Raw genomic sequence first — 57,671 nt, forward strand, 5'->3', positions numbered from 1 at the left:
TATACGCCCTCGGCCCGAACCGTCAATGTCCGCGGCGACGCGGGACTACTGCGCCGTCCAGCCGCCGTCGATCGGGATATCGGCGCCGGTGATCGAGCTTGCGAGGTCGCCGGTCAGGAACACGGCGAGTGCGGCGACTTCCTCGACCGTGACGAACTTCTTGGTCGGCTGGGCTTCGAGCATGACGTCCTGGATCACCTGCTCGCGCGTCAGCTTGCGCGCTTCCATCGTGGCCGGGATCTGCTTTTCGACCAGCGGCGTCCAGACGTAGCCCGGCGAGATGCAGTTCACCGTGACGCCGAAGGTGGCGAGTTCGAGCGCGACGGTCTTGGTCAGGCCGGCGATGCCGTGCTTGGCGGAGACATAGGCCGACTTGAACGGCGAGGCGACAAGCGAATGCGCCGAGGCGGTCTGGATGATGCGACCCCAGCCGCGCGCCTTCATGCCCGGCACCACGGCGCGGATCGCATGGAAGGCCGCCGACAGGTTGATCGCGACGATGCGGTCCCACTGTTCGGGCGGGAAGTCTTCGACCGGAGCGACGAACTGGACGCCGGCGTTGTTGACCAGGATATCGACCGAGCCGAAGTCGCGCTCGGCGTCGCGGATCATCGCCTCGATCTCGGCCGGCTTCGACATGTCGGCACCCGAATAGAGACAGCGGACGCCGAAGTCCGTCTCGATCGCCTTGCGGATCGTCTCGATCTCGGCGGCATCGCCGAAGCCGTTGATCATCACATTGGAGCCGGCGGCCGCGAGGGCGCGGGCGACGGCGAGGCCGATGCCACTGGTCGATCCGGTGACGACGGCGTTGCGCTTGGTCATGTCGAGGTTCCTTCTCCGGTTCGGGCGCCCCACCGACGCGATTTCGCGGATGCGAAAGAGAATAGGTCCGACCAGCAGCCCGGCCAGCAACGCTTCAGCCGGCCATCCATGCGCATCGAGCATGGCTCGGCAGGGAACCGGGTGAAGCGATGTCAACCGAGCAGGGCGGCGAAGGGCACGAAGGCGAGCCGGTCGCCGGGGGCGACGGCGGTCAGATCGGGGCCGAGTTCGACGAGCCCGTCCGTCTCCGTCAGAGACGAGACGATGCCGGCGCCGTCGACCGCGTAGCGGCGGGCGATCGGCAGTCCCTCCCCGTCGCCGGTCAGGCTCACACGCAGAAACTCCGTCCGGCCCGGCTTGCGGCTCATCGTAAAGTCGGCAACGACCGGCAGCGGGATGGGCGGCGCCCACGTCTCGCCGGCACGGGCGGCGAAGAGGCCGCGCGCGATCCGGGTCAGCGTGACGAAGACCGCGACCGGATTGCCCGGTAGACCGACGAAGGCGGCCGTGCCGATCGTGCCGAGCGCCAGCGGCTTGCCGGGCTTGATCGCGAAGCGCCAGAAGTCGATCCGGCCGACGCGCGCGACCGCAGCCTTCACATGGTCGGCATCGCCGGCCGAGACGCCGCCGGAGGTCACGATCAGATCGTGGTCGACCGCGGCGGCGAGCGCGGCCGCAAGCACTTCGGGGTCGTCGGGCAGGATGCCGAGGTCGTCGACTTGGGCGCCGAGCCGGGCGGCCCAGGCGAGGATCATGACGCGGTTGGCGTCGTAGAGCCGGGCCGCCGCGAGCGGCCGTCCGGGCTCGACCAGTTCGTCGCCGGTCGAGAACACCGCGACGCGCAGGCGCCGGCGCGCGACCACATGACCCGCGCCGGCCGCGGCGGCGAGCGCGAGATCCTGCGGCCGCAGGCGGCGGCCGGCCGGCAGCACGATCGCGCCCAGTTGCCGCTCCTCGCCGACGGGGCGGCAGTTCGCGCCGGGGCGCAGGTGCGAGGACAGGCGGATCCGATCGCCGTCGACGACGACATCCTCCTGCATGCAGACCGTATCGGCGCCCGCGGGCAGCGGCGCGCCCGTGAAGAGGCGCACCGCCTCGCCCGGCCCGACGGCGCGCCCGGGCGCCTCGCCGGCCTGCACCCGGTCGACGACGCGAAGGCCGTCGGCCGTCGCGAGCGCCAGATCGGCATGGCGCAGCGCATAGCCGTCGACGGCGGCATTGGTGAAGGGCGGGATCGCGACAGCGGCGACGACCGGCTCGGCGAGCACGCGACCGTCGGCGGCGAAGAGGGCGAGCGTCTCGGTCTCGGCGACCGGCGCGACGCGCGTCCGGAACCGGGCGAGCGCCTCGTCGATCGAGAGCAACGCCCCGCCGTGGGCGAAGCAATCGTCGGAGAACTCGGACATGGTGGCCGTACCATAACGATGCCGCCGAGCCCGACAAGCCCGGCCGATCCCACGCTGCGGCCAAGGCCGATCTCAGCCCTTGCACCTCTGCCCGGTGCCGTGCCGCGGAGCCTTGGCCCCAAGGCTTCGCTCGTTGTGAAAGGGAACGCTCGGGAACTTCAGCGTCGGCGCTGCGTTCTATTCCTGCTTCCGGCGACCGGAAGACGACAGGGTCGGGTGATCGCCGACCGGTCGGGCCGACGGTCGAACCGGTATCGCGGGATGCGCGTGGCGTGCCCCGTTTCAAAAGCCAAGGACAGGTCAGTCGCGGTTTGCACGTCGCTCGACGTGGGTTTTTGCACGCCGGACTTCCCCCGCCGGCGTCTGCGGAGATCGACCGCCGATCGGTCCGAGATCGAACACAAAAGGAGAGATGTCATGAGCAGCACGAGCGACAAGATCAAGGGCACCGCCAATCAGGTCATCGGCGAGGCCAAGCAGGGCATCGGCAAGGCGGTCGGCAACGATCGCATGCGTGTCGAGGGCGCCGCCCAGGAGACCAAGGGCGACGTCCAGAAGGCGGCCGGCAACGTCAAGGACGCCGTGAAGAAGGGCGTCGACAAGCTCTGACCGTCTGATCGGTGACATGCCCGGCGGGCCGCCTCGTGCGGCCCGCCGCCGCATTCGCCGCCCCCGCCGCTCGCTTTCGCGAGCGATACACGAACGGGAGCTTTTCCGGATTCTGACATTCCAGTTTCGATTCAAGGCCCGCACAAGCTGCGCGAACGGTCCTCCAGCTTGATTCCGAAGATCTGATCAGGCCTTTGATTTCGTTGGCACTTCAAACCCCTCTTCAAGTGGTCGAGCGAGGCCCTTCGCCCGGAGGATGAAGTAGCTCACCTGACCTTCGAATTGACATTTCAATTCACCTCAGACCATTGCCGGCGCGGGCCACGCTTTACGACCGCGCCGCCGCACCCGATATTTCCCGGCATGACCGACCGGCCGAACCGACGTCCCGTCTTCCTCGATCATCACTCGACGACGCCTGTCGACCCGCGCGTCTTCGAGGCGATGCGCCCATACTTTCTCCAGGCCTACGGCAATCCGCATTCGGCCGACCACGCCTATGGCTGGGAGGCGGAGCGCGCCGTCGAGCAGGCGCGACGGGCCGTCGCCGCCCTGACCGGCGCGCGGCCGGCGGAGATCGTGTTCACCTCCGGCGCGACGGAATCGAACAATCTCGCCCTGCGCGGCGCGGCGGCGGAGCTGCCGGAGGGCCGGCGCCATATCGTCACCAGCGCGATCGAGCATCCTTGCGTGGTCGCGGTCACCGAGCATCTGGAGGCGCAGGGTTTTGCGGTGACGCGCGTGCGGCCCGAACCGAACGGCGTCATCGATCCGGCGCGGGTCGAGGCGGCGCTGCGGCCCGAGACCGGGCTCGTCAGCCTCATCGCCGCCAATCACGAGATCGGCACCGTGCAGCCGCTCGAGGCGATCGGCGCACTGACCCGGCCGCGCGGCATCGTGTTCCACACCGACGCGGCGCAGGCGGCCGGCAAGGTGCCGCTCGACGTCGAGGCCGCCGGGCTCGATCTGGTCTCGCTCTCCGCGCACAAGCTCTACGGCCCGAAGGGCATCGGCGCGCTCTATGTCCGGCGCCGGCCGGGCTTCTCCATCGCGCCGCTGATCCTCGGCGGCGGCCAGGAGAAGGGCCTGCGCTCGGGCACGCTGCCCACCCCGCTGGTGGTCGGCTTCGGCGCGGCGGCGGCGATCGCGCGGGCCGAGCGCGACACCGAGGCCGCGCGGCTTGGCGGCTTGCGCGACCGCCTCGTCGCGCGACTGACCGCGAGCGGCCTTGCCTTCGCGATCAACGGCAGCCTCGACCGACGCCTGCCGCAGAATCTCGACATCCGGTTCGGTGAGATTGCCGCGATCGACCTGCTGCAGCTTCTGAAGGACGATATCGCGATCTCCGCAGGCTCGGCCTGCGCCTCGGCGACGCTCGCGCCATCGGCGACCCTGCTTGCGATCGGCCTCAACGAGGCCCAGGCCCTCGCCTCAGTGCGCATCGGCCTAGGCCGATTCACCACCGAGGCGGAGATCGACCTTGCCGCCGCTGCGCTGATCGCGGCAGTACGGCGCTTCGACGTGCCGTCGCCGTTCAGCCACAATTCAGCCACGCCCGCCTAATCGATTGCCGCAGTGCATGGACCGGGCGGGCCCGGCTGGTCCATAGTGCCGCGACGCGGGCGCGTTTCCCGCACGCCGCTCCAGCCCGAGGACAGATTCGGTTTCGATGAAGGATCCGCGCTACCCATATGCGCTCGAAATCGGCTCGGAGATCGGTGGCTACCGGATCGAGGCGGTTCTCGGCGCGGGCGGATTCGGCATCACCTACCGGGCGACCAACGACGTCACGCAGAAGACGGTCGCGATCAAGGAATTCTACATCCGCGACATTTCGAGCCGCACGGGCGCGACCGTGCTGGTCGATACCGAGATCAGCGCCGGCACCTATGATTTCGCGCTGAAGAAGTTCCAGGAGGAAGCGCAGGTCGTGGTGACGCGCTTCCAGCACCCCTACGTGATCCGGGGCGAGAACTTCGTCAAACAGAACAACACCTCCTACCTGATCATGGAATATGTCGAGGGCCTGAACCTCGAGGAGTGGCTGACCGCGCGCGGCGAGCCGCCGTCGGAGGCGCAGCTCCGGCGCCTGTTCGAGAAGGTGTTCGAGGCCGTCGACTACGTCCACAGCCGCAACACGATGCACCGGGATCTGACGCCCCGGAACATCATGATCCGCACCAACGGCGAACCGGTGCTGATCGACTTCGGCGCCGCCGGCCACGGCATCGATCGCGACCGGTCGTCGCGCATGGTCGCGCAGATGCGCTATGCGCCGCCTGAGCAGATCGACGAGGACGGCTCGGGCATCCACGGCCGCTACACGGACATCTTCTCGCTCGGCGGCGTGCTCTATCGAGCCGTGACCGGGCGGGCGCCGACCGCGCCGATGACACGCGTCGCCCGGCTCGGACGCCGCGATTCCGGCGGCATCGATCCACATGTGCCGGCGCGCGAGGCCGTGCTCGATCCGTCGAAGTACAGCCCGCGCTTCCTCGACGGCATCGATGCCGCGCTGCAGATCGACGAACGCGACCGGCCGCAGAGCATCGCCGAGTTCCGGCGCGCGCTCGGCTGGGCCGAGGATGCGGAGGCGGACGACCACGCCGACGTCACCGTGATGATGCCGCCCCGCGCCGACGACCACACGGTCCTGATGGCGCAGGACGACGGCACGCGCTTCGTCGGTCCCGGCGACGAGCCGACGAGCCTTGCCGGCGGCCCGGCCGATCCGAGCGGCGCGCCGGCGCCGATGGTCTCGCCGTTCGTTTCGGCGGCGGGCGGTGGCCGGACCGCGACGGGCCCCAGCCGGACGGATCCGAGCCGGACCGGAGCCCGAGAGCAGGTCTCGGGCGTCCAGGCGCCCTCTCCCGCCGGTTCTCCCGTCGCGCGCTCGACGGCCGCGCCGACCGCTGCTCCCGGCCTGCTCGCCGAGGCCCCTGCCCCGCGGCGCCTCCCGATCGGCAGGCTCGCGACCGCCGCGGCGGTGATCGCGCTCCTCGGCGGCGGCTTCGTCGCTGCGCCGCAGATCCGCGGCTTGCTCGGCGGGGCATCGTCGCAGGTGGTGTCACCCTTCGTGCTCGCGGCGAGCATCGACGGCAACAAGGTCACGCTTTCGGGCCATGTGCCGAGCGAGGCCGACCGCGCCATGCTCGTCGATGTCGCCGGGCGCGGCATCCAGGGCCTCGCACTCGACGACCGGCTCGCCGTCGGGGCCGGCGCGCCGACGCGGTTCGCCGAGATGGCGAAGACCGTGCTGATCCGGCTCGGCGACCTTTCAAAGGGCCGGGTCGAGCTGTCGGACAATCGCGCCCGGATCGAGGGCACGCCGATCACGCCGGAGGCCGAAGCCGCGATGCGGCGCGCCTTCGACACGCCGAGCGCCGAGGGCCTGCAGGTCGAGCTCGCGCTGTCGCCGGCGGTCGCCTCGCCCTATCGCTTCACGGTCGAGCGCGGCCGTGACCGGCTGCGCCTGACCGGCTACGTGCCCGACCCGGCGACACGGACCCGACTGGTCGCGGCCGCCCGCAAGGCCGCGCCGGGGGCACCGTCGATGCCGATCTGCTGCCGGCGGCGGGCGCGCCGCCCGGCTTCGCCGATCAGGCCGCGGCGCTGCTGCCGGTCGTCTCGGAGCTCGCCGAGGGTGCGAGCGCGCAGCTCGACGGCCGCCGCTGGCGCATCAGCGGGCTCGCGCCCTCGCCGGAGGTGCAAGCGCGGCTGTCGACCGTGGTCGCCGATGGCCTGCCCGGCGGCGGGGTGGCCGAATTTACCGTCACGGCGCCGCCGGTATCACCGTTCGACTGGGCGGCCCAGATCGACGACACCGCGATCGTGATCACCGGGCATATTCCGAACGCCGCGGCCAAGCAGGGGCTGGCGGCGACCGCGGCCCATCTCTGGCCGGATCGGCGGATCGACGACCGCACCGTCGTTGCCGACGGCGCGGCGCCCGGCTTTGCCGCCGCGGCCGGGATCGCGCTCGGCGATCTCGCGGCCCTGGCGCGCGGTCGCGTCTCGCTGGTCGATCGCGCTTTCACCATCGAGGGCACGGCGCGCACCCCGGAGGCCTATGCCGCGATCGGGCGGTCGCTTGCCGGACTGCCGGCCGGCTACAGCACCTCCGACGCCAAGCTCGAGCCGCCGGTGGCCTCGCCCTATCTCTCGGCGATCAAGGTCGAGGGCGGCGAGATGACGCTCGCCGGCTACATGCCGTCCGAGGCGGCCCGCGCCGAGATCCTCGCCAACACCGGCAAGACCTTCCCCGGCCGCGTCACCGACGGCACGACGGTCGCCGCCGGCGCGCCGGAAGGATTCCCAGCCGCCGTCGCCTGGGGCGTCGGCATCGCCGGGCGGCTGACACAGGCCGAGATCTCGCTGCGTGATGCGGCGATCAGCGTGACCGGCAAGGTGAAGGCGCTCGACGATATTCCGGCGCTGCGCGGCCTCGCCGCCGCGCCGCCCGCCGGATTCACGATCGCCAGCACGGCGATCGGCGGCCGCACCGATGTCGCGGCGACGGATTGCGACCGGCTGGCGCTGCCGCCGAGCCATCCGGATCGGCCGCAAGGCGTTGCCGGCGTCGCGCTCGATGCGATCGATGTCGCAGCCGCCCTGCCGGCCTGCGAGGCGGCCCTCGCGGCGGCGCCGGACGTCCGGCGTTTCGCGACGGCGCTGGCAACGGTGAAGTTGAAGCAGGGCGACGCCAAGGCGGCTGCAACGCTGCTGGCGAGCGCGAGCGCGGCCGACGATCCGACGGCGACAGCACGGCTCGCGGCCCTCAAGCGCGACGGGCTCGACGGGCCGGCGGATCCGAAGGCGGCGGCGATGCTCGCCGCCCGCGCGGCGGACGCCGGCGATCCGCTCGGCATGACCGTGCTCGCCGGACTGGTCGAACAGGGCCTCGGCGTGCCGGTCGATCGCGCGCGCGCCGCCGATCTCTATGGCCGCGCCGCCGCCCGCGGCGACCTCGACGCCCTGACCGCGCTCGCCCGTCTGACCGAGATCGGCGCCGCCGGTCCGGCCGATCCGGCGAAGGCGCGCGACCTCTATGCGCGGGCGGCGCGCGGCGGTTCGCCCTTCGCCATGCATGCGCTCGGCCGCATGCTCGACAAGGGTCTCGGCGGCTCTGCCGATGCCACGGAAGCGCTCGACTGGTATCGGCGCGCCGCCGACACCGGCCGGCCGGAGAGCATGGTCGCGGCCGGGCTCATGCTCGCCGAGGGCCGCGGCCGGCCCGCGGACGCACACGCGGCCGGCGCTCTGTTCGAGAAGGCGGCCGCGCTCGGCGAACCCGCCGCGATGTACGAGCTCGGCCTGCAGGCGCTCGACGGCCGCGGCCGGCCGAAGAGCGAGGCGATCGCGGTGCAGTGGTTCGAGCGCGCCGCCGCGCTCGGCCTGCCCGAGGCGATGGGCCGGCTCGGCTTCGTCGCGCTCGCAGGCATCGGTCCAGGAACGGGCGCGAGCCCGGACTTCGCCCGCGCCCGCCTCTGGTTCGTGGCCGGAACCAAGGCGGGGACCCCTTGTCGCACTACGGGCTGGGCGTGATGGCCGAGGCCGGGCTCGGCCAGGACGCCGACCGGGTGGCGGCACTGCGCAACTATCAGGTCGCCGCAGCCGCCGGCCTGCCGGTCGCCATGGTGCGGCTCGGCCTGATGGCGGAGGTCGGCATCGGCCGCGCGCCGGATCTCGCCGCCGCCGCGGACTGGTATCGCAAGGCGGCCGAGGCCGGGGATGTCGACGCCGCGCTTCGACTCGGCCTGCTGCTCGCCCGCGATCGCGGCGACTCGGGCCGGGTCGCCGAGGCCCGGCGCTGGCTGGAGCAGGCCGCGAGCCGCGGATCGGCCGCCGCTGCCTGGAACGCCGCCGTGCTGATCGACCAGAGCCGTGCCGAAGCCGATGCGCCGCGCGCGGCCGATCTTCTGCTCGCGGCCTTCGCGGCCGACGAGCCCAACACCGTCGATGCCCTGTCCGGCGACATGTCCGGCTTCACGGACGCGACCCGACGCGCGCTGATCGTGCGGCTGAAAGCACACGGCAGCCTCGCCGCCGATGCGGCCGAGCGCTGGGACGAGGCGGCGCGGCGCGCGGTGATCGCCGAAGTGCGGCGCAAGGACAGCTGATCTCACCATTGGAGACCTGCCGCAGCGGCCGTTCAGCCGTCGCGACGCCGTGTCGCAACGGCATACAGGAAAAATGGAGTAAATAGCTGGTTAACTGAAATAATAGAGTTCATTGAATGCGTATTCAATTTAGCCACCATGACGTAATAGCTGCAGAGAAAATCTGCGGTTTTAAATGCTCTGGTTGCAGTATGCGTCATAATTAACCATATTCTCGGGTTTACTGCTCCTAATATTTCTGTATTTTCCCGCCACAAGTTATATTCCAGCCCAAATTCCTCTGCGGAAATAAGATCGATGTCCCTGAAAAGTATCGCGGTGTCGCTCGGTCTCAGCGTCACCACGGTTTCCCGAGCCCTCGCCGGATATTCCGACGTCTCCGAAGCCACCCGGGAGCGGGTTCGCCGCGAAGCCGATCGAATCGGCTACGTGCCGAACGAAGTGGCGCGCCGGCTCCAGAAAGGACGATCCGATGCGATCGGCCTGGTGCTTCCCGGCGGGCCGGCGGTTCTCGAGGACCCCTGCTGTCTCGATCTCATCTCCGGCGTTTGGACGCGGCTGGCCGAGTTCAATCTGGATCTGGTCGTCCTGCCGACCCTTCCCGGCCAGCAGGAGGAGCGCATCTATCGCCGGCTGGCCGAAGGGCGCCGGGTCGACGGGCTGATCCTCACGCGGGTCCGGGAGAGCGATCCCAGGGTCGAGTACCTGCGCTCGATCCAGTTCCCGTTCGTGACCCTCGATGCCGCTGCGCCGGGCGTCGGCGACGTGCCGTACGTGCATTTCGACCCGGTCGCGGCGATCCGCCTGCTCGTCGAGCGGCTCGTGGGCCTCGGTCATCGGGACATCGTCCTGCTCGGCAATGACGACGGCTATCGATTCGTGCAGGCGCGAACGGCCGCTTTCGAAACCGAATGCGCCCGCCTGGGGCTCAAGCCCAAGGTCCGCATCGGCGCGCTGTCCGAGGCCGGCGGCCGACAGGTTCTGACCGAACTCATCGGCGCCGGCGAGACGCCGAGCGCGGTGATCGGTGTGAACGACCGCATGGCAATCGGGGCTGTACGGGCACTGGCCGACCACGGTCTCGAGGTCGGCAGCGATGTCTCGGTGGTCGCCTTCGGCGACAGCCGGCTCGCCGACTACGTCGTCCCGGCACTGACCGTCGTGCGGGCGCCGCTCAAGGAGATGGCACACGCGGCCGTCGACATTCTGGTCGGCCTGCGCGACGGAATCGGCGCGAAAGGACGCACGGACTGGCCGGTCGAGCTGCTGGTGCGCGGCTCCGACGGCCCGCCGCGCCACTGAGCCAGCCAATCAGCGCCTGAAAGGGTCGAGCCCGGATCGCGGCGTGGGGGGCCGCGATCCGGGCTCTATCGTCACGTCGGAGCGTCCCCCGCCGGACATCCCTGTGCGGTCCCGCCGCCAGCCGCTCGGGCCGGCGACGGAACGCGTCATTCGGCAGCGTGCTTCATGCGGATCACGTTCTCGGCGTCGGAGGCCGATGCCGTCTCGACCGGCGGTGCCGGGGGGCGGCGCCCGCGTCGCCGGCCGTCGCGACCGGGCGCTTGACCCGGAAGAACAGCGCGTAGGCGGCCGGCAGCACCAGGATGGTCAGCACGGTCGCGGCGAGGATGCCGCCCATCATCGCGTAGGCCATCGGGCCCCAGAACGCCGACTGGGCGATCGGGATCAGCGCCAGCACGGCGGCGGCGGCGGTCAGCATGATCGGCCGGAACCGGCGCACGGCCGCCTCGACCGTCGCATGCCAGGCATCATGCCCGCTCGCGATATCCTGATCGATCTGGTCGATCAGGATGACCGAGTTGCGCATGATGATGCCGAACAGCGCGATGACGCCGAGGATCGCGACGAAGCCGAAGGGCGAGCCGGTCGACAACAACGCCGCCGAGGCGCCGATCAGGCCGAGCGGACCGGTGACGAACACCAGCATCGCCTTGCCGAAGTGCTGCAGCTGCAGCATCAGCAGCACCATCATGACCAGGATCATGATCGGCGCCTTGGCGGCGATCGAGCCCTGCGACTTGGCCGATTCCTCGACCGCGCCCTGCATCTCGACGTGATAGCCGGGCGCGAGCGACGCGCGGAGCGGCGCGAGCTTGTCGTAGATGCGCTTGGTGATGTCGTTCGACTGCACGCCGTCCGGGATCAGGCCGCGCACGGTGATGGTCGGCAGGCGATTGCGGCGCCATTCGATGCCTGGCTCGAGGATCGGCACCACCTTGGCGACCTGCGACAGCGGCACGGACTTGCCGGTGTTGGTCGGCACATAGACGCGGTCCAGCGCATCGAGGCCGCCGCGCGCATCGGCCGGCTCGCGCAGGACGATCGAGATCGTCTCCTCGCCTTCGCGGAACTCGCCGATCGGCGCGCCGGTCACACTGGCCGCGAGCGTGCGGCGTAGCGTCTGGCTGTCGATGCCGAGCGCGCGAGCGCGATCCTGGTCGACGACCAGCTTCAGGCCCGGGACCGGCTCCAGCCAGTCGTCGTGCACGGTCGACAGCATCGGATCGGCGCGGAATGCGTCCTTGACCTTGTCGGCGATGCGCCGGACCTCGGCGCGGTCGGGGCCCTGGACGCGCATCTGCACCGCCCATCCGACCGGCGGACCGTTGAACAGCGGCTCGACCTTGTAGCGGATCGAGGGGAAATCCTCGCCGAGAATGCGCCGGGCCTCGGCGAGCAGCCGCTCGCGCGCCGGCGTATCCTTCGCCACCATGACGATCTGGGCGTAGTTCGGATTGCGCAGCTGCTGGTCGAGCGGCAGGTAGAAGCGCGGCGCTCCCTCGCCGATGAAGGTCGTGACGGTCGCCTGGTCGGGGCTCGCGAGCAGGCGGCGCTCGACAGCCTCGGCCTGGCGGCGGGTCTCCTGGAACGAGGTGCCTTCCGGCAGCCAGAGGTCGACGAGCAGTTCCAGGCGCGTGGAGGCCGGGAAGAACTGCTGCGGCACCTTGGAGAAGCCGAACATGCCGAGCGCGAAGACGCCGAGCGTCGCGGCGATGACGATGACACGGTGGTTCACCGCCCAGCCGACCGTCCCGCGCAGCGCGCGGTAGAAGCGCGTGTCGTAGGCGTCGTGGTGGGTGCCGGCGTGCTTGCGCTCCTTGAGCAGCATGTAGCCGATCCAGGGCGTGAAATAGACCGCGGCGATCCACGACGTGATCAGCGCGATGCCGACGACCCAGAACAGCGAATTGACGTATTCGCCCGCGGTCGAGGACGCGAAGCCGACCGGGATGAAGCCGGCGGTCGTCACCAGCGTGCCGGTCAGCATCGGGAAGGCGGTCGAGGTGTAGGCGAAGCTCGCGGCATCGAACTTGTTCAGCCCCTCCTCGAGCTTGCGCTCCATCATCTCGACCGCGATCATCGCATCGTCGACCAGGAGGCCGAGCGCGATGATCAGCGCGCCGAGCGAGATGCGCTGCAGGTCGATGCCCATGTTGAGCATGATCGCGAAAGTACCGGCGAGCACGAGCGGGATCGTGATCGCGACGACCAGACCGGCGCGCCAGCCGATCGACAGGAACGACACGACCAGCACGATGCCGAGTGCCTCGACCAGCGCCTCGGTGAACTCGTCGATCGAATGCCGCACGACCTCCGGCTGGTCGGAGACCTGCCCGACCTCGACGCCATAGGGCAGCTGTGCCTCGAACTGCTTCAGCGCCGCATGCAGCGCATCGCCCACCGCCGTCACGTTGTAGCCGCGCGCCATGGTGACGCCGAGCATGACCGTGTCCTTGCCGCCGAAGCGGTAGGCATGCACCCCCGGATCCTCGAGGCCGCGCGTGACGGTCGCGATATCGTCGAGACGGATCACCTGCTGGCCGGCGCGGATGCGCAGCGCCTTGATATCGGCGACGCGGTCGACGGTGCCCTCGACGGTCAGGCGAACCGACCGCGCCGAGGTCTCGATCGTGCCGGCCGGATCGATCGCGTTCTGGCCGGTCAGCGCGTTCTTGATGTCGAGCGCGGTCAAGCCGCGCTCGGCGAGCACCTTGGAGGCGACGTCGATATAGACCTTCTGGTCCGGCGCACCGAGGATGTCGGCCTTCTCGATGCCGGGCACGGTCAGGACGACGTCGCGCGCCGCCTTGGCGTGATCCTTCAGCTCCGGCAGGGAGAAATCCTTGCCGGTAAAGGCGTAGAGCGCGATGTAGGTGTCGCCGAACTCGTCGTTGAAGTACGGGCCGAGCACGCCGGCGGGCAAGGTGTTGGCGATGTCGCCGATCTTCTTGCGTGCCTGATAGAACGCGTCGGTGACCTGGCGGCCGAACACGTCGCCCCGGATGTTGACCATGATGACCGCGCTGCCGGCGCGGACATAGGTCTTGAGGAACTCGATGCCCGGGACTTCCTGGAGCTTGCGCTCCAGCTTGTCGACGACCTGATCCTGCATCTCGTCGAGCGACGAGCCCGGCCAGACGGCCTGGACCACCATCACGCGGAAGGTGAAGTCCGGATCCTCCTTCTGGCCCATCTTCAGGACCGAGAAGACGCCGGCGAGCACGATCAAGACCGCGAAGAAGCGCGTCAGACCGCGGTGACGGAGCGCCCAGCTCGACAAATTGAAGCCCGACCCGACGGACTTCGCGGGTGTCCCGGCGGCGGGGGTTTCGGAGGCGGACATGCGGGACGGCTCCTGATCAGGGCCCCCTGACGCATCGCGCCTGCCGGGCCGGGGTCGAGCGGATCATGGTCGCGGGCGGAGAGATCCGTCCGTGGAGAAGGAATTGGGCGACCGGCGCGCGCGGGGGCGTGGGGGGTGTCGCGCCGGTCGCCTGGTGGTTCCGATCAGAGAGGACGCGAACGTCCGGTCCGAGGGTCGAGACCACCGATGGGGTCTTTGTTGGCGGGGCGCTGGCGCGCCCGCGCGGGTGGACTGTGGCCGAGCGCGCCGGCCTCAGCGCTCGAGTGAGGCGGTCTCGGCGATCTTCTCGGGCACGCGAACCTTCTTGCCCTCGGAGAGGAACTGCGTTCCGGCGGTGACGACGATATCGCCGGGCGCCAGGCCTTCGCCGATCCGGACACCGTCGGCCGTGGTCGTGGCGACGCGGACCTTGCGGGCGGAAACCGTCTCGGTGCCGCGATCGACGACCCAGACGATCGGCTGGCCTCCTTGTTCGGCAAGCGCGGTCAGCGGCACCGCCGGGCCGGCGGCAGCGACCGGCACCTCGGCAATGACCGAGGCGGTCATGCCGAGCCGCACGCGCGGGTCGGCCGGGATCGCCACCCGGATCGCGAAGGTGCGCGAGTTCGCATCGGCGCTGCCGGCGATCTCGCGGACCTTGCCGGCGACGGTCAGGCCGGGCTCGGCCCAGAAGGCGACCTCGACGACCTCGTCCTTGGCGAAATGGCGGACATCCTGTTCCGGCACGGCGACCGCTACCTCGCGCTCGCCGTCACGGGCGAGCACCACGACCGGGGTGCCGGCGGCAACCACCTGACCGCGATCGGAGCGGACGTCGGTGATGATGCCCGGGCCGTCGGCGAGGAGTTCGGTATAGGCTTCCTGGTTCTTGGCCTGATTGCGCGCCGAGACCGCGCTGTCGTAGGCGGCGTTGGCCTGGTCGAGTTCGAGCGTCGCGCTGTCGAGCTGCGCCTTGGTGGCAAAGCCCTTTTCAAACAGCGTCTTGGCGCGGGCGAGCGCGTCCTGCGCGACCGAGCGGCGGGCATCGGCCGCGGTCACGCTGGCCTCAGTCGAGCGCAGCGCGAGCTTCAGATCGGCCGGATCGAGGCTCGCGATGCGAGCGCCAGCCTCGACGCGCTGGCCGATATCGACGAACCGGTCGACGATCTTGCCGCCGACGCGGAACGACAGCGGCGCCTCGACCCGTGCGTGGACGACGCCTGAATAGCTGATCGCGCGGGTCGTGTTGCCGGCGGCGACCTTGACGACCTTGACCGGGCGGACCGGCTCGCCGCCGGCCGCCTTGGCGGCTTCGTCCTTGCAGGCGCCGAGCAGAAGCGCAGGAGCGACGACGAGCGCGAGAGCCGCGAAACGCAGCGGCGCCAAGCCGGTGGAACGGTTGATCCTTGACATCGTTCGAATTTCCTCACTCGTCAGCGACCGACCTGCCTAAGGCTCGCCATCGTGATGGCGGGAGACGGTCGCGTGCGCTGCAATGCCTCGGATCAGGCCTTGATGGCCCGAAGGATGAAATCGGCCAGATCTTCTGGCGGAACCCGCTCTGCGTTCTGCATGCAGGAGGCGACAACCTGCGGATGGATCATCGACACATAGGACTGGTGGACGCAGCGCGCGGCCTTCCGCGGATCATCGGCCTTGAACTCGCCCGCCGCGATGCCTTCGTGAACGAGCGCTTCGATCGTGTCGGTGAACCGCGAGATGTGAGCCTGGATGATCGACCACTGCTCCTCCATGGCGACCAGCACGATCTCATGAACCTTGGTCTCGACGATCAGGGCTTCGACCGTCATGTGGTGATTCTGCACCAACAACCGCTTCAGTCGCTCGGTCGCAGTGCCCGGCTCCGCGAGGATCGCGGCATTGCGGCGATCGCGATCGGTCAGCATCCGGTCGCAGATCGCCTGGACCAGCTCCGACTTCGACGAGAAGAAGCGGTAGACGTTCGCGGGCGACATCTCGAGCTCGCGCGCGATGTCGGCCATCGTGGTCTTCGAGTAGCCGTAATGCCGGAACAGCCGATCGGCCGTATCCAGAATGCGGGTCCTCGTGTCGGCCCTGGTCTCTTCGATCGTGTGCGCGGTCATCATCGGCTGTTCCGGTCCGTCCCTTCGCTCGGCGATCGAGCGCGCCATCCTGCGGCGGCGCATATCGTTCGTTGCGACGATTGGTGACTGACGATTTTTTATTTTCATCACTCATAACTCATCGCAACTCGACCGTCAACGACGACCGCTGACGGCCTCGCGCCTTGCCTAACGAAAAATTGCCGCAACGGCAGCGCCTGCGACCGGGAGCGCAAAACGCAGAACGGCGCCCGCGAGGGGCGCCGTCTGAAGGATCGGCCGTCGGCCGATCAGAGGCTTGGGGACGGCAATCGAGCGAGCGATCAGTCGTGGTTGTCGGCCGAACGGTCGGAGTCGAGCGCGCGCTGCAGGCGGATCGCGTCGGCTGCGTCCAGGCTCGACTGGCGCGCAGTCTGACGCCCTTCGATCGTCGCGGCCTGACGACCCTCGATGACGGTGGCGGTCGCGGAGACCGGGGCGGCCTCGCGGACGAACGAGCTGTTGAAGCCGTTGGTGTCGGAGTCGGCGAAGGCAGCGGTGGCCGAAGCGCCGATGGCGAGGGCGGCGAGAGCGAAACGGATGGTCTTCATGGGATCAGTCCTTGGTTGGAATGAGAAGCTCGGGCCCCGGCGAGCCGGGGCCGGGGGCGGCAGACACGGATCGGACGCTTCGGCGGCTGCCGCGGCGACCGGATCCGTGAGCCGGCTTCCCTTTGTGGACCGGAACGCGTCCGGTGTGGGGGAACGGTTGTGTTGGTGCCTGTGATCGCCCGCACGCGGTCACTTCCGATCACGGGGCCGTGTCGAGGCGTGCGGCACGGCGATCACGGGCGACGGGCTCAGCGACGGCTGTTGGCGTCGCGCTCGACGGCGACCTTGAGGCGCAGCGCGTCGGCTTCGGTCAGGTTCGGACGGGTCGTCTCGACGCGCACCGACTGGCGGCCTTCGACCACGGTCGCGCCCGGCGCCGTGTTGCGGACGAACGAGCCGCGGAAGCTGTTGGAGTCCGGCTCGGCCAGAGCGGCGGTCGCGGAAATGCCGAGGGCGACGACGGCGAGAGCGTAAGAAAGGGTCTTCATGGTAGGTCTCCTGTTGTCTCAGACAGAATGCGAGTTGGTTGACTGGAGCCCCGCCGCAGGCCGTCGCGAGACGGCGCAGAGGGGCGCACCGAAGGCCGAGCAGGCGCTCGGTCGGGGAGAGGAATTCGCTTCGGGCTTAGCTCGGGCGACGCATCTTCAGCCTGCGTGTCGCCCGATCGAAATCCGACCGTTCGCGCCGGAGACGGGGTGGGCCGGCGAACCGGCCCGCCCGTCCTGCGCAAAGGTCAGTGGTTGTCGTAGTCGCGCTCGAGAGCGATCTTCAGACGGAGCGCATCGGCCTCGTTCAGGCTCGAATGAACCGGCGTGGCGACCGACGCCTGACGGCCTTCGACGAGAGCGGTGTTGGTCGGCTGGCCAGCCAGGTTGGCGTAGAAGGCGTTGCGATCGGCGCTCGACTCCGGATCGGCGAAGGCGGCGGTCGTGGAGGCGCCGAGCGCAACGGCGACGAGAGCGTAAGTGAGGGTCTTCATGATCAAATCTCCATTCGGCTCGCCGGGTTGGTTGCGGCGACGACCTGGAGATAGGGGTCGATCCCGCCCGGATGAAGTCCAAGAAGTGTGAACAAATTTGTGATCCGTCGTTGAACAATCGCATTTTCGTGACGACCACTGTTCAATGATCACGAGTGAGTGAGCAAGCTGTGACCGGGCCGTGACGAGGGCGCGGTGCTTTGTTCGATTTTCCTGCACTTTCGCACATCGTGCGTTCACGACGGCTTGGGCCGTTACGGGCCGGTTCCGCATTTCGCGGCAGTGCAGCAATGCAATTGCGCTCTAGCCGAAACGCGCGTTACACGGCACGGGCGCAGGGCCGTGGGGAAAAATGGGGGATGCCTGCGGGTTTCAGCGCCGATTTCTGACGGCGGTTGGCTCGTCCAGGCGCGTGCGCTGCGGAATCAAGGGGTGACGCGGACCATTTTTTGAACGCCGTTGCGGGCGGAATTTCGAAATCGCGCTGCCCCGCGCCCTGTCCGATCGAAGCAAGGCGCCGGAGACTTGCCGTTCAAGGCCGGCCGCTCAGCGCGGCGCGAGCCGGATCGCGCCGTCGAGGCGGATGACCTCGCCGTTCAGCATCGGGTTATCGACGATGGCGGCGACCAGTCGGGCATATTCCTGCGGCCGGCCGAGGCGCGAGGGGAACGGCGTCTGGCGACCGAGGCTGTCCTGGACCTCCTGCGGCATGCCTTTCAGGAGCGGCGTCTCGAACAGACCGGGCGCGATCGTCACCATGCGGATGCCGAGCGGCGCGAGATCGCGGGCGACGGGCAATGCCAGACCGGCGATGCCGGCCTTCGATGCCGCGTAGGCCGCCTGGCCGACCTGGCCGTCGTAGGCCGCGACCGAGGCGGTTGCGACCAGCACACCGCGCTCGCCGTCCGGGCCGACCGGGTCGAGCCCGGCCATACCGGCCGCGGCGTGGGCGATCGCCCGGAACGTGCCGATCAGATTGACCGAAACGACCTTCTCGAACAGCGCCATCGGATGCGGCAGACCTTTCGAGGTGGTCTTGGCGGCCGGTGCGATGCCGGCACAGGCGACCAGGATCCGTTCCTGGCCGTGCGCCGCGCGCGCCGCCGAAAAGCCGGCCACGACGCTTGCCTCGTCGGTCACGTCGACCGCGACATGGAGCCCGCCGATCTCGGCAGCGACGGCCGCTCCACGCGTTCCATCGAGGTCGAACAGCGCGACCTTGGCGCCGGCCGCCGCCAGCATCCGCGCGGTCGCCTCGCCGAGCCCCGACGCACCGCCCGTCACCACCGCCGCCATTCCCGCCTCGATGCGCATGTCCCGCTCCCATTCTTACGAACGTTCGTTTTTATCATCGGGCCCGACCGGCGGACGCTTGTCAATCGGGCGGGGCGTTCGAGTGAGGGATCGCGATGGCAACCGGCGGATCGCCTGATCGGTGAACCGGCGGGCCATCTTCAGCATTCCGGCTTGGCGAAGCCGCAGCGCGCGCCTAAAACGACCGGATCGGTTCGACGCGCCCTATGTCTATAAGGAGACACGGTCGACACCGACCGGCAGCCGTGAGAGGGCCGCGCGCGGGATGCGCGCGACCTGAAGAGGATCCCATGGAAGCGAGCGCCCAGACCAACCGGACCGACCCCGTGCGGCTCAAGGACTACCGTCCGACGCCCTATGCGATCCGCACCATCGACCTCGACGTGCGGCTCGATCCGGAGAACACGACGGTCACGGCGCGCTCGCGGATCGAGCCGCGCGAAGGCACGGCACCCGGCACCCCGCTGGTGCTCGACGGCGACGAACTGATCCTGACCTCGGTCGCGATCGACGGCCGCGCGCTCGGCACCGCGGACTATGAAGCGACCGATAAGCGGCTGGAGATCTTCGCCCCGCCGGCCGGCGCCTTCACACTCGAGGTCGGCACGCGCATCGCGCCGGCCAAGAACACCAAGCTGATGGGCCTCTATCGGACTGCCTCGAACTACTGCACGCAGTGCGAGGCCGAAGGCTTCCGGCGCATCACCTATTTCTACGATCGCCCCGACGTGCTTGCCGTCTATACGACCCGCATCGAGGCGAGGAAGGCCGAGGCGCCCTACCTGCTCTCGAACGGCAATCTCATCGAGCGCGGCGATATCGCCGGCACCGATCGCCACTTCGCGGTCTGGCACGACCCGTTCCCGAAGCCGGCCTATCTGTTCGCGCTCGTCGGCGGCGATTTCGCGCGCATCTCCGATACGTTCCGGACCATGTCCGGTCGCGACGTGACGCTCGAGATCTATGTCGAGCACGGCCGCGAGGACCGCGGCGCCTATGCGATGGATTCGCTGAAGCGCTCGATGAAGTGGGACGAGGAGGCCTTCGGCCGCGAGTACGACCTCGACATTTTCATGATCGTCGCCGTCAGCGACTTCAACATGGGCGCGATGGAGAACAAGGGCCTCAACGTCTTCAACGACAAGTACGTGCTGGCCAAGCCGGATACCGCGACCGACCAGGACTACGCCAACATCGAGGGCGTGATCGCGCACGAGTACTTCCACAACTGGACCGGCAACCGCATCACATGCCGCGACTGGTTCCAGCTCTGCCTCAAGGAAGGCCTGACCGTGTTCCGCGATCAGGAGTTCTCGTCCGACCAGCGCTCGCGGCCGGTCAAGCGCATCTCCGACGTCCGGCTCTTGAAGAGCCACCAGTTCCCGGAGGACGCCGGTCCCCTCGCCCACCCGGTCCGACCGGAAACCTACCACGAGATCAACAACTTCTACACGGCGACGGTCTACGAGAAGGGCTCGGAGGTCGTGCGCATGCTGAAGACCCTGCTCGGCGCCGAGACGTTCCGGGCCGGCATGGATCTCTATTTCGCCCGCCACGACGGCGATGCGGCGACGATCGAGGACTTCGTCGCCTGTTTCGCCGAGGCGAGCGGCCGGGATCTGTCGCAGTTCATGCTCTGGTACAAGCAGTCCGGCACACCGGAACTGCGCGTCGCGCAAGGCTATGACGCAAGCGCCAAGCGCTACACGCTGACCATCGAACAGAGCTGTCCGCCCACACCCGGCCAGCCGACCAAGCTGCCGATGACCATCCCCGTGCGCTTCGGCCTGGTCGGGCCGAACGGCGCCGATCTCGCCTTCGAGGCCGTGTCCGGCGCCGAGGTCGCGGGCGACGTCATCGTCGTGACCGAGCCGAAGCACGAGGTCGTGTTCGAGGGCGTCTCCGCGCCGCCGGTGCCGTCGCTCCTGCGCGGCTTCTCCGCGCCGGTGCGGCTGGCACTCGAGCTCTCGGCCGAGGCGAGCCTGTTCCTGCTCGCCTCGGACAACGACCCGTTCAACCGCTGGCAGGCGGCGCAGACACTGGCGACCACGGCGCTGATCGAGGCGACGCGGGCGGTGCGCGCCGGCGCAGTGCCGAGCATCGACCCGAAGCTGGTCGACGCCTTCGCGCGCGTCGCGGTCGACGACAAAGTCGATCCGGCCTTCCGCGCACTGACGCTCGCCCTTCCCGCCGAGGCCGACATCGCGCGCGAGATCGGCTCGGATGTCGATCCCGACGCGATCTTCGCCGGTCGCGATGCGCTGAAGAAGGCAATCGCCACCGGCGGCCGCACCGCGTTCCGCCACCTTTACGAGAGCCTCGCCTCGGCCGAGGCCTACAGCCCGGATGCAGCCTCGGCCGGCCGTCGTGCGCTGCGCAACAGCGCGCTCGACTATCTCGCCCATGCCGGCGAGACCGATTCCGTCATGGAACGCTACCGGACCGCCGACAACATGACCGACCGGCTTGCCGCGCTCGGCCTCGTCGTCGGCCTCGGCCTGCCGGAAGCGGAAGCGGCGCTGATCGATTTCTACAGCCGCTTCGACGGCGACGGGCTCGTCATCGACAAGTGGTTCACCGTGCAGGCGACCGCGCCGCTCGCCGCGACGCTCGACCGCGTCCGCGCGCTGACCGAACATCCTGCCTTCTCGCTCACCAACCCGAACCGGTTCCGCTCGCTGGTCACCGCCTTCGCGACCGGCAACCAGACGCAGTTCAACCGGCCGGACGGCGCCGGCTACGCTTTCGTCGCCGACCATGTCCTGACGCTCGACGAGATCAACCCGCAGGTCGCGGCCCGTCTGCTTTCGGCGTTCCGGTCGTGGCGGGCGCTCGAACCGCGCCGACGCGCCTATGCCGAAGCGGAGCTGAAGCGCGTGCTCGACAAGCCCGGACTCTCACGCGACGTCGCCGACATCGCCAATCGATCACTGGGCTAGAATATTAGTTTTTTACCGTCCGGAGACTTACGGACATCGCGAGCGTTTCTGGAGCTCGTCGCAGCATACCGGAGCGGAAGCCGACACTTCGGTCAGGGGGCGTTGCAGAATAGACGCTCACACGCCGCCGATTCCGCTTGGATTCATCTCCGGTGAGAAGTCCACGCCCCGACTCTAGACAAGTCGGGGCGTTCCGATTCAAATGAAACAGTGATTCGAAGGCGTGTGTATCGTTCCCCCTTCGGACTCCTTTTCCCTCCCGAAGACACGAGGCCTCCCATGGCGCGGGCAATGGCTGCCCATGCCGCGATGCTGATTCGCGCCCGTCTCCGCAACGCCCTGCGCCTGCCGGGCCTGCCGGGACACGTGCGCCTCCTGTCGAGCCCCGCCTATCGCCGCTTCGTCAATGCCGAGCCGATCCTGCGCCGGTCGATCCCGGTCCTGATCATCACCTTCATCGCGATCCTGGCGTTGACCCGCGCCGTCGGGATCCTGGAGGAGTACCAGACGCTCGACGACAACGCCCGCGACGAGACCGCGCTAATCGCCGCCGCTGTCGCCGCGACGCTGTCGCGGGCCGATACCAAGCTCCCGGAGGTCGGCTACGAGGCGGCGCTGCGCGGCGTCCTCGCCGAGGCGATCCCGCCGCGCGCGCCGGCCGAGGGGCGTATCATCCTGGTCACCGACCCGACCGGCACGGTTGTCGCCGGCGCCCCGAACCCGACCGGATGGGAAGGCCGCCCGCTGACGGACCTGCTCGGCTTCGCGCAGCCGCTGACGACCTTCGGCGCGCGGGCCGGCGTCATGGAGATCCGCCTCACCGACGGCCAGCTCGCCTACGCCATGGTGCAGCACCTCGAAGGCAAGCTCGGTTCGGTCGCGGTCGTGCATCGCCAGAAGGCGATCTTCTCGGAGTGGCGCAAGAACATGCGCACGAACATCAGCATGTTCGTGTTCACCGCCGTGATCCTGCTCCTGCTCACTTACGCCTATTTCGCACAGGCCTCGCGCGCCGCCGCCGCCGACCTGCTCTATGCCGACACCACCGCGCGCGCCGAGACGGCGTTCAATCGCGGCCGCTGCGGCTTCTGGGACTGGGATCTGGCGCGCGGCAAGTTCTTCTGGTCGAGCTCGATGTTCGAGATGCTCGGCCTCGGCGTCGACGGTGGGCTGATCGGCTTCGGTCAGGTGACCGAGCTCATGCACAAGGACGACGTCGACCTCGTGCAGCTGGCCAACCAGCTCGCCGAGGGCGAGATCGTCACGCTCGATCGCGCCTTCCGCATGCGCCGCGCCGACGGGCAATGGCTGTGGTTCCGCGTCCGCGCCGAGGTGGTCGACCGGCCGGAGACCGGCTCGCGGCATCTGGTCGGCATCGCGGCCGACATCACCGAGCACAAGCACCTCGCCGAGCGGACCGCGACCGCGGACCTGCGCCTGCGCGACGCGATCGAGACGATCTCGGAGGCCTTCGTGCTCTGGGACGCCGATAACCGCCTCGTCATGTGCAACTCGAAATACCTCGAACTGCACGGGCTGCCGGAGGCGATCACCGTCTCCGGCGCGCCGTATCAGGACCTGATGAAATCGGCGCGCCAGCCGCTGGTGCTGACGCCGATCCCGGCCGAGGGCGGCGAGGTCGCCGGCGCGCGCACCTATGAGGCGCAGATCGAGGACGGCCGCTGGTTGCAGATCAACGAGCGCCGCACCAAGGACGGCGGCTTCGTATCGGTCGGCACCGACATCACGCAGCTGAAGCGCCATGAAGAAAAGCTCCTGGAGAGCGAGAAGCGGCTGATGGGCACGGTCATGGACCTGCGCTCCTCGCGACAGAAGCTGGAAATCCAGGCGCAGCAGCTCGTCGAGCTGGCCGAGAAGTATGCCGAAGAGAAATCGCGCGCAGAGGAAGCCAACAAGATCAAGTCGGACTTCCTGGCCAATATCTCGCACGAGCTCAGGACGCCGCTCAACGCGATCATCGGCTTCTCCGACATCATGGGCCGCGGCGTGATCGGTGCGCTCGGGCCGGAGAAGTACATCGAGTATGCGCGCGACATCAATACGAGCGGCAACTTCCTGCTCAACGTGATCAACGACATCCTCGACATGTCGAAGATCGAATCCGGCCGCCTGGATCTGGCGAGCGAGCCGGTCGAGCTCGACGAGATCCTGACCGAGACGACGCGTCTGGTCAGCCAGCAGGCCGAGGAGAAGCACATCGCCTTCCACGCCGACGTCGAGCCGCGGCTCTCGTTCGTGGGCGACCGGCGCGCGATCAAGCAGGTGCTGCTGAACCTACTCTCGAACGCGGTGAAGTTCACACCCTCGGGCGGCAAGGTGACGATCCGCGCCCGGGCGGTCTCGGACGCCGTGACGATCTCGATCGAGGACACCGGTATCGGCATCCCGAAGGAACACATCGCGAGCCTCGGTCAGCCCTTCGTGCAGGTGGAGAACCAGTTCACCAAGACCCACAAGGGCTCGGGCCTCGGCCTCGCCATCGCACGATCGCTGGTGGAGTTGCATGGCGGGGCGATGAAGATCTTCTCGACCCCCGGCGTCGGCACGATCGTGTCGGTCCGGCTGCCGAAGACGGCGGCGGACCGTTCACGTCAGGTCGCCTGACACCCGCCATTTTTTACTCCCTCTGCAAGAAGAGCCGCCCGCCGCGGGGCGAGCGGCGGGCGGTCGTCGACGGCGGACATGCACGGGGGCGAACCTGTCACGCCGGTTTCGAGAGCGTCAGAGCTTGGCCGGGTCGCCGTTGGCGCCGGGCGCATCGGCGGGACCGCCCTCGCCGGGCATCCGGCCCGGACCGCCCTCACCCGGCATCCCGCCCGGACCGCCGTGCGGGCCATGGCGGTGGTGATGCGGCGCCAGGAAGCCCATCAGCATGCCGGCGTTCGGCAGCGCCAGATGGACGTCCTCCTTGGTGACCTTGCCCTGGTCCTTGCGGTCGAACAGCGCGAACAGCTTCTTCGCCGGCGCCTCGGCCTCGGCCTTGGTGATCTTGCCGTCGCCGTTCAGATCGAACCGGCGCATGACGGCATCGACTCGTTGCGGGCCGGCGCGGCGGCCGATCCAGTTCTCGAGCTCGGTGCGATCGATCACACCGTCATGGTTGGCATCGATCTTGTCGAACCGCGCATCGACCGCGGCGACCACCTCGTCGACCGTGACGGTGCCGTCGTGGTTGGCGTCGAGACGATCGAACAGCCGGTCGATCCGCATCTCCATGCGCGCGGGGCCCTGTTCCGGACCGCGGCCCGGGCCCTGTCCGGGGCCATGCCGCCAATGCGCGGCCTCCTGAGCGACAGCATAACCGCCCGCGGAGACGGCGAGCACGCCGGCGAGCAGGACGGCCTTCATACGAGTATTCATGAACAATCTCCCTGAGGCGGCAATTCTGGGGCCTCGGCATGCCGATCCGCGCCGGATGCCAGGGCCTCGCCCCTCGAGAGACAAGCTAGCGTCCGGAACCTTACCGGCGCATCGCCGGCACATTAAATCCCGGTAATGTTCAAGTTTAAATTCGACCCACCTTCATTATCCATGATCGTACGCAAATACCCTCAGCGCGTCGCCAACAATAAATCCAAATTCAGACACGATTGAACAACAGATTCGCTTCGACCGTTTCATTTTATATACGACGATTTCCATCAGAAACAATTCTCCATTCAGCGCGCGCGCCCCACGCGCCCGACGACCCGCTCGAAGACAGCGCGAACCGCGTGTTCCGTCTCGCGCAGCTCTGCTTCCAGACGGTTCAGATCCGGCATCTCACCGACGCGGATCAGCAGGTCGACCAGGCCGCGCGGCGCCTGCTTCGGCGCGAAGGCGCCATCGAAGGCGAGCCGCAGCGCCTGGGTCAGGCCGTGATAGAGCCGCACCGCCGGCAGCAGGATCTCGGCATCGGCCCGATCGAGGAGCCCCGCATCGGCAAGGCGGTTGAGCGCCTGTGCGGTATTGGTGGAGAGGGTCGCCGGGGCCTCGGCGCCGTGGCGCAGCATCAGGTACTGGGCGATGAACTCCACGTCGACCAGACCGCCCGCGACCTGCTTGATGTCCCAGGGATCCTTGGTGCCCTTCTCGGCTTCGATCATGCGGCGCATCTCGACAACGTCGGCGCGCAGCTTGTCCCGGTCGCGCGGGCGCACCAGCACATCGCGGATCGCCGTCTCGACCCGCGCGGCGAAATCGGCCGGTCCGGCGATCACGCGCGCGCGGGTCAGCGCCATGTGTTCCCAGGTCCAGGCCTCCGTGGTCTGGTAGGCTTCAAAACTCGAAAGCCGCGTCGCGACCGGGCCTTTGTTGCCGGAGGGGCGCAGACGGAAATCGACCGAATAGACGATGCCCTCCGCCGTCGGCGCCGACAGAGCGGCGATCAGGCGCTGGGTCAGCCTTGCGTAGTACTGCGCGCCCATCAGCGGCTTGTCGCCGTCGGACATCTCTTCCGGGTCTTCAAAGTCGTAGAGCAGCATCAGGTCGAGATCGGAGGCAGCGGTCATCTCGCGCCCGCCGAGCTTGCCCATGGCGACGACCACCGCACGGCCGCTCGGCATGCGGCCGTGCACGCGCGCGATCTCGGCCTCGACCGCGGCGAGGATGTTGCGCACCAGCACGCCGGCGAGCGTCGCATAGGCGAGGCCACCTTGCGCGACCGACACCGTGCCGGTCAGGATGCGCACGCCGATCAGCACCATCTGCTCCTGGCCGAAGATACGGGCGCGGTCGAGCAGATCCTCGTAGCCGCGCGCCTCGCCGAGCGACAGCTTCAGCCGCGCGTCGAGTTCGGCCTCCGACGGCAGATGATCGAAGAACGCCGGATCGAGCAGCGCGTCGATGACGCGCGGCCGGCGCGAGATCGTATCGGCGAGCTTCGGCGCGGCGCCGAGGATCGCCGCGATCAGGTTCAGCATCGGCCGGTTGGTGGCGAGGATCGAGAACAGCTGGATGCCGGTCGGCAGCCGCGACACGAGCCGATCGAAGCCGAGGAAGGCGGCGTCGGCATTGTCGGTCGCGGCGAGCGCCTCGAGCAGGATCGGCGTCAGCTCGGTCAGCCGCTCGCGCGCGACCGTCGAGCGGGTCGCCGGATAGCGGCCGAAGTGCCAGGCGCGGATCGCGGCGGTCACGGCGGACGGGTTCTTGAAGCCGAGCCGGACCAGCGTCTCGATCGTGTCAGGATCGTCGTCGTCGCCGGTGAAGACCAGATTGCCGGTACCGGAGGAGAGCTCGGGCGCGTTCTCGAACAGGCGCGCGTAATGCGACTGCACGGTCTCGAAGCGCTGGCGCAGCGCGGCGGCGAAGTCCTTGTAGCTCTTGAAGCCCATCATGCGGCCGATGCGCTCGACGCCGTCGTGGTCGTCGGGCAGCACATGGGTCTGCTCGTCGGCGACCATCTGGATGCGGTGTTCGACGTCGCGCAGGAAGACATAGGCCTCGGCGAGGTCGTCGCGCACCTGCGGCTCGATCCAGTGATGCGCGACCAGCTCGTCGAGCATGGCCAGCGTCGCGCGGCCGCGCAGCGCCGGGTTGCGGCCACCGGCGATCAGCTGCTGGGTCTGGACGAAGAATTCGACCTCGCGGATGCCGCCGCGGCCGAGCTTGACGTTGTGGCCGTCGATGGCGATCTCGCCATGGCCCTTGTGGGCATGGATCTGGCGCTTGATCGAGTGGACGTCCTGGATCGCGGCGAAGTCGAAGTACTTCCGCCAGATGAAGGGCGCGATCTCGCGGATGAACGACCAGCCGGCCTCGAGATCACCGGCCGCGGGTCGCGCCTTGATCAGCGCGGCGCGCTCCCAGTTCTGGCCCATGCTCTCGTAATATTGCAGCGCGGCGGCGAGCGACATGGCGATCGGCGTCGCGCCGGGATCGGGGCGCAGGCGTAGGTCGACGCGGAAGACGTAACCCTCCGCCGTGCGCTCGTTCATGATCCGCACCATGCGCTTGGTGATCTTCACGAACAGGTCGGTCGCCTCGTCCGGATCGGCGAGCCGCGCGGTGTCGCGGTCGAACAGCACGATCAGGTCGATGTCGGAGGAGTAGTTGAGCTCGTGGGCGCCGTACTTGCCCATCGCGAGCAGGATGTAGCCGCTCGCCTTCGACGGCTCGGCCGGATCGGCGAGTTCGAGCTTGCCGCGCCCGGCCGCCTCGCGCAGCGCGAAGTCGACAGCGGCGCCGAGCGTCGCGTCGCCGATCCTCGTCAGCGCATCGGTGACGTCGAGCGTGGTCCAGACGCGGCCGATATCCGCGAAGGCGATGGCGAGCGCGGCCTCCTGCTTCAGAAGCCGCAGCCGGCGCATGAGGTCGCGCTCGTCGATGTCGGGAGCCCAGGTCTTGGGCGCGGCGACCAGCCGGTCCAGCGTCGCGGCCGGATCCTCGCCGAGCAGGCGCACGACGCGCAGCGGATCGGCCGCCGCGAGGCTGGTCAGATAGGGCGAGGAGCCGAACACGCCTTCGAGGAACGGGCGCACGCGCTCATCGCCGTCGATGAGCGCCTTCCATGGCCCGGCCGCGTCGCCGGTCGCGCGCTCGGCGACGCGCTCGAAGGCGGCACGGGCGGCCTTGCGGTCCTTCGGGGTGATGGTCCGTTGCAGTCGATCGACCAGCGCGGCCGTCGCCGTGCTCCCGCTCAGCCGATCCACCGCCATCACGCTCTCTCCCGCCGCCGTTCGCTCTCGTTCGGACCGCGAGATGACGGCGCGGCGGGACGGCGGTCAAGAGCGGGAAAGCCGCCGGTTCACGCCTTGACGAGCCTGCGCGGCCCTGAGAACGCAAAAAGCCCGCCCGGCGCACGGCCGGGCGGGCTCTCGAGGATGTTGCCGAGGCCGGATCAGCCGATGAATTCGACCTTGCCGGTTTCGAGCGAGTAGTAGGCCGACACGATCTTGACCTTACCCTCGTGGACGAGGTGGTCGATGATCTTGCTGACCTTGGTGATCTTGGCGGCGTTGGCCTTGGCGTTGGCGCGGACCGAGGCGTCGACGAGATCCGTCGGGTTCGTCTTCTTGGCGGCGACGACCGACGGCACGATCGGGGCGACCATCGGGCCGATCGAACCAGGCAGCTTGACCTTCTTGGTCGCGACCTCGACGGCGGCGCCGACCGCGCCGCAACGCTGATGGCCCATGACCACGATCAGCGGCGAGCCGAGATGCTCGGCGCCGTATTCCATCGTGCCGAGGACGTCGGTGTCGATCATGTTGCCGGCGTTGCGGCACACGAACAGCTCACCGAGACCGAGGCCGCCGAACAGCAGCTCCGGCGGTACGCGGCTGTCGGCGCAGGAGAGCACCGTCGCCCACGGCGCCTGGCCGGCCGAGACGTTCTTGCGCTGGCCCGACAGATCGGCCGCGCAGACCTGCGCATCGGCGGTGTAGCGCGCATTGCCGGCCTTGAGCTTCTCGAGCGCCTGATCAGGCGTGAGGCTCGTGCCGGCGGCGGCGCGCGCCGGGGACATGGAGAGGCCGGTCGCGGCGGCAGCCGCGGTGAAGCCGGCGAGCGAAAGGAAGCGGCGCCGGTTCAGTCCGGCGTTGCAATCGATGCACATGGAAATAGATCCCCCATCCGGCGCACGCGACGACGCGGCGGCCGTAACAGGAGATAAATCCATGTGCGAATGCCTGTCAAAGCTGACGAAGAGCTTACGAAGAAATCTCAGGCCGATGGCAAGGAAAGCGTAACCATAAGACCTGGCGCTGCATCGTCGAGGTGTAGGTGAGCGCCGTACTGATGGGCGATCGCGGCCACCAGCGCGAGGCCGAGACCGGATCCGGGCGCCGATCGGCTCGCCTCGAGCCGAACGAAGCGACCGAGCACACGCTCGCGGTCGGCCGCGGGAATGCCGGGGCCGTTGTCGGCGACCGAGAGCGCGACTTCGGTGCCGATTCGCCGGACGGAGAGACGGATCTCGGCCGGGCGATCGGCGGCGCGACCGTATTTCAACGCGTTGTCGACGAGATTGGCGAGCGCCTGGGCGAGGAGCTCGCGGCTGCCGACGATCTCCGCCGGCTCGGTCTGAAGGCTGAGCGCGACGCCCTCCTCCTCGGCGACCGGCTCATAGAGCTCGGCCACCTCGGCGGCGATGCCGGCCGCGTCGAGCCGCTCCATCGTGACCGGCCGATTGCCCGATTCGACCCGTGCGATGGTCAGAAGCGCGTCGAAGGTCTTGATCAGCCCGTCGCACTCGTCGATCGTCCGCTCCAGCGCACCGCGATAGGCGTCGACGTCCGAGGCCCCGGCCAGCGCGCCCTCGACACGGTTTCGCATGCGCGTCAGCGGTGTCTTCAGATCATGGGCGATGTTGTCGGAGACCTCCTTGAGGCCGCGCATCAGTTCGTCGATCCGCGTCAGCATGCCGTTCAGGCTCTCGGCGAGCCGGTCGAACTCGTCGCCGGTGCCCGCGACCGGCAGACGCCCGGAGAGGTCGCCGGCGACGATGCGCTGCGACGTCGCTGTCACCTGATCGATGCGCTTCAGCACCCGACGGGACACGAACCACCAGGTGATGCCGCCGAGCAGGATCATCACGATAATGATGGCGCGGAACGCCTGCCGGATGATGCCGCGGAAGCGCTCGCGCTCGCCGACGTCGCGGCCGACCAGCACCCGAAAGCCGTTGTCGAGCGTGAACACGCGCACCAGCGCAACGTGGTGGGTGCGCACGCCTTCATCGTCGGCCCGCGTGTAATCGACCGGGCGAAGCTGCTCGTTGGCGGCATCGAGCACCCAGGTCGGGATGTCGGAGACATTGCCGACCAGCAGGTTGCCGCTCGCATCCGCCAGCACGTAGAGACCGGCGCCGGGACGACGGCTCAGGCTGTCGATCGCGAAGGCGACGCGCTGCATGCCGCCGACGTCGTACTGGTTTCGCAGGCCGCGCACCTCCGCGTCGACCGCCTCGCGGAGCTGCTCGGTCAAGAGGTTCGAGGTGGCGTGGCTGATGTAGCCGACCAGGAACAGCACGAAGATCGTGAAGGCGACCAGATAGGTCAGCGACAGCTTGACCGCCGTCGTCCGGAAGAAGCGGCCGAGCCCGGCCATGTTGGGGAGCGCGAGCCGCATGCGCGCTCACTCGCCCCGATCGCGGATCATGTAGCCGGCGCCGCGCACCGTGTGCAGCAGCGGTCGGTCCTGGCCGCGATCGATCTTCGACCTGAGCCGCGACATATGCACATCGATGACGTTGGTCTGCGGATCGAAGTGATAGTCCCAGACGTTCTCGAGCAGCATCGTGCGGGTCACGACCTGGCCGGCGTGCTTCATCAAGTATTCGAGCAGCCGGAACTCGCGCGGCTGCAGCGGCACGTCCTGGCCGCCGCGCGTCACGGTATGCGCCAGCCGATCGAGCACGAGATCGGCGACGCGGTAGCTGGTCTCGACCTCGCCGGGCTTGCGGCGACGCGCGAGGGCCTCGACGCGGGCGAGCAGTTCGGTGAAGGCATAGGGCTTGGCGAGATAGTCGTCGCCGCCGGCGCGCAGACCTTTGACACGGTCGTCGACCTGACCGAGCGCGGACAGGATCAGCACCGGCGTGTCGTCACTCTTGCGGCGCATCTCCTCGACGATCGACAGGCCGTCACGCTTCGGCAGCATGCGATCGAGCACGACGACGTCGTAGCCGCCATCGAAGGCGAGCGCGGCACCTGTCTCGCCGTCGTCGGCGTGTTCGGCGACGTGACCGGCCTCCTTCAGCGCCTTGACCAGATAGGCGGCCGCCTCACGATCGTCCTCGACGATGAGTATCCGCATCGACGTCCCTCAGCGTAACCGTTGGCGGTGGGTAGCGCGGCCGGTCCCGGCCGGCAATAGTGTTGTGTCCGGCTGTCGCGGGCGGCCCCCTTCGAGCGCGCCCATGGGCCGCGAATGCGGGCGGGCCCGTGGCATGTCGATTGCTCCCGTCGAGGCGCAACAACCGAGCATCAAGAGAGGGTCATGTCCCGTTCCCCCGCATTGAAACGCCCGACGATGATCGCGCGAGCCTTCCGCCTTCATCAGACGGCGCGCGCCGTCTGTGCCGCCGCCGTGCTCGCGCTCGTCCCGACGCTCGCCCATGCCACCGAGGCACCGATCCCGGTGAAGGTGTTCGTCGGCGCGATGTTCGAGATCGGCAAGAACACCGGCGATCGCGCCGGCGAGTTCCAGCACTGGTACGAACGGTACTGGATGAACGCCAAGCCGATCGAGGTAACGGGTGCGATCGCGCCTGTCTACTGCAACGACGACGGCGTCTGCGGCGCCGTGCTCGGCATGGGCAAGGTCAATTCGTCTGCGTCGATGCAGGCGATCCTGCTCAATCCGCGCTTCGACTTCTCCAAGGCCTACTACATCCTCTCGGGCGTCGCCGGCACGCCGCCGCAGCGCGGCACGATCGCCGATGTGATCTGGGCGACGTGGGTGCTCGACTACGACCTCGGCCATCGCTGGGCGCCGGAGGAGAACACGGCCGGCGCGCCGACCTTCATGCCCCGCAAGGGCTACGAGGACTACCGCCGCTTCAAGCTCAATCCGCTGCTCGTCGATTGGGCAATGAAGCTCAGCGCCGATACCCCGCTCGCCGATTCCGAGACCGCGCAGCGCTACCGGCAACGCTATCCAGACGAGGCCGCGCGGCGCGCGCCCGCTGTCGCGACCGGCACGCACATGAGCGGCGACACGTTCTTCCATGGGCCCGGCCTGTCGAAGGAAGCCCAGTACATCGCCAAGCTCTACGGCGCCGACGACTATCGCATCACGGAAATGGAAGGCGCGGCGATCGCACTGGTGATCAAGCGCACGCACGGGACCGATCGCGTGCTGGCGCTGCGCGGCGCGGTCAATTTCGACCAGGGCAACCCGAACGAAACCACGCTGCAGCATCTCGACCCGAAGCCCGGCGAGACCGCCGGCGGCTTCGCGGAAACCGTCCAGAATATCGAGCGGGTCGGATCGCGCGTGGTCGATCATATCGTTCAGCATTGGGACGCGTGGAAGGACGGCGTTCCGGCACAGTAGCCGCTTGCGTCGATCGGACAAAAAAGGAGCGGCGAACCGGTTCTGCCGGTTCGCCGCCCGTTCAGACCCCGAATGAGCCGCCTCTCGAAGGGGGGCGGGGGTGAGGTCGTCTCACCCGGGGCCGAACCCTGGCCAAGCGGGGATGCCCGGCCGAGATCCGTGTTCGAACCGGCCTTACGATGCGGCCAGCGGCAGCGGCACGTAACGCGAGGTCTCGCCGCTCTTGACGCGGAGCAGGACGGCCTTGCGGCCTTCCGACTTCGCTTCGCGGATCGCCGAGGTCACGTCGCTCGCGGTCGAGACCTGCTTGCCCTGCGCCTCGAGGATCACGTCGCCCTGCTGGATGCCGCGGCTCGCCGCAGCGCCGCGCGGATCGATGCGGACGACGACCACGCCGCGATCGCCTTCACCGACGTCGCTGGCGGGAGCGACGTACATGCCGAGGTCGGCGAGCGAGGTCTGGTGCTTTTCCTCCTGCTCGGCGCCGCCGGCTTTCGCCTGCTTCATCTCACCCGGCATCTTGCCGAGCGCGACCGGCACGACCTGTTCCCGGCCGGCGCGGACGATGGTGATCTTCACCGTCGAGCCGGGCTCGTAACCCGCGATTGTGCGGGCGAGCTCGCGCGGTCCCTTGATCGGCTTGCCCTCGACCGCGAGGATCGCGTCACCGTTCTTGAGGCCGGCCTTCAGCGCCGGGCTGTCGGCTTGCGCTTCAGCGACCAGCGCACCGCGCGCCTCCTTGAGGCCGAGGCTGTCGGCGACGTCGCGGTTCACCGGCTGGATCTGCACGCCGAGCCAGCCGCGCACCACCGTGCCGTTCTTCTCGAGCTGGGCGATCACCTTCTGGACCGTGTCCGACGGGATCGCGAAGCCGATGCCGACCGAGCCGCCCGAAGGCGAGTAGATCGCGGTGTTCACGCCGACCACCTCGCCGGCGAGGTTGAAGGTCGGGCCGCCCGAGTTGCCGCGGTTGATCGGCGCGTCGATCTGCAGGAAGTCGTCATAGGGACCGGCGCCGATCTCGCGGCCGCGGGCCGAGAGAATGCCGGCCGTGACCGAGCCGCCGAGGCCGAACGGATTGCCGACCGCCAGCACCCAGTCGCCGACCTTGATGTCGCCGTTCGAGAACGGAACCGTGGGGAAGTCCTTCTTGTCGCCCTGGATCTGCACCAGTGCGATGTCGGTCTTCTCGTCCGAGCCAAGCACCTTGGCCTTGTACTCGTTGCCGTCGTCCATCAGGACGGTGACCTCGGTCGCGCCCTTCACGACGTGGAAGTTGGTCACGACCTTGCCGTCCGGCGAGATGATGAAGCCGGAGCCCTGCGACATGACCGGCGCGGCGCCGCCGCCACGGGGCGGGCGCATGCCGCGCATGCCCGGGCCGCCGGGGCCGTTCGGGGCGCCGAACTCACGGAAGAACTTCTCGAGCGGGCTGCCCTCAGGCACATCCGGGAAAGCGTCCATCATGGACTCGCCGGACGCCTGCGCCTCGGCCTTGACGCGGATCGAGACCACCGCCGGGCGGACCTTGTCGACGATGCCGGCGAAGGAGAAGTTCGCGATGTTCGGGCCGACGGCCGGCGCCGTCGTCTGCGCGTTGGCCGGCGCGACATGCGCGACCAGCGCCTCGGCCGCGAAGCTGCCGACGAGGCCGAGCGTCACGAAACCCGCGAGCAGCGCCTTGCGCCGCTTGGCGGCGGCAGCCTTGGCCGGGGAGACGGGATCGATCTGTGCCATGTTTTTGAACTCCCGCATTCTTCGGAGCGTGAAAGGGTCTGGACGGCGGTCCCGGTCGCGTCGGGTGGGGGAGGAAGACTTTTGTCCGCGACCGCCGTCCTTGGGTCCTATCAATGACGCCCGGCGCCTTACGGTCCCATGGCGCGGGGATTAAAACTTCGTAAGGTAGCAGGCGGCTGCCGCGTGATCCGCGCGGCCAGCGTCGGTTCGCTCGAAACAAAAAACCGCCGCCCGGATCAGGCCCGGGCGGCGGTTCTTGGTCGGCAATGCAGCCTGTTCGAAGGGATCAGGCCGCGTCGAGATCGCGGACGAAGGTCTCGACCGCGACCTTCAGTTCTTCGGCCTGGGTCGAGAGCCCGCCGGACAGCGCGGTGAGCTGCGTCGAGGCGGCTCCGGTCATCTCGGCCGCCTGGCTGACGCTGCCGATATTGTTGGTGACCTGGCTCGCGCCGGTCGCCGCCTGCTGACAGTTGCGCGCGATCTCGACCGTTGCGGCGCCCTGTTCCTCGACCGCGGCGCTGATTGCGGCCGCGATCGTCTTCATGTTCGAGATCACGCGAACGATCGCGTCCATCGAGCGCACGGTGCCGTCCGTGGAGAGCTGGATCTCGGAGACCTTGGCTGCAATGTCCTCGGTCGCGCGGCTCGTCTGGGTGGCGAGCTGCTTTACCTCCGAGGCGACCACTGCGAAGCCCTTGCCGGCTTCGCCGGCGCGCGCCGCCTCGATGGTCGCGTTGAGCGCGAGCAGGTTCGTCTGGTCGGCGATGCCCTTGATCAGGTTGACGACATCACCGATCGAAGCGGCGGCCGTCGACAGATCCGCGATGCGGGCATTCGAGGCTTCGGCCTCCTGGAAGGCCTCGTCTGCGACGCGGGCCGCCTGATTCACCTGGCCGGTGATCTCGCGCACGGAGGTCGCCATCTCCTCGGCCGAGGCGGCGACGGTCTGGACGTTCGCGGAGGCCTGCTCGGCCGCAGCCGAAACGGCCTGGGACTGCTGCGCCGCCTCCTCCGCCGTCATCGAAAGGCTCCGGGCCGAGCCGGAGACCTCGCCGGAGGCCTGCGCGAACGAGCCCGACAGCTGGCGCATACGCTCGACGAAGGCCGTGGCCAAGCGGGCACGTCTGGCGGTGGACGCCGCCTCGGCAGCCTTGGCGCGTTCCTGCTCGGCCCGCAGATCCTCCGCGGCGAGCAGCGAGCGGCGGAAACTCTCGACCGCCTTGGCCATCTCGCCGATCTCATCCTTGCGCTCGACGCCAGGCACCTGGACCGACAGGTCTCCGGTGGCGAGTACGCCCATCGTACCGGTCAGCGCATGAACCGGGCCGACGACGCTGCGCGCGATCCGCCAGGCGATCAGGGCCCCGAGCGCGATGCTCAGCAGACCACCAACGGTGATCACCGTGTCCGCCAGCGACGAGGCCTCGCTCGCCGCATCCGCGGCGACGCTTGCATTCTTCGCCGCGGCGGCGGCGACCGCATCATTGGCGGCCGCGTAGGCCTTGGCCGCGGCATCGAGACCGTTCAACGCGGCGACATATTCCGGAGCGGTCGGCGCGACCCCTTGCCGCTTCATGTCGTTGACCTTGGTGCCTTCGCGGCGAAAGGCGTCGACCGTTTCGCGAAAGGCATCGACCAACTGACGGATCTCCGGCCGACGCACCACGCCGAGCGCAGCCTGATAGTCCTTGTCGAACTGAGCGAAGGCGGCATCGCGGGAAGCGATATTGCCGACGTCGCCGGTCGCCGCATAAGCCCAAACGAACACCCGACCCTGCCGCACGCTCAGGAGACTGTCCTTCAACTTGACGATCAGCGCGTTGCCGCGCAACGCTTCGGTGGCGAGCTTGTCACTCCGATCGTTGAAGAACTTGCCGAGTCCGATCGTGACCGCAAAAATGATCAGGATAGCGGCGAAGCCACCGTAGAGACGGCCGGACACGGACAGTAGTCGGCTCATCGTTTGCCTCCGACAACGAAAAGATGCGCCGGCGACGCGTGCATCCACTCTCGTCATTGCTTGGACGCCGCAGACCTTCAAGATCGCTCCGATCGCCCAAAGACGCTCCATTTTGGTAAGCAGCCTGGAACAGCGGAGTTAAATTGGCTTTAAATCCTGACAATTCTAACAGAGAAAAAACTGATATTTCATTCATTTACCGGACATCCGGATCGACTGACCTCCTGCCCGGGACAATTAAGAAGCTGGGGCGACGTTTCTTCCGCCGGGCGTCCGTTGCGGAGCTGTCGGACGTCACTCCCTGCAATGAGGGCGGGCCAGTCGCGATCGCGACCGGCCCGCCTGAAGACAGTCTCGTTCCACGACAACAGACGGCGTCAGGCCTCGTCGGCGAGGATGCGATCCAGCTTCGCCTTCTCCTCGGCACTCAGCGCGACCGCCTCGCCGGCCGGCGCGGCCCGGCGGCGGCGAGCGGCGGCGAAAACGCCCACCGCCCCGAGCGCCAGAACCGCGAAGGGACCGATCCAGAGGATCGCCGTTTCCCATTCGAAGCGCGGCTTCAACAGCACGAACTGGCCATAGCGATCGACGAGAAAGTCCTTCACCTGTTCGTCGGTATCGCCGCTCTTCAGCCGATCGCGGACCAGGATGCGCAGATCGCGGGCGAGCGGCGCATCGGAGTCGTCGATCGACTGGTTCTGGCAGACCATGCAGCGCAGCTCCGCCGAGATCTCGCGGGCGCGCTTCTCCATGGCGGCGTCGGGCAGGATCTCGTCGGGGCGCACCGCCAGAGCGGGCGCGACCGACGCGAAGCCGAGCGCGACGGCGAGGACCAGTCCGGCGGTTCGACGGAGCGGGTTGGAGCGGATGGCCATGCCCGTCACTCCGCCGGAACCGCGGCCGCGGCCACCCGCGCCGGCTTCGGTGCACCGATGCGCAGGCGCCGGTCGGCGAGCGAGGCGGTGCCGCCGAGCGCCATGACCAGACAGCCGAGCCAGATCAGCGTGACCTGCGGTTTCCAATAGATCCGCATCGCCACGCCGCCATCGGCTTGGGCCTCGCCAAGCGAGAGGTAGAGCTGCGAGAAGCCGAAGGTCTCGATGGACGACTCGGTCGTCGGCATCTGGCGGGCCGGATAGAAGCGCTTGGCCGGCTCCATGCGTGCGACGATGACCCCGCCTCGCCGGACGCTGAACTGCGCCGCCTGCTCCTGGAAGTTCGGCCCCTGGCGCGGCACGGTGCCGAGGAAGGTCAGATCGAAGTCGGCAACCTGAACCGTGTCGTTCAGCTTCATGACGAGCACGCGCTCAAGCTTCCACGCGCTCTCGGCGACGATGCCGAACAGCGTGACGCCGACGCCGACATGGGCGAGCATCGTGCCCCAGGCCGACAGCGGCAAGCCCTTGGCGCGGTTCCAGGCAGTCGTAGGACCGGCGAACAGCTTGATGCGCTGCGCCACTTCGAGAAGCGCGCCGGCGATGATCCAGATCGACAGCCCGATGCCGACATCGGCGATGACAGGCCCACCGCGGGTCAGCCACCAGGACACCACGGTGGCGACGAGCGCCAGCGCCAGCGCCGCGGCGAGCCGCTCGGCGGCACCGAGCAGGTCGCCGCGCTTCCAGGCGAGCAGCGGGCCGAACGGCAGCGCGATCAGCACCGGCACGATCAGCGGGCCGAAGGTCAGGTCGAAGAACGGCGCGCCGACCGAGATCTTCTCGCCGGTCACGGATTCGAGCACCAGCGGGTAGAGCGTGCCGGTCAGTACGGCGGCGGCTGCCGCGGTCAGGAAGAGGTTGTTGAAGACCAGCGCGCCCTCGCGGCTGATCGGGGCGAACAGGCCGCCCTGCGTCAGTGACGAGGCCCGCCAGGCGAACAGCGACAGCGAACCGCCGATGAACAGACAGAGGATCGCCAGAATGAACACGCCGCGCGCCGGATCGGTCGCGAAGGCGTGCACCGAGGTCAGCACACCGGAGCGGACCAGGAAGGTGCCGAGCAGCGACAGCGAGAAGGTCAGGATCGCGAGCAGCACGGTCCAGATCTTCAGCGCGTTGCGCTTCTCCATCACGATCGCGGAATGCAGGAGCGCGGTGCCGGCGAGCCAGGGCATGAAGCTCGCGTTCTCGACCGGATCCCAGAACCACCAGCCGCCCCAGCCGAGCTCGTAATAGGCCCAGTAAGAGCCCATCGCGATGCCGAGCGTCAGCGCGACCCAGGCGGCGAGCGTCCAGGGCCGGACCCAACGCGCCCAGGCCGCGTCGATACGGCCTTCGATCAGCGCGGCGACGGCGAAGGAGAACGAGATCGAGAAACCGACATAGCCGAGATAGAGCAGCGGCGGATGCACCGCGAGACCGAAGTCCTGCAGGATCGGGTTCAGATCCTGGCCCTCGATCGGCGCGGGCGACAGGCGCGCGAACGGGTTCGAGGTCGTCAGGATGAACAGGTAGAAGGCCGCCGCGATCCAGGCCTGCACGCCGAGCACGTTGGCGCGCAGCGTGCGCGGCAGATTGCGGCCGAACAGCGCGACGAGACCGCCGAACACCGCCAGGATCAGCACCCACAGGAGCATCGAGCCCTCGTGGTTCCCCCACACGCCGGAGATCTTGTAGATCAGCGGCTTCAGCGAATGGGAGTTCTGATAGACGTTAGCGACCGAGAAATCGGAGACCACATGCGCCGTCGTCAGCGCCGCGAAGGAGATCGCGACGAAGACGAACTGTCCGAGCGCCGCCGGGACGGCCGTCCCCATCAGGCTGTCGTCGCGCGCCGCCGCACCCCAGATCGGCACCACCGACTGGATCAGCGACAGGGCGAAGGCCAGCACCAGCGCGTAATGTCCGATCTCGACGATCATCGCCCGTCCCTCAGTTCGTCACGGTCTTGGGCGCGGCAGGCGCCTGCTGCGTCGGCGCGGGCGGGCCGCCGGCCTCGCCCTCCTTCCAGTGGCCGCTCTGCTTGAGCGAGTCGGCGACTTCCTTCGGCATGTATTTCTCATCGTGCTTAGCGAGCACGCTGTCGGCATGGAACAGGCCATCGGCGCCGATCTTGCCCTCGGTGACGACGCCCTGCCCCTCACGGAACAGGTCCGGCAGCAGGCCCGTGTAGGTCACCGGCACCGAAGCGGCCATGTCGGTCACCTCGAAGCGGACGGTCGTGCCGTTCTTGACGACACTGCCTTCCTTCACCAGCCCGCCGAGCCGGATGCGGCCGCCGGGCGGCGTCTTCTGCGCCGCCACGTCCGAGGGCGACGAGAAGAAGGTGATCCGATCGTTGAGCGCGTAGAGGACGAGGCCGGCCGCGACCGCGATCACGAGGCCCGCGATGCCGATCAGGGTGAGACGTCTCTGCTTGCGGGTCATGCCTCTCGCCGTCCTCGATCCTGCGGGCGAACCTGCGCCCGGTGGCCCTCCCCTCCCGGATCACGGGAGTGCGGACCGTTTCGTCCCATCGGTGGCACGGCCGTGGTCCGGCCGGACTTCATTTTGCGGTGATCGCGCCAACATCCGCCGATGTCAGGACGCGATCCCGAGTTCCTTGGCGAGCGCGTCGATGCGGCCGCGCCCGGCCTCGTCGTTCTTCATGGCGGCGCGCGCCTTGTCGGCCGCGGCCTTGGCCTCGTCGGTTCGACCGAGCACGGACAGCGCGCGAATGAGCCGAGTCCACTCCTCGACCGAACCGCCCGAGGCGTCGAGACGCTCGGCGAGACGCTGCACCATGCCTTCGATCATCTTCTGGCGATCGGCAGGCGCCATGGCCGCCGCACTCGCGACGTCACCGGCCGTCGGCCCGGGCGTTGCGGTCGGCGGCGCGGCCGCGCCCTGCGCCGGCCCAGCCGCGGCGTCCGGCGCATTGGCCGGAGCGGGCGCGCCCCCGAGCTTGGCCTCGACGGCGGCCAGTTCCTTCTCCGCGATCGGCCGCCAGCGCTCGCCGCCCTTGGAGGTCGCGAGCAGCGCCTTCCAGGCGGCGGCGGATTCGGCGAGCTTGCCGTCCTGCGACAGCGCCAGCGCCAGATACATGCGGGCGAGCACGCCGGCGTCGCCGGCATCGGCCTTGGCCTTCTCGAAGCTCGCGCGCGCCTCGGCGGTGACGACACCGCCGGCGAGGTTCATCAGCGCCTCGCCGAGCTGCACCTCGCGCTTCGGCGTCGAACCGGCAATGCGGATCGCATTGCGGAACGCCTGCGCGGCGTCGCTCGCGCGGCCCATGCGCATATAGACTGGCGCGATCAGATCCCAGCCCTGACCGTCCTCGGGATTCTTGGCCAGATGCGCCTCGACCTTGGCGACGAGCTGGTCGATCGACTGGCTCTCGAGCTTGGCCTCCTGGCGGGGCGCGAGCGGCGCATCGGGCATATCCGGCTGGCCGAGCCTGCCGTAGAGCCCGAGCGCGACGACGGGCAACACCACCACGGCCATCACCGCGGCCGCGCGACGACGCAGGGTCGCCCCGCGATCAACGGCCGGGGGGCCTCTTCCGCCTCGCGTGCGGCCTTGAGCAGGCGGCGGGCGATCTCGGTCCGCGCGGCTTCGGCCTCCGGCGCGGCAATGACGCCACGCTCGAGATCGCGATCCACCTCGGCGAGCTGGTCCTTGTAGACGGAGATGTCGTGGCCGGCGGCGCCTGCCCCCGTCTTGGCACCGGTCTTGGTACCCGTCTCGGCTGCGTCCCCACGCGAACGGCGGGCGAGCGGTGCCAGCACCACGAATGCAGCGGCCGCGGTCATCGCCGCGAACACGACCCAAATCTCCATCGCGATGCTTTCCCGCGCCCTCGTCCGCCGTGGCGCGCCCCGCCCCTCGGGTGCGCGCGACCGTCCTGCCTTCAGGGCTACGCGCCCCGGTGTCCGACGCCTCTCAGGTATCGTCGCAACCGCGCTTCGGCAATGGGTAGAAGCCGTATCGCGACGGCGGACCGCATGTGTTGATCGTGATCAAGCACTTTGACGGTGGAGAGGCGCCCGGTGTTCAGAGCGGGGGCGACGCGTTCAGCCGGTTTGGCGGGTCGACGGGCGGGCGACGATGTTGTCGCGGCCCTTGCGGACGATCGAGGCGTAGTCGTCGCCGAACACCAGCGCGGAGAGCTTGACCGCGCCGTCGAGCGCATCGAGCAGGCTCTGGCGGTCGATCACCTGATTGCCCTTGAGATCGGCCATCAGCTTGTTGGTCACGACCTCGAGCGTCTGCTCGACCTGCTTGCGCGTGCGCGAGACGAGATCGTTGACGGCGAGGCTGTCGGCGGCGATCCGGGCCTCGACGAGCAGACGCACCGCGAATTCCGCGTCCTCGAAAGCTGCGGTGTCGAAGCGGGCACCGTATTCGCCGGCCAGCGATTCCACCCGCAGTGCCCGGCGCACCAGGCCCGGCGCCTGCTCGATCTCGCGGGCGACCAGCTCCGAGATCCGCGTGCGGCTCGCTCCCGCCCGCTTCAGCCAATGCGGCACGCTGTCGATATCGAGCGCGAAGCGCAGGTTGCGCATGGTCTCGTGATAGGCACGCAGGTCGCCGAACAGCTTGCCGCGGCCGAGCCTATCGCGCACGCCGGTCTCGGCGTCGGCGACGTCGCGCTCGATCTCCGAGAGCGTCACCTCGACGAAACCGGCATAGCGGCTGCCGGCGATCACGCGCGGATCGCTCGAGCCGGCGAGCTTGACGGCCGCGAGCACCGGCAAGATCGCGTTCGCTGTCCGCGACAACATGGCAACGCCGACGAACGGGACCGCGAGGCGCAGCTCGTCGAGCGCCACACCGATCGAGTCGACCACGCGCGACTGGTCCGTGACGTCATAGGCAGTCAGCGTCGCCGGCCATTGCCCGAGCAGGCTCGCGAACGCGGACTCGCGCTGGAACACGTAGAGCACGTCGCGCAGGTCGCGGAAGGCAGCTTCGCCGCCGACCTGGGCGGCGAGCTTCTGCCGCGCCTTCTGATCGTCCTCGACCAGGCGCAGGTGCTCGAGCATGCGCGACGCGACATCGCGGCGCAGCTTGCGCGCGATCGGCGCCGCATCGGCGTCAACGTCATAGGGGTCGGCACCGAGCGCCTGTTCGTAGTCGATCGGCGCGACGTCGCGGATGATCCAGGTCCAGATCGCGCCGAGGTGTCGCTCGTAGATGCGGCCCTGCTGCTTCAACGACAGTTCGTTGCCGATCACGAAAGGTCTGAGCGGCGCGAAGAACGCCGCTTCGATCCGCTGCGCCCAGGAGGCGCGCGACTGCCGGCCTGCGTCGCGCTGCTCCGCCTGCGTCTTGGTGGCAAACGGGCGCAGGCCCGGGTCGGTCGACAGCGACGCGGCGAGCGCGGCGGCGCGGCCCGGAGCGGCGCCGAAACCCGGAACCGAGGCAGGCGCAGGCGTGGCCGAGACCGGCGCCTGCGGCGCGGTCGCGCCGGGCGGAGAAACAGGCGCTTCCTGTGGTTGAGGCCGGGGCTGTGCGGTCGCGGCCTGCGGCTGTGCCTCTTGATCGGCCGCCGCGAGAATGACGGAGTTCTGGATGCTGTTTTCGCCGCGATCGACCGAGCTGCGCGCCGTGCGCACCAGCATCGCGCGCGCCTGAGGCGACAGCGACGCCAGATAAGCTTTGACCTTCTCGGATACCAGGCCCTCCGGGGGCATCGCGAACTCCGGGCACGACGGTGTGCGAAACCCGAAGAGGATCACTCAAATTCTTTTAAAATTTCATGAGCATCGCGTAACGGAAGCCTGACGGCGCATGGGCTTGATACGGCTGCGGCCCGACGGGATCACAGCCGTATCGTCCGGCCCGCTCAGGAAAGCGGCCGCCAGGTGCCGTCCGGCTGGCGGCAGGCCGTGCCCCGCGCAGTCTGCGGCTTGCCGTCGATGTAGATCGTGTGCGTATAGTCGCGGCAGGTGTACTGGTTCACCGCGTAGGCCGGGCCCGGCGTGATCGAGCCGGTGTGGCCCGACGGACCGCGCCACTGCCGCGCGCTGCCGGCCGGGCCGGCCTCGAGCGCATCGTATTCGGCCTGAGCGGCCAGTTCGCGATCCCGATCATCGAGGTTGCGACCGATGTCGCCGCCGAGAAGGGCGCCGAGCGCCGCACCGGCGCCGGCGGCCAGGACCTTGCCCGAACCGCCCCCGAACTGGCTGCCGATCAGGCCGCCGGCGAGCGCGCCGGTGACGGTACCGAGGCTCTGCTTCGGCCCGGCGTCGGCGCAACCGGCGAGAACCGCCGCGAAACCGATGACGACGGCGAAATTCGACTTCATGAGCAACGGTCCCCTCGAACGACGCGTTCCCGGCCTCACGAAGCGCTCGGCTCCGTATAGGCGGCTGCGGCCAATCCGCCGCGACGATGTTTCGGCCTCCTAAGGCCATTCGATCATGGCCGAAATGGGTCGATTCGCCCATTGCCACAAGGCTTGCCGAGCAGGATCGTCTCAGAGGGCCGGCAGCACCAGTTCGCAGCGCAGACCGCCGAGCGGCGCATCGGCGAGCGCGAAGCGGCCACCATAGAGTGCCGCGAGTTCCGTGACGATGTTGAGACCGAGGCCGGTGCCTGGCACGGTCTCGTCGAGCCGGCGGCCACGCTTCAGCGCTTCCGCCCGCTTCTCGGGGGAAAGACCGGGGCCGTCGTCGTCGACCGTCACGGTCAGGAACCGCCGATCGCCGGAGCGCGCCGCCGCCTCGACCGTGACCGTCACGACGACATGGCCGCGGCACCATTTGCAGGCGTTGTCCATCAGGTTGCCAAGCGCTTCCTCGAGATCCTGCTTCTCGCCGCGGAACCTGACCGGCTCGGCCAGTTCCACCTCGACCACCACGCCCTTCTGTTCGTGGATCTTGCGCATCGCGCGGGCGAGCCGCTCCACGATCGGACCGACGTCCGTCACGGCGCCGATCACCCGGCGTTGCGCGGCCATGCGCGCGCGCTCCAGATGGTGGTCGATATGCTCCTTCATCAGCGCCGCCTGCTCGACGATGCGCGGCGCGATCGGGGCCTGCGACGAGCGCGCCTCGTTGGTGATCACCGACAGCGGCGTCTTCAGCGCGTGGGCGAGATTGCCGACATGGGTCCGCGCTCGCTCCATCGTCTCGCGATTGGCCTCGATCAGCGCGTTGAGCTCCTGAGCGAGCGGCACGATCTCGGAGGGGAACGAGCCGTCGAGCCGCTCGGCATCGCCGGCGCGGATCCGGAACAGCGCCTGGCGCATGCGCTCGATCGGGCTCAGGCCGAGCCGGACCTGGAACGAGGTCGTCACGACGAGACCGAGGCCGACGAGAAACAGAATCAGCGCTGTCCGGGTCGAGAAGGCGGTGACGTCGTCGCGCAATCCGCCCGCATCGCCGGCGACCGCGATGCGATAGGCGTGTTCGGCGGTCTCGTCGAAACTGATCTCGCGTTCGAGCACGCGCAGATCCTGCCGGTCGGGTCCGACGATATAGGCCTTGGCGATCCGGTCGTCGCCCGGGACCACGCCCGAATCGCTCGGCAGCGCCAGCACCTCGCCGACCAGCGACGGCGAGGTCATCAGCACCTTGCCGTCGCCGGCGCGCCGGACGACCCAATACCAGCCCGACAGCGGCAGCTCGAAACGCGGCTCGCCGACGTTTCCGGGCTCCTTGAACGTACCGCCGCCGTCGGCGGACTGCGCGGCCATCGCGCCGACCAGCGTCTTCAGATAGACGCCGAGCCGCTCGTCGAACGCCCGTTCGACCGAGCCGCGATAGACCGCGATCAGCACGAAGCCGGCGGCGGCGAGCGACAGGGCGCTCCAGATCGCAGCAAGAACGAACAGGCGAAGGGCAAGCGAACTACCCCGCATCGCCCGTCATGCCCACGGTGTAGCCGAGACCGCGGATCGTCTGGATCACGTCGACGCCGAGCTTCTTGCGCAGCCGGCCGACGAAGACCTCGATCGTGTTCGAATCGCGATCGAAATCCTGATCGTAGAGATGCTCGACCAATTCGGTCCGCGACACGACCTTGCCCTGATGCAGCATCAGGTAGGCGAGCAGGCGGTATTCGTGCGAGGTCAGCTTGACCAGATGACCGTCGACGGTGACGCGGCCGGCGCGGGTGTCGAGCCGCACGGGCCCGCATTCCATCTCGTTCGACGCATGGCCGGAGGCGCGGCGCACCAGCGCGCGGATGCGGGCGAGCACTTCCTCCATGTGGAAGGGCTTGGCGACGTAGTCGTCCGCGCCCGCGTCGATGCCGGCGACCTTGTCGCTCCAGCGATCGCGTGCGGTCAGCAGCAGGACCGGCATCTTGCGGCCGTCCTTGCGCCAGGTCTCGATCACGGTCAGCCCGTCCATCTTGGGCAGGCCGATATCGAGCACGACCGCGTCATAGGGCTCGGTATCGCCGAGGAAGTGACCTTCCTCGCCGTCGCTCGCGGTGTCGACCGCGTAACCGGCTTCCTTCAGCGCGTCGACAAGCTGCTGGTTCAGGTTCGGATCGTCTTCGACGACGAGCAGGCGCACGTTCGTTTCCCCCGGACACCGAATGGGTGATGCCCTTCGATAGCCTACTTTTTCTGTTCCGTCATGAACTGGCCGGAGCTCGCATCGAGCACGACCCGCTTCACCACGCCGTCGCGCGTGAGCAGCGTCACCCGGTAGGCGAGCTTGCCGGCATCCATGCACAGGTCCGCCTTGACGATGTCGCCTTCGAGCAGACGGCGGATCTCGGCCAGACGGCGGGCCCGGCCGTCGAGCAGCGCGGCGTTCATCGCGTCGACGCCCAGGCACTCGTTGGTCTGCGCGAGCGCAGCCTCCGGCGCAGGCGCACCGAAGGCAAGCGACACGACCATCAGAGGCACGACCAGGGCGAGCTTACGCAGCATGAAGGAAACGCTAGCGAGCCGGCGCTGAACCGTCGATGAACACCGGCCGCCGGCCGGCCGATGTCCACCGGTTTCGCTACGGCATGCCGGTCAGCCGGTGCGGCCGACCGGCGTATCGGTGAAGCAGCGCAGGATCGTGTTGCCGATGCCGAGCCCGGTGACGATCAGGCCGGCGGTCTTCGGGTCGGTCACGCCGGCCCAGTCGGTCGACATCAGGACGCCGAGCGCGGCGGCGGAGAGATTGAGCGCCAGGGTGCGATAGCCTTTCATCGTGGTCTCCTCGCCGCCCGGCGTTCTGGACGCGTGCACCCACCGGGCGGCGGGGCGGGTGCCGCGGAGGTGTGAGCGAACGTCGAGGGGACGGGCGACGCGCTAGGCGGTCGGGGGCCAGGGCGGGCGTTCCGGCAGCGTGTCGACGGCGCCGGAGACGACCGCGCGCAGGGCGATCCGGTAGGTGCGCCAGTCCTCGGGAAGTGCGAGCCCGAGTTCGGCGCGGCGCAGCACGACGATGTCGCTCGCCGCGAGCGCCGCCAGCGCCTCGGCCCGCCGCGCGGACACGGCGGCCGGCGTCGGCTCCGGAGCGGCGGCGGGTTCGGGCGCGTTGCCGTCCGCGAGCCAGGCCAGGTAGGCCTGCCAGTCGCGATTGTCCGGGTCGGCCGGGATGATCGCACCGTCGGCGCGGAATACGGCTTCGGTCGAGGTCGCTCGGTACATGGTCAGAGCTCCGCGCTGGCGGTCCAGTTGAACTTCAGGTCGTTGCCGGCCGACCACGTGGCCCCGGAGGTGTTCTGCATGGCGCCGAAGCCCGCCTGATAGATCGACGCGACCCCCGCGGCGCGCGAGACGCCGGCGACCTGGACCTGACCGGCGCCGCCGGCCATGTCGTAGAGAACGACGGTCGGCGACGCGCGCATCTTGGCGGCAAACAGGATCGGCACGAGCAGGTAGCCGTTCGCTCCGATCGTGGCGGGCATGACCAGTTCGTAGGGACTGTTGCCGGTGTTCGATCCGGGCGCGACGCCGTCGTTGTAGGAGGTCGCGAAGTAGCGCTGGCAGAGCGCGAGCTCGGCGGGATAGGGCCGGCGGTCGAAGGCGGTCGCCTCGCTGCCGGGCTCGAACTGCGGTCTCAGTACGGTGCCGGTCGAGAACTCCACGTTGGTCTGGGTCGCCGCGCTGAGCGTGCCGGTGTGGACCGGCGCCGATGCGTAAGACCCCGATCCGCTCGATCCGGTGCCCTGCCAGACCCGCACCGCGGCCGTGCCCGCGTGGCTGACCGTATAGGCGCCCGCCTCCACCAGACCGGCCTCGATCGGCAGGATCAGCGAGCCGGCCGTGATCGTCAGCGTGGTATCGAGGCCCGAGGTCGAGAGCGTGTAGGTCGCGCCCGCAGCGCCGCCCTTGACGCCGTCGTGGCCGTACTGGCCGGCACTGAGCGTCACCGTGCCGGCGACCGCGCGCTGATTGACGGCGAAGGCGGCGTTGCGCAGCCGATTGCGGAAGCCGTAGCCATCGAGACCGAGGTTGGTCCGCGCGGCCGCGGCCGTCGTCGCGCCGGTGCCGCCGTCGGCGATGGCCAGCGCGTTGGTGAGCGCGAGACGGAGCAAGGTCGTCGCGCCGGTCGCGGCGGCGATGCGCATCGCCTCGGTCCAGGACGATCCGGCGGCCGAGACCTTCACATGAAGGTCGTCGTCGCCGGTCAGACCGAGTTCGACCCGGCCGGAAAAGCCGTCCTGGAGCAGAAGCGACGCGGTCTTGTCGACCGCTTCCTTGTTCAGAATCAGCCGATGGCTGCCGGAGCCGCCGCTGGTGGAGGGTTCCGCCGAGAACAGCGCGGCCGGGGCGCGTATCGCTAATCGGTTGGTCGTATCGGCCGAAGCGTTGACGCCGAGCGCGGCGAAACCGTTGGTGCGCGCGACCAACGCGAAGGCCGGCTGCCAGTCGGTGCCGTCGAAGGCGATCGGCTGCACCTCGTCGACCACCCAGACCATCCAGCCGACCCTGGGTGTCGCAAACAGCCAGACGCCGTCGCGCCGGTAGGCGAGGCTGCCGGCCTTGCCGGCCCAGGCGCCGGTGGCGCCGGCGGCGGGGATGTAGCAGTCGCCCTCCATCGGTGCCGAAGGCGGCGTGTTCAGGTCGCGGTCGAGGACGGCGGCCTGGACGAGTTGATCGAGGAGCCCGAGCGCCTCGTTGTGGGTGACGTGCTTCTGCGCCTGCGCGGCCTCGATATAGGGCAGCGTCAGCCTCGGCGTCTCGGCCATGGCGGTCTCCGGTACGGCTCGTTTCGGGGAAGATCGGCCGGCGCGCGGCTCAGAGCCTGACTATCGCGGTGCGGGCGATGCCGGCACCGGCGGTCACGCTGAGCTGCGCGACGCGGATCGACTGCACGTCCCGCACCGCGCCGAAATCGGCAATCTCGTCGGCAGCCGGGTAGGTCGCCGAAGGGGCCGATGTCGTCATGGAGCGGACCACAACGCCGGCCGCATCGAGGATGTCGACGCGGTAGGCTTCGGCCTCCTCGCCGAGCGGCGCGTCGACCGCCGCCCAGGAATCCGCGCCGGCGGACCGGCTGCGGCGGATCCAGGAGAACAGCGCCGCGCCGCTCGCCGGATCGCGCCGACCTCGGATGGCGGTCGGGCTCGGCGGCAGCAGACCGCGACCGCTCGGCGTCAGCGACAGGGTGGTGAAGCTCGGCCGGGTGTAGTCCTCCTGCGCCGGCCCGACCCGCAAGGTCACCGGCAGACCGAGATCGTCGCGCCCTATGCCGACGGGCGTGACGGCACTGTCCAGGAGTACGAAATCGGCGCCGGCCGGCGCGGAGGCCGCTTCGGCGTCCCAGGCATCCTCGGAGCCGGCCTGTGCGCGCAGGAGCCGCGACAGCCGCCAGGTCGCGGCCGCGACGAGTTCGGCGCGCGCGAACTGGAACAGCTCCCAGCGGCCGTTCGGGAACCGCACCGCCGCACGATTGCCGCCGCCGAGCACCAGCGCGTCAGTGAGGCCCGCGAGCGTGCCCGAGCCATAGAGTGTCACGTCGAGCGTCGTCACCGTGTCCCAGCGCGCGACCGGACCGGGTGCGAAGGCCGACGCCGTGACGCCCATGGTGGCGCGGCGCTCGACCGTGCCGAGGCTCGCGACGGTATCGCCGCGATCGCGCCAGATCGCGAGCGACCCCGGCCACGGTTCGGCGAAGGCGGCCAGATACGGCTTGAACGCGTCGCCATCGGCATCGGCATGCGGAATGTCGAGGACACGCACGAGCGGCGCGCCCCAGACCGCCGGCGCGGCGGTGGTCGTGGTCCGGCCGCTCGCCGGCGCGGCCAGGCCGAGATCCGGATCGACCGTATGCGCCTCGATACGGCGGGCGAGCCCGGTCTCGATCTTCTCGATCAGCACGCGCCGGGTCCGGCCGCGGCTCTCGATGTCGACAATGTCGCCCGGCTCGAGCCCGATGCGATCCGGCCCGAGCGCGAAGCTCAGCGTCTCGCGCGCCGCCCATACATCGCGCAGCCAGGCATTGGCGAGCGTCGACATCGGGCCGACCGGGGCGATCAGCGCCAGATCCGCAGTCGCCGTCCGCGTCGCAGCCCCTCGAGCCGGCGCGACGACAGGGTCGTGCGACGGAAGTCGAGCAGCGCATCGGAGAAGGTGACCGCGACCTCGCGCGGCAGCTCGGCATCGGCGGTGCGGCGCACCTCGACGACGCTCTTGTTCGGTTCGTCCAGGCAGTCGGCCTCGGTCAGCGTCGCGCTCGGCTTGCGCCGCCGGCCGGCGAAGCGCAGCACCGTGCCGGCATCGACCGCATCGACCAGGAAGGCCGCGCAGAGCGGTTCGAGCGCATCGCGCGCCGAGAGCCGATCGTCGATCACATAGCCGTCGAGGTGGCCGGCGACGGCGTCGAAGGCGACCGCCGAGAAGCCGTGATCGGCGAGGATCGCGCGGATCAGCGCCTCCAGGCTCGTGCCGCCGAGCCGGCCGTTGAGCCAGTGCCCGGTCGCCCAGTTCGTCGCATCGGCCCAGATCGAATTCTGCGCCGGAAACGCCGGATAGGGCCGCGCGTCCCAGGTCCACAGGTGGATGCCGGCCGGATCGAGCATGCGGCCGCCGTAGACGGTCGAGACCGGGTTCAGCGCCGGCCGGAACCGCGTGTCGGCCGGATCGTAGGCCCGGAGCACGGCCTCCAACGTGCGGCGCTGCGCGAGGTCGTCGCGGGCGCCGGAGGAGAAATGCGGGATCGCGTTCTCGGCCGACTTCGGGTCCGGGAACACGTTCGGCTGGTTGGCGCCGTTGTCGACGGCCGGACAGCCGAGTTCGCAGAACCAGATCGGCTTGGCGCCCGGCGTCCAGTCCGTCGGGCTCGAGGCGCGCACGCCGCCGGGCCGGTCGTAGTGCCGGTTCGACCACCAGGCGACCAGATCCTTGACCCGGTAGACCCACGGTTCGCCATAGGCGCCGTCGGTGATCGGCGTCCGCACCTGCGTGCGCCGGTCGGCCTCGGAGGCATAGTACCAGTCGAAGCCCTCGCCGCCGGCGATGCCGTCGGCGAGGTAGTCGAGGTCGTAAGGCGTTTCCGCGCGAGCGCGGTCGAGATGGTCGCCCGGTCGCCAGTCGGCGAGCGGGGCGTACATGTCGATGCCGATCACGTCGATCGACGGGCTCGACCAGAGCGGATCGAGGTGGAAGTGGACGTCGCCGGTGCCGTCGGCCGGCTGGTGGCCGCGCCATTCGGTCCAGTCGGCCGCGTAGGTGATCTTCGTCCCGGTGCCGAGCCGTGCCTTGACCTCGCCGGCGAGCGCGACCAACGCGGTCACGAACGGGTAGGTCGAGGCGTCGGAGCGCAGCGTGGTCAGGCCGACCAGCTCCGAGCCGATCAGGAACGCATCGACGCCGCCGGCCGCCTGCGCCAGCGCGGCGTAGTGATGGATCAGGCGGCGATAGGTCCATTCGGGCGGACCGGAATAGGCGACCGCGCTGCCCGCGACCGAGAACTGCGCCGATGTCGCCGTGCCGACGAAATGCGCGATCGCGCTTCCCGCAGCGGCGGTCTTGTCCTCGGTGCCCACCCGGCCCGGAGCGATCGGCGTCGTGATACGCCCGCGCCAGGGAAAGGCGGCCTGCTCGGCGGCCCCATAGGGATCCGGCCGGCCGTTGCCGGCCGGCACGTCCATCATGATGAAGGGCGCGAGCATCACCTCAAGGCCGCGCCGGCGGATTTCCTGGATCGCCTCGACCACGGTCGCGTCGGCCGGCGTGCCGCCATAGGCCGGGACGCCGGCGACCAGCGACACGGTCTCCGCCTCGGTGCGCGTCAGCCCGCCGACCGACCACGCGACCGGCGTGGTGGTCTTCTGGGCGACGTCGACCTTCGGCTTCACCGTGCAGGAGCCGACACGCAGGTCGTCGCCGAACCAGGCGCAGACGAGCGAGATCCGCCTGAGGTTCGGCGCCACGGCCTGCAGCTCGTCGAGCGCGGCAACGAGGTCGGTCGGGGCCGTCAGTGCATGACGATTGTCGGAGGCAGAGACCGCGGTCGCGCTCGTGCGTGTGACCGCCGTGGTCGCATAGCCGAATTCGGTCGAGCCGGGGATCAGCGTCACGCCGCGGATCTTGCGCTCGAGCGTGTCGACGACGCGAATGACCTCGAAGGTCAGCTGCGGCAGGCGATTACCGAAGTCGTCGAGCGGCAGGCGCTCGAACACGACATAGGCGAGGCCGCGATAGGCCGGGACGTCCGTGCCCTGGCGGGCGAGGATCAGGCTGTCCGGCGCCTGATCCTCGGTGCCGAGATGGACCCGCATGGTCACGGTCTCGAGGTCGAGCAACGTCCCATCGGCCCAGACGCGGCCGATCCGATCGATCGGTCCTTCGCAGAGCCCGACGGCGAAGTTGCCGTAATACTTGTAGTTCTCGGCCTTCGGCCCGCCCTTGCCGCCCGAGGTTACGGTCTCCTCCTCGTAGCGGGTCGCCCAGATCACCTGCCCGGCGATGCGCGCGCGGCCATAGATGCGCGGGATCGCCTTGCCCTCGGTGGAGGTCTGCACGTCGAGATCGGAGAGCCGCGGCCCGCGCGTCCCCTGGCCGGAGCGGATCAGCGTGCTGTCGACGGCGGCGCCGAGGAGACCGCCGGCGGCCTGACCGATGACGGCGCCGAGCGGGCCGAGCAGCAGCGTGCCCGCCGCGCGTCCGAGCGCGGAGAGAGCGATCGTGGCCATGGGAGCCTCCGGGAGGGGGTGTCGCGATCGAGGGTTAGAATTTTAGCTATTTGACAACTTCAATTTTTGATAATAAATAACATGTAATTCAATCTAGGGGTTTAGGATAATGCAATCCAGAATTGCAATTCAAGCAGCCCGCGACAGCAAGCGCCTTCAGATCAGCTACAATGGCTTTGTGCGGGTCGTCGAGGTCCATACTGTTGGAACCACCACGGCGGGAAACGAGGGCATGCGCGTTTGGCAAGTCCGCGGCGGCAGCCAGAGCGGCGAGACAGCGGGCTGGAAGATGCTCCGCTTCGACGAAGCAGGTCCCATGAATATTCTTGACGAAGCATCCGAAGCGCCCCGTGAGGGGTACAAAAAAGGTGACAAGGGATTCAATGTCATCGTTTTCGAGATCTAGCCCGCCACAGTCGCACCGTAGATTTTCAGGGCTGTCCGCCTGATTCTGGCAGCAATCAGAAAAATGAACTAGCATGTTATACTCCCGTATCAATCGATCACGCTAGGAAACCGGAACGCGGCGGCGAGCCGCCGACGCCACCAGGGGCCGAGCGGGCTTTCGACCACCGCGGCGCCGTCATAGGCGTGGATGAAGCGGTCATCGGCCGATAGAATGCCGATGTGTTTCATCGGCAGGTGCGGCCGGAACCGGAACAGCACGAGGTCGCCGGGGCGCAGGCCCAAGACCTCGATCTCGGTCATGTGGCGCCGTCCGGCGCCGGCGAGGCGTTCCTCGCGGGTCGCTTCGGCCCAGTCGGCGGTGTAGACGCCGGCGGCCTCGGGCTCCGGGCCGAGCACGGCGCGCCAGACGCCGCGCACGAGCCCCAGGCAGTCGCAGCCGACGCCCTTCAGCGAGGCCTGATGGCGATAGGGCGTGCCGATCCAGGTTCGCGCCTCGGCGAGAATCGCGGCGCGGGTCGGTCCCGGTCGCTCGTCGGCGACCGCCGCCGGCGGTTCGAGAGGCTCCGGCGCGCTCATGCGATCAGCGCCGCGCCGTCGGTGAGCTGGCCGGCCGCGGCCGCGCTCGCGACCAGGAAGTCGGTGCCCGGAATATGCGGGAAGCCGCGGAAGTTCGCCGTGTTGGCGAAGCGGTCGCGGCAGGTCTCGAACCGCTTGTCGCAGCCGGCCGTGACGGTGAACGTGTCGCCGGCCGCGACCGGGCCGGCGGCCGCCTGCCACAGGTCGACGGCGACCGCGCCGCCCGCTATCGCATGCCGCTTCACTTCGGTGGCTCGGCCGGCGTTGGCGCCGCTCGCCCAGACGAGCCGGCCGCCGTCGAAGGTCCCGCTCGCAAAGCCGTCGAGACCCGAGACCGTCAGGCTGCGGTCGCCACGCTCTGCGGTCACCGTCCCGGTGCCGCGCCGCGACGGCTGGGTGAGATCGATCCGGCAGCGCGCATCGCCGAGATCAGCATCGCAGCGATGCTGGTAGAGCCGGCCGGAGGCTTCGCCGAGCACGGCCGAGAGCGCCCGCACCTCGGCTCGAAAGCCTCCGTCGGTGCGGATCACCTCGCCGATCGTGCCGGTCGAGAGCGCGAGATGAAAGGTCTCCGGATCGGTCCAGTCGACCAGGAATACCTCCAGCCGCGCCCCGTCGTAGAGCCCCGCCTCGACGTCCGCCTCGTTGATCGCGGCCGAGGACAGTGCGCCGCTGACCTCGAGGCCGCCGACCGCAAAGCCGGCATTGGCGACAGCCTCGGAAGTCGCGAGGCCGGTCGCCGCGTCATAGGTCGTCCCCGCAAAGACGAGCGGCCGGTCGTGGTCGGTGAAGCCCATCACCGTACCGTCGGCGCGGGTCAGCCGGAAACAGGTCGCGAGCGTCGTCGCCGGGCCGTCGAGGCGCGCGGCGAAGTCGGGCGAGAGCGTCTTCATGTCTTCACCTCGATCAGCGGGATCGACGGGATCTCGCCGGCGGCGAAGGCGGCGAGGTCGATGCGGATCTCGTCGGTGTCGAAGCGCACCGGCACCTCGAACCGGAATCCGGCCGTGACCGTCGCGCCGGCGGCCGGGATCGCCCCGGCCCGAAAGGTCACGGCGCCGGTCGTCGTATCGACGTCGAAGTCGGTGCCGGCGATCTTCTCGGCGACCCCGACGGCGACGCGCACGCTGGCGGAGACAGGCTTCGCGATCGTGCGCGTCCATGCGCCCGAGCCGGTGCCGTAGCGCTTGACGAGCTGGAAGGTGGTCGTCACCCCGTCGCCGACGCCGAGCGCCTGGTCCAACGGACCCGGCACGGCGCTCGGCGCGCAGGAGCGATCGTCGATGGCGTCGCGGAAGCGGAAGCCGTGGAGCCGACCGCGCCGCGCCTCGAAGAAGGCGACCACCGCCTGGCAGTCGTCGAGCGAGCGCAGGCCGGATCCGGCATCGTAGCGCCGGCGCGAATCCGCCCAGCGCGCGTTGCGCAGCTCCCGGCCCGAGCCGAGCGCGACGATCTCGGTGCGCCGCTCCGGACCGCCGGACGCCTTCAGCGCCACGGCGAGCGGAAACGACACCTCGTGGAACGAGGGATCTGTCGACACTGGCATTTCTCCTCGCTGATTTGATCTTGCTCAACGCGGCCGCGATTCCGTTCGGATAGCTCTATTCCCGACAAGTCTTTCGGAGATCAAATGAGCCACACGCCTCACGAACTCGTCGCCGAGCTGCCGGAATACGCGGAACGCATCCACAGCCTGAAGTCGACAAATCAGCATTTCGCGCGTCTGGCAGAGAGCTACCACGAGGTCAATCGCGAAATTCATCGGATCGCCTCGGAAATCGAGCATGCGTCCGACGAACACGTCGAAGCCCTCAAGAAACAACGTCTTCTTCTTCTCGACCAGTGCCGCGCGGTACTGGCCGAAACGGAAAACACCGGAGCCTGAGCCCCTCCTCGTTGGGTCCGGTGTCAGAGCCCGCGCCGTCCCCGTCCGACGGCGCGGGCCAACATTGTCTGGAGCTGCGCCTCCGATCTGCGGAAGCCCTCGACGTCCGGCGTGTTGATCGTCACCGCCACGTTGACCGCAGCCTGCCCTTGTGTCGCCACGCCGAGCCGGCCATCCGGCCCGCGCGTGAGCGGCATGACCGCTTCGGGCCCGGCCTCGCCCATGAGGCCGGTGCGCCCGTCGGCGAGCGGGAAATAGCTCGGGCTCGCGACCACGCCGCCCGAGGCGAAGGGCACCACGCGCCCGCCCTGGAACGCCCCGCCCTTGGCGAAGCCGAGCGCCGAGCCGATGCCCGACAAGGCCGAGCTCGCGGTCGTGTCTATCAGCTTGGTCAGCGGCGCCAGCGCATTGGTCAACGCGCGGTCGACCAGCCTCAGACCGATGCCTCGCAACACCGTATCGAAGCTCCGGCCCTGTTCGACCGCCCCCTTCAACGCGCCGGTGATCGAGCGGCCGAAGGCGAGCGACGAGGTGTTCAGCGCCTCGAGCGACTTCGCCAGCGACGCCGCCGTCTCGTCGGCGGCGGTCAGATCCTTCGTGTCGAATTCGGCCATGGCCGCCTCCTCTCTCGTCTCACGGTTCGGTCGGTCCGCCGTCCGCCGCCTCGCGGTCCGGATAGCGGGCGAACAGTGTTTCAAAACCGGCGCGGTCGAGCGGCCCGCGGACGGGCGGCGCGAGCGCGGCGGCGAATTCGCGCGGGGTCATCGCCCACAACGCGGCCGGGGTGAGCCCCCAGCCCGCGACGGCCGTCCTGATCACCGCGTCCCAGGGGAACGGCCGGGGCGCCCCGGGACCCGGCGAGGGCGGGCGAGCAGGCTCCCTCCCCTGGCTTCGCTCCAGCCCCTGCTTTCGCCTCGGCGGCTCCTTCCGGAGCCTCGGACGGCGCGCCGAAGGTCGCGACGATCAGTCGGGCGGCGATGTCGGCGAAGCCCGCCGCACCGCCTTCGGCCGTCATGGCGGCCACGGTCTCGTCGTCGACCGCCTCGCCGGCACCGCGCAGGCCGGCGCCGACGACGCGGATCAGGTCGAGCGCCGAGAGCCGGCCGGAGCCGAAGCGCTCGGCGAGCGCGACCAGATCATCGACGCCGAAAGCATGTTCGAGCTCGGCGAGCGCGCCGAGCGTCAGGACCAGGCGACGCGACCGGCCGTCGATGACGGCCTCGATCTCGCCGCGGCGGGCATTGGCCATGGTCGCCTCCCTCAGAGCGCGGTGAAGCTGACCGCGCCGGCCGATTCGAGCGCGATGTCGAAGGTGACCTCGCCGTCGTGATCACCGGAGAATTCGAGCGCCGCGACCTGGAACAGCCCGTCGAGGTTGGCGAAGTCCGGGATCACGATGCGCCAGGGCCGGATCGCGCCGGCGAAGAACACCCGGTTCACCGCCGCATCGGAGGCCGAGTCGCGAAAGACGCCGGCGCCGGAGATCGAGGCGCGGCGCACGCCGGCGCCGGCAAGCAGTTCGCGCCAGCGGCCGGGGCTGTCGGCATCGGTGACGTCGACCGTGTCGGTCGAGAGCTTCAGCTTGCGCGAGCGGAGCCCGGCGACGGTCACGAAAGTGCCGTTCGCCTGCTCGTCGAGCTTCAACAGGAGGTCGGTGCCGCGCTGGGTGGCCATGGGGTCCTCGCGAGTGTGGGACGGATCGGATGAGTGGCGCCGCTCAGGCGGCCGGTTCGGTGATCGCGGCGAGCCGCAGCACGGCCTCCGCCGTGACGCGGTCCTTGAGCACGCGCGTCTCCACATCGGTGACGCGCAGCAGCACGAGCCGCCGGCCGTCGAGGGCGAGCGACGCATTGTCGAGCGCCGCGGCGACCGCGTCGGCGAGCGCCGCGAGCGTGTCGCGCGGCTCGGCGCGGGTCTGGGCGCGCAGGGTCAGCCGATGCCGGGTCAGCGGTGCGTCGAGCCCGCTCGCGTCGGTCGAGCGGATCTCGTCGAGCGCGACCCAGGGCGGGGCGAGGTCGCGCGGCAGGCGATCGTGGACGCGGGCCCCATGCAGCGCAGCGACCACCGCCGCATCCGCCCTGAGCCGCGCCACGATTGCGCCGGCGAGCGTTCCGGTCGGGCCGCTCATGCGAGCCTCACGGAGCGATAGGGCGCGATCAGGCTCTCGAAAGTGTCGGCGAGCGCCGCCGGCACGATGCCATAGGCGGCACCGTCGCGGTTCTCGTACCAGCGCGCCACCAGAACGAGGATCGCCTGACGCAACGGGTGCGGCACGGCGAGGCCCGAGGGGCCGTAGCCGGCGACGAGATCGATCTCGATGCCGTTCAGCCGGCGCCGCTGCCGGATGCCGGCGCCGGCCTTGATGGCGACGCGCGGCGGGGTTCCCGCGCTGTCGACCTCATAGGCGATCGTCGGCAAGGTCGTCGGCACGCCGCTCGCGTTGTAGACGGTGATCGCCGTCACCTGCACGACCGGCGTGATGGGCAGGGCGAAGACCCCGCCTTTCGGCCAGTCGTCGAGGCAGATGCGCCAGGCCTGCTCGATCAGGACCCGGCGGGTGGCCTGTTCGACCTGCAGACGCGCG

Annotated in this window: 48 protein-coding genes and 3 pseudogenes (1 of these 51 only partly in view); 12 read left to right on the plus strand and 39 right to left on the minus strand. The window is 69.1% G+C overall.

The window, feature by feature from the left end:
- Positions 1-45: 45 nt before the first annotated feature.
- Both ABS361_11995 and glp read right to left on the minus strand, forming a co-directional pair.
- Positions 46-825 (minus strand): 3-hydroxybutyrate dehydrogenase, encoded by a 780-nt coding sequence (locus ABS361_11995; GenBank protein XBY42840.1) that lies wholly within the window; start codon positions 823-825, stop codon positions 46-48.
- A 152-nt stretch (positions 826-977) separates the two neighbouring features.
- Positions 978-2,231, minus strand: coding sequence for a gephyrin-like molybdotransferase Glp (gene glp, locus ABS361_12000; protein ID XBY42841.1), 1,254 nt, complete (start codon positions 2,229-2,231; stop codon positions 978-980).
- A gap of 417 nt (positions 2,232-2,648) precedes the next feature.
- On the opposite strand from glp, the gene ABS361_12005 reads away from it, so the two are divergent.
- The 7 genes and pseudogenes from ABS361_12005 to ABS361_12035 all read left to right on the plus strand — a co-directional run bounded on the left by ABS361_12005 (position 2,649) and on the right by ABS361_12035 (position 10,261).
- A complete protein-coding gene (locus ABS361_12005) occupies positions 2,649-2,840 on the plus strand; it encodes a CsbD family protein (GenBank protein XBY42842.1) in 192 nt (63 codons plus the stop codon).
- Between the two features lie 363 nt (positions 2,841-3,203).
- Positions 3,204-4,403, plus strand: a complete 1,200-nt coding sequence (locus ABS361_12010) for a cysteine desulfurase family protein (GenBank protein XBY42843.1) — start codon at positions 3,204-3,206, stop codon at positions 4,401-4,403.
- A 106-nt stretch (positions 4,404-4,509) separates the two neighbouring features.
- Entirely contained in the window at positions 4,510-6,675 is a 2,166-nt protein-coding gene (locus ABS361_12015) for a protein kinase (GenBank protein XBY42844.1), read from the plus strand.
- Positions 6,597-8,384, plus strand: coding sequence for a tetratricopeptide repeat protein (locus ABS361_12020; GenBank protein ID XBY42845.1), 1,788 nt, complete (start codon positions 6,597-6,599; stop codon positions 8,382-8,384). The genes ABS361_12015 and ABS361_12020 overlap by 79 nt, the downstream gene beginning before the upstream one ends.
- Positions 8,360-8,959 carry a hypothetical protein gene (locus ABS361_12025; protein ID XBY42846.1) on the plus strand — a complete coding sequence of 200 codons (600 nt, stop codon included), beginning with the start codon at positions 8,360-8,362 and terminating at the stop codon, positions 8,957-8,959. The genes ABS361_12020 and ABS361_12025 overlap by 25 nt, the downstream gene beginning before the upstream one ends.
- A gap of 297 nt (positions 8,960-9,256) precedes the next feature.
- Positions 9,257-9,337: pseudogene (locus tag ABS361_12030) on the plus strand (hypothetical protein).
- A 63-nt stretch (positions 9,338-9,400) separates the two neighbouring features.
- On the plus strand, positions 9,401-10,261 hold the full coding sequence (locus tag ABS361_12035) for a substrate-binding domain-containing protein (protein ID XBY46885.1): 861 nt from the start codon (positions 9,401-9,403) through the stop codon (positions 10,259-10,261).
- A gap of 172 nt (positions 10,262-10,433) precedes the next feature.
- Here ABS361_12035 and ABS361_12040 read toward each other — a convergent pair whose 3' ends face one another.
- The 7 genes from ABS361_12040 to ABS361_12070 all read right to left on the minus strand — a co-directional run bounded on the left by ABS361_12040 (position 10,434) and on the right by ABS361_12070 (position 18,571).
- The gene (locus tag ABS361_12040; protein XBY42847.1) at positions 10,434-13,604 is read right to left on the minus strand and encodes an efflux RND transporter permease subunit; all 3,171 of its coding nucleotides are present in this window, start codon (positions 13,602-13,604) and stop codon (positions 10,434-10,436) included.
- A 273-nt stretch (positions 13,605-13,877) separates the two neighbouring features.
- Positions 13,878-15,017, minus strand: coding sequence for an efflux RND transporter periplasmic adaptor subunit (locus ABS361_12045; protein ID XBY42848.1), 1,140 nt, complete (start codon positions 15,015-15,017; stop codon positions 13,878-13,880).
- A 92-nt stretch (positions 15,018-15,109) separates the two neighbouring features.
- A complete protein-coding gene (locus ABS361_12050; protein ID XBY46886.1) occupies positions 15,110-15,817 on the minus strand; it encodes a TetR family transcriptional regulator in 708 nt (235 codons plus the stop codon).
- Between the two features lie 194 nt (positions 15,818-16,011).
- Positions 16,012-16,278 (minus strand): hypothetical protein, encoded by a 267-nt coding sequence (locus tag ABS361_12055; GenBank protein ID XBY42849.1) that lies wholly within the window; start codon positions 16,276-16,278, stop codon positions 16,012-16,014.
- A gap of 248 nt (positions 16,279-16,526) precedes the next feature.
- Positions 16,527-16,766, minus strand: a complete 240-nt coding sequence (locus ABS361_12060) for a hypothetical protein (GenBank protein ID XBY42850.1) — start codon at positions 16,764-16,766, stop codon at positions 16,527-16,529.
- Between the two features lie 245 nt (positions 16,767-17,011).
- On the minus strand, positions 17,012-17,257 hold the full coding sequence (locus tag ABS361_12065) for a hypothetical protein (GenBank protein ID XBY42851.1): 246 nt from the start codon (positions 17,255-17,257) through the stop codon (positions 17,012-17,014).
- A 546-nt stretch (positions 17,258-17,803) separates the two neighbouring features.
- Positions 17,804-18,571, minus strand: coding sequence for an SDR family NAD(P)-dependent oxidoreductase (locus ABS361_12070; GenBank protein ID XBY42852.1), 768 nt, complete (start codon positions 18,569-18,571; stop codon positions 17,804-17,806).
- Positions 18,572-18,861: 290 nt separating this feature from the next.
- Between ABS361_12070 and pepN the strand changes: the two genes are divergently transcribed.
- Complete coding sequence (pepN, locus tag ABS361_12075; protein ID XBY42853.1) at positions 18,862-21,510, plus strand: aminopeptidase N; 2,649 nt, start codon at positions 18,862-18,864, stop codon at positions 21,508-21,510.
- A 279-nt stretch (positions 21,511-21,789) separates the two neighbouring features.
- Entirely contained in the window at positions 21,790-24,135 is a 2,346-nt protein-coding gene (locus ABS361_12080; protein XBY42854.1) for an ATP-binding protein, read from the plus strand.
- 117 nt (positions 24,136-24,252) lie between these two features.
- Here the strand turns inward: ABS361_12080 and ABS361_12085 are convergent, their stop codons facing one another.
- From ABS361_12085 to ABS361_12105, 5 genes are all read right to left on the minus strand, one after another.
- Positions 24,253-24,891, minus strand: a complete 639-nt coding sequence (locus ABS361_12085) for an EF-hand domain-containing protein (GenBank protein ID XBY42855.1) — start codon at positions 24,889-24,891, stop codon at positions 24,253-24,255.
- Between the two features lie 299 nt (positions 24,892-25,190).
- Positions 25,191-28,166 carry a bifunctional [glutamine synthetase] adenylyltransferase/[glutamine synthetase]-adenylyl-L-tyrosine phosphorylase gene (locus ABS361_12090; protein XBY42856.1) on the minus strand — a complete coding sequence of 992 codons (2,976 nt, stop codon included), beginning with the start codon at positions 28,164-28,166 and terminating at the stop codon, positions 25,191-25,193.
- A gap of 182 nt (positions 28,167-28,348) precedes the next feature.
- Positions 28,349-29,065, minus strand: a complete 717-nt coding sequence (locus ABS361_12095) for a carbonic anhydrase (GenBank protein ID XBY42857.1) — start codon at positions 29,063-29,065, stop codon at positions 28,349-28,351.
- A gap of 107 nt (positions 29,066-29,172) precedes the next feature.
- Positions 29,173-30,579 carry an ATP-binding protein gene (locus tag ABS361_12100; GenBank protein XBY42858.1) on the minus strand — a complete coding sequence of 469 codons (1,407 nt, stop codon included), beginning with the start codon at positions 30,577-30,579 and terminating at the stop codon, positions 29,173-29,175.
- A gap of 6 nt (positions 30,580-30,585) precedes the next feature.
- Positions 30,586-31,266 carry a response regulator transcription factor gene (locus tag ABS361_12105; GenBank protein ID XBY42859.1) on the minus strand — a complete coding sequence of 227 codons (681 nt, stop codon included), beginning with the start codon at positions 31,264-31,266 and terminating at the stop codon, positions 30,586-30,588.
- A gap of 183 nt (positions 31,267-31,449) precedes the next feature.
- Between ABS361_12105 and ABS361_12110 the strand changes: the two genes are divergently transcribed.
- Positions 31,450-32,508 carry a purine nucleoside permease gene (locus tag ABS361_12110; GenBank protein ID XBY42860.1) on the plus strand — a complete coding sequence of 353 codons (1,059 nt, stop codon included), beginning with the start codon at positions 31,450-31,452 and terminating at the stop codon, positions 32,506-32,508.
- A gap of 174 nt (positions 32,509-32,682) precedes the next feature.
- Here ABS361_12110 and ABS361_12115 read toward each other — a convergent pair whose 3' ends face one another.
- The 16 genes and pseudogenes from ABS361_12115 to ABS361_12190 form a co-directional block, all read right to left on the minus strand.
- Positions 32,683-34,245 carry a Do family serine endopeptidase gene (locus ABS361_12115; protein XBY42861.1) on the minus strand — a complete coding sequence of 521 codons (1,563 nt, stop codon included), beginning with the start codon at positions 34,243-34,245 and terminating at the stop codon, positions 32,683-32,685.
- Positions 34,246-34,531: 286 nt separating this feature from the next.
- On the minus strand, positions 34,532-36,205 hold the full coding sequence (locus ABS361_12120) for a HAMP domain-containing methyl-accepting chemotaxis protein (GenBank protein XBY42862.1): 1,674 nt from the start codon (positions 36,203-36,205) through the stop codon (positions 34,532-34,534).
- A 377-nt stretch (positions 36,206-36,582) separates the two neighbouring features.
- A complete protein-coding gene (locus tag ABS361_12125; protein XBY42863.1) occupies positions 36,583-37,080 on the minus strand; it encodes a cytochrome c-type biogenesis protein in 498 nt (165 codons plus the stop codon).
- Positions 37,081-37,085: 5 nt separating this feature from the next.
- Positions 37,086-39,065 (minus strand): heme lyase CcmF/NrfE family subunit, encoded by a 1,980-nt coding sequence (locus ABS361_12130; GenBank protein ID XBY42864.1) that lies wholly within the window; start codon positions 39,063-39,065, stop codon positions 37,086-37,088.
- A gap of 10 nt (positions 39,066-39,075) precedes the next feature.
- The gene (gene ccmE / locus ABS361_12135; GenBank protein XBY42865.1) at positions 39,076-39,570 is read right to left on the minus strand and encodes a cytochrome c maturation protein CcmE; all 495 of its coding nucleotides are present in this window, start codon (positions 39,568-39,570) and stop codon (positions 39,076-39,078) included.
- A gap of 153 nt (positions 39,571-39,723) precedes the next feature.
- Positions 39,724-40,620 carry a c-type cytochrome biogenesis protein CcmI gene (locus ABS361_12140; GenBank protein XBY42866.1) on the minus strand — a complete coding sequence of 299 codons (897 nt, stop codon included), beginning with the start codon at positions 40,618-40,620 and terminating at the stop codon, positions 39,724-39,726.
- 5 nt (positions 40,621-40,625) lie between these two features.
- The gene (gene ccmI, locus ABS361_12145) at positions 40,626-40,961 is read right to left on the minus strand and encodes a c-type cytochrome biogenesis protein CcmI (protein XBY42867.1); all 336 of its coding nucleotides are present in this window, start codon (positions 40,959-40,961) and stop codon (positions 40,626-40,628) included.
- Positions 40,962-41,195: 234 nt separating this feature from the next.
- Positions 41,196-42,818 carry a hypothetical protein gene (locus ABS361_12150; GenBank protein ID XBY42868.1) on the minus strand — a complete coding sequence of 541 codons (1,623 nt, stop codon included), beginning with the start codon at positions 42,816-42,818 and terminating at the stop codon, positions 41,196-41,198.
- A 152-nt stretch (positions 42,819-42,970) separates the two neighbouring features.
- Positions 42,971-43,432: a glycine zipper 2TM domain-containing protein gene (locus ABS361_12155; protein ID XBY42869.1), complete on the minus strand. Its 462-nt coding sequence runs from the start codon at positions 43,430-43,432 to the stop codon at positions 42,971-42,973.
- Positions 43,433-43,603: 171 nt separating this feature from the next.
- On the minus strand, positions 43,604-44,989 hold the full coding sequence (locus ABS361_12160) for an ATP-binding protein (protein ID XBY42870.1): 1,386 nt from the start codon (positions 44,987-44,989) through the stop codon (positions 43,604-43,606).
- Positions 44,979-45,650: a response regulator transcription factor gene (locus ABS361_12165; GenBank protein ID XBY42871.1), complete on the minus strand. Its 672-nt coding sequence runs from the start codon at positions 45,648-45,650 to the stop codon at positions 44,979-44,981. The genes ABS361_12160 and ABS361_12165 overlap by 11 nt, the downstream gene beginning before the upstream one ends.
- A gap of 44 nt (positions 45,651-45,694) precedes the next feature.
- Positions 45,695-46,012 (minus strand): hypothetical protein, encoded by a 318-nt coding sequence (locus ABS361_12170; GenBank protein ID XBY42872.1) that lies wholly within the window; start codon positions 46,010-46,012, stop codon positions 45,695-45,697.
- A gap of 90 nt (positions 46,013-46,102) precedes the next feature.
- Positions 46,103-46,282 (minus strand): hypothetical protein, encoded by a 180-nt coding sequence (locus tag ABS361_12175; protein ID XBY42873.1) that lies wholly within the window; start codon positions 46,280-46,282, stop codon positions 46,103-46,105.
- 102 nt (positions 46,283-46,384) lie between these two features.
- Positions 46,385-46,726: a hypothetical protein gene (locus tag ABS361_12180; GenBank protein ID XBY42874.1), complete on the minus strand. Its 342-nt coding sequence runs from the start codon at positions 46,724-46,726 to the stop codon at positions 46,385-46,387.
- Positions 46,727-46,728: 2 nt separating this feature from the next.
- The gene (locus tag ABS361_12185; GenBank protein ID XBY42875.1) at positions 46,729-48,270 is read right to left on the minus strand and encodes a DUF2793 domain-containing protein; all 1,542 of its coding nucleotides are present in this window, start codon (positions 48,268-48,270) and stop codon (positions 46,729-46,731) included.
- 49 nt (positions 48,271-48,319) lie between these two features.
- Positions 48,320-52,218 (minus strand): annotated as a pseudogene (locus ABS361_12190) (glycoside hydrolase/phage tail family protein).
- Positions 52,219-52,327: 109 nt separating this feature from the next.
- On the opposite strand from ABS361_12190, the gene ABS361_12195 reads away from it, so the two are divergent.
- On the plus strand, positions 52,328-52,624 hold the full coding sequence (locus ABS361_12195) for a hypothetical protein (GenBank protein ID XBY42876.1): 297 nt from the start codon (positions 52,328-52,330) through the stop codon (positions 52,622-52,624).
- Positions 52,625-52,713: 89 nt separating this feature from the next.
- Here ABS361_12195 and ABS361_12200 read toward each other — a convergent pair whose 3' ends face one another.
- From ABS361_12200 to ABS361_12210, 3 genes are read right to left on the minus strand one after another with little or no spacing between them, the layout of a single operon-like run.
- On the minus strand, positions 52,714-53,202 hold the full coding sequence (locus tag ABS361_12200) for an NlpC/P60 family protein (protein XBY42877.1): 489 nt from the start codon (positions 53,200-53,202) through the stop codon (positions 52,714-52,716).
- On the minus strand, positions 53,199-54,095 hold the full coding sequence (locus ABS361_12205; GenBank protein XBY42878.1) for a DUF2163 domain-containing protein: 897 nt from the start codon (positions 54,093-54,095) through the stop codon (positions 53,199-53,201). Before ABS361_12205 ends, ABS361_12200 begins: the two co-directional genes overlap by 4 nt.
- Positions 54,092-54,742, minus strand: coding sequence for a DUF2460 domain-containing protein (locus ABS361_12210; protein ID XBY42879.1), 651 nt, complete (start codon positions 54,740-54,742; stop codon positions 54,092-54,094). Before ABS361_12210 ends, ABS361_12205 begins: the two co-directional genes overlap by 4 nt.
- 90 nt (positions 54,743-54,832) lie before the next feature.
- On the opposite strand from ABS361_12210, the gene ABS361_12215 reads away from it, so the two are divergent.
- A complete protein-coding gene (locus ABS361_12215) occupies positions 54,833-55,087 on the plus strand; it encodes a DUF465 domain-containing protein (protein ID XBY42880.1) in 255 nt (84 codons plus the stop codon).
- A gap of 23 nt (positions 55,088-55,110) precedes the next feature.
- On the opposite strand, the gene ABS361_12220 is transcribed toward ABS361_12215, so the two are convergent.
- The 6 genes and pseudogenes from ABS361_12220 to ABS361_12245 all read right to left on the minus strand — a co-directional run.
- Positions 55,111-55,701: a phage tail tape measure protein gene (locus ABS361_12220; protein ID XBY42881.1), complete on the minus strand. Its 591-nt coding sequence runs from the start codon at positions 55,699-55,701 to the stop codon at positions 55,111-55,113.
- A 19-nt stretch (positions 55,702-55,720) separates the two neighbouring features.
- The gene (locus tag ABS361_12225; protein XBY42882.1) at positions 55,721-55,906 is read right to left on the minus strand and encodes a phage tail assembly chaperone; all 186 of its coding nucleotides are present in this window, start codon (positions 55,904-55,906) and stop codon (positions 55,721-55,723) included.
- A 127-nt stretch (positions 55,907-56,033) separates the two neighbouring features.
- A pseudogene (locus ABS361_12230) lies at positions 56,034-56,336 on the minus strand (gene transfer agent family protein).
- Between the two features lie 11 nt (positions 56,337-56,347).
- A complete protein-coding gene (locus ABS361_12235; GenBank protein XBY42883.1) occupies positions 56,348-56,761 on the minus strand; it encodes a phage major tail protein, TP901-1 family in 414 nt (137 codons plus the stop codon).
- A gap of 43 nt (positions 56,762-56,804) precedes the next feature.
- Positions 56,805-57,215: a DUF3168 domain-containing protein gene (locus ABS361_12240; protein XBY42884.1), complete on the minus strand. Its 411-nt coding sequence runs from the start codon at positions 57,213-57,215 to the stop codon at positions 56,805-56,807.
- Positions 57,212-57,671, minus strand: partial view of a head-tail connector protein gene (locus ABS361_12245; GenBank protein XBY42885.1) — the 3' portion only. The gene runs 119 nt beyond the window's last position; the window shows 460 of its 579 coding nt (coding positions 120-579); its start codon lies beyond the right edge, outside the window — the gene reads right to left on this strand; its stop codon occupies positions 57,212-57,214. Before ABS361_12245 ends, ABS361_12240 begins: the two co-directional genes overlap by 4 nt.

It is taken from the genome of Ancalomicrobiaceae bacterium S20 (assembly GCA_040269895.1).
Classification (GTDB): Bacteria; Pseudomonadota; Alphaproteobacteria; order Rhizobiales; family Ancalomicrobiaceae; genus Methyloraptor; species Methyloraptor flagellatus.

Bases quoted from the DNA above. Each gene is read 5' to 3' on its own strand.
- ABS361_11995 (XBY42840.1), bottom strand. From the start codon at position 825: ATGACCAAGCGCAACGCCGTCGTCACCGGATCGACCAGTGGCATCGGC.
- glp (XBY42841.1), bottom strand. From the start codon at position 2,231: ATGTCCGAGTTCTCCGACGATTGCTTCGCCCACGGCGGGGCGTTGCTC.
- ABS361_12005 (XBY42842.1), top strand. From the start codon at position 2,649: ATGAGCAGCACGAGCGACAAGATCAAGGGCACCGCCAATCAGGTCATC.
- ABS361_12010 (XBY42843.1), top strand. From the start codon at position 3,204: ATGACCGACCGGCCGAACCGACGTCCCGTCTTCCTCGATCATCACTCG.
- ABS361_12015 (XBY42844.1), top strand. From the start codon at position 4,510: ATGAAGGATCCGCGCTACCCATATGCGCTCGAAATCGGCTCGGAGATC.
- ABS361_12040 (XBY42847.1), bottom strand. From the start codon at position 13,604: ATGTCCGCCTCCGAAACCCCCGCCGCCGGGACACCCGCGAAGTCCGTC.
- ABS361_12045 (XBY42848.1), bottom strand. From the start codon at position 15,017: ATGTCAAGGATCAACCGTTCCACCGGCTTGGCGCCGCTGCGTTTCGCG.
- ABS361_12050 (XBY46886.1), bottom strand. From the start codon at position 15,817: ATGAAAATAAAAAATCGTCAGTCACCAATCGTCGCAACGAACGATATG.
- ABS361_12055 (XBY42849.1), bottom strand. From the start codon at position 16,278: ATGAAGACCATCCGTTTCGCTCTCGCCGCCCTCGCCATCGGCGCTTCG.
- ABS361_12060 (XBY42850.1), bottom strand. From the start codon at position 16,766: ATGAAGACCCTTTCTTACGCTCTCGCCGTCGTCGCCCTCGGCATTTCC.
- ABS361_12065 (XBY42851.1), bottom strand. From the start codon at position 17,257: ATGAAGACCCTCACTTACGCTCTCGTCGCCGTTGCGCTCGGCGCCTCC.
- ABS361_12070 (XBY42852.1), bottom strand. From the start codon at position 18,571: ATGCGCATCGAGGCGGGAATGGCGGCGGTGGTGACGGGCGGTGCGTCG.
- pepN (XBY42853.1), top strand. From the start codon at position 18,862: ATGGAAGCGAGCGCCCAGACCAACCGGACCGACCCCGTGCGGCTCAAG.
- ABS361_12080 (XBY42854.1), top strand. From the start codon at position 21,790: ATGGCGCGGGCAATGGCTGCCCATGCCGCGATGCTGATTCGCGCCCGT.
- ABS361_12085 (XBY42855.1), bottom strand. From the start codon at position 24,891: ATGAATACTCGTATGAAGGCCGTCCTGCTCGCCGGCGTGCTCGCCGTC.
- ABS361_12090 (XBY42856.1), bottom strand. From the start codon at position 28,166: ATGGCGGTGGATCGGCTGAGCGGGAGCACGGCGACGGCCGCGCTGGTC.
- ABS361_12095 (XBY42857.1), bottom strand. From the start codon at position 29,065: ATGTGCATCGATTGCAACGCCGGACTGAACCGGCGCCGCTTCCTTTCG.
- ABS361_12100 (XBY42858.1), bottom strand. From the start codon at position 30,579: ATGCGGCTCGCGCTCCCCAACATGGCCGGGCTCGGCCGCTTCTTCCGG.
- ABS361_12105 (XBY42859.1), bottom strand. From the start codon at position 31,266: ATGCGGATACTCATCGTCGAGGACGATCGTGAGGCGGCCGCCTATCTG.
- ABS361_12110 (XBY42860.1), top strand. From the start codon at position 31,450: ATGTCCCGTTCCCCCGCATTGAAACGCCCGACGATGATCGCGCGAGCC.
- ABS361_12115 (XBY42861.1), bottom strand. From the start codon at position 34,245: ATGGCACAGATCGATCCCGTCTCCCCGGCCAAGGCTGCCGCCGCCAAG.
- ABS361_12120 (XBY42862.1), bottom strand. From the start codon at position 36,205: ATGAGCCGACTACTGTCCGTGTCCGGCCGTCTCTACGGTGGCTTCGCC.
- ABS361_12125 (XBY42863.1), bottom strand. From the start codon at position 37,080: ATGGCCATCCGCTCCAACCCGCTCCGTCGAACCGCCGGACTGGTCCTC.
- ABS361_12130 (XBY42864.1), bottom strand. From the start codon at position 39,065: ATGATCGTCGAGATCGGACATTACGCGCTGGTGCTGGCCTTCGCCCTG.
- ccmE (XBY42865.1), bottom strand. From the start codon at position 39,570: ATGACCCGCAAGCAGAGACGTCTCACCCTGATCGGCATCGCGGGCCTC.
- ccmI (XBY42867.1), bottom strand. From the start codon at position 40,961: ATGGAGATTTGGGTCGTGTTCGCGGCGATGACCGCGGCCGCTGCATTC.
- ABS361_12150 (XBY42868.1), bottom strand. From the start codon at position 42,818: ATGCCCCCGGAGGGCCTGGTATCCGAGAAGGTCAAAGCTTATCTGGCG.
- ABS361_12155 (XBY42869.1), bottom strand. From the start codon at position 43,432: ATGAAGTCGAATTTCGCCGTCGTCATCGGTTTCGCGGCGGTTCTCGCC.
- ABS361_12160 (XBY42870.1), bottom strand. From the start codon at position 44,989: ATGCGGGGTAGTTCGCTTGCCCTTCGCCTGTTCGTTCTTGCTGCGATC.
- ABS361_12170 (XBY42872.1), bottom strand. From the start codon at position 46,012: ATGCTGCGTAAGCTCGCCCTGGTCGTGCCTCTGATGGTCGTGTCGCTT.
- ABS361_12175 (XBY42873.1), bottom strand. From the start codon at position 46,282: ATGAAAGGCTATCGCACCCTGGCGCTCAATCTCTCCGCCGCCGCGCTC.
- ABS361_12180 (XBY42874.1), bottom strand. From the start codon at position 46,726: ATGTACCGAGCGACCTCGACCGAAGCCGTATTCCGCGCCGACGGTGCG.
- ABS361_12185 (XBY42875.1), bottom strand. From the start codon at position 48,270: ATGGCCGAGACGCCGAGGCTGACGCTGCCCTATATCGAGGCCGCGCAG.
- ABS361_12195 (XBY42876.1), top strand. From the start codon at position 52,328: ATGCAATCCAGAATTGCAATTCAAGCAGCCCGCGACAGCAAGCGCCTT.
- ABS361_12200 (XBY42877.1), bottom strand. From the start codon at position 53,202: ATGAGCGCGCCGGAGCCTCTCGAACCGCCGGCGGCGGTCGCCGACGAG.
- ABS361_12205 (XBY42878.1), bottom strand. From the start codon at position 54,095: ATGAAGACGCTCTCGCCCGACTTCGCCGCGCGCCTCGACGGCCCGGCG.
- ABS361_12215 (XBY42880.1), top strand. From the start codon at position 54,833: ATGAGCCACACGCCTCACGAACTCGTCGCCGAGCTGCCGGAATACGCG.
- ABS361_12220 (XBY42881.1), bottom strand. From the start codon at position 55,701: ATGGCCGAATTCGACACGAAGGATCTGACCGCCGCCGACGAGACGGCG.
- ABS361_12235 (XBY42883.1), bottom strand. From the start codon at position 56,761: ATGGCCACCCAGCGCGGCACCGACCTCCTGTTGAAGCTCGACGAGCAG.
- ABS361_12240 (XBY42884.1), bottom strand. From the start codon at position 57,215: ATGAGCGGCCCGACCGGAACGCTCGCCGGCGCAATCGTGGCGCGGCTC.